This window comes from Saccharibacillus deserti (genome assembly GCF_013618475.1).
GTDB lineage: Bacteria > Bacillota > Bacilli > Paenibacillales > Paenibacillaceae > Saccharibacillus > Saccharibacillus deserti.
This window is the reverse complement of record NZ_JABJVN010000008.1, coordinates 173,015-229,951: the sequence shown is the minus strand read 5'-3', so window position 1 is coordinate 229,951 and position 56,937 is coordinate 173,015. Positions and strand designations below refer to the sequence as shown.

At 59.4% G+C, this 56,937-nt stretch carries 54 protein-coding genes (2 of these 54 only partly in view); 35 read left to right on the top strand and 19 right to left on the bottom strand.

What is annotated here, in order from left to right:
• The 4 genes from HOP44_RS18990 to HOP44_RS18975 all read left to right on the top strand — a co-directional run.
• On the top strand, positions 1-462 hold the 3' portion of the coding sequence (locus HOP44_RS18990) for a response regulator transcription factor (protein WP_172256286.1). The gene continues 297 nt to the left of window position 1, outside the view; only the last 462 of its 759 coding nucleotides appear in the window; the start codon falls outside the window, past its left edge; the stop codon is at positions 460-462.
• Positions 428-1,615: a sensor histidine kinase gene (locus HOP44_RS18985; protein WP_172256284.1), complete on the top strand. Its 1,188-nt coding sequence runs from the start codon at positions 428-430 to the stop codon at positions 1,613-1,615. Before HOP44_RS18990 ends, HOP44_RS18985 begins: the two co-directional genes overlap by 35 nt.
• Before the next feature lie 88 nt (positions 1,616-1,703).
• Entirely contained in the window at positions 1,704-2,639 is a 936-nt protein-coding gene (locus HOP44_RS18980) for a M23 family metallopeptidase (protein WP_172256323.1), read from the top strand.
• A gap of 69 nt (positions 2,640-2,708) precedes the next feature.
• The gene (locus tag HOP44_RS18975) at positions 2,709-3,659 is read left to right on the top strand and encodes a helix-turn-helix transcriptional regulator (RefSeq protein WP_172256282.1); all 951 of its coding nucleotides are present in this window, start codon (positions 2,709-2,711) and stop codon (positions 3,657-3,659) included.
• A 68-nt stretch (positions 3,660-3,727) separates the two neighbouring features.
• Here the strand turns inward: HOP44_RS18975 and HOP44_RS18970 are convergent, their stop codons facing one another.
• The 6 genes from HOP44_RS18970 to pepT form a co-directional block, all read right to left on the bottom strand.
• A complete protein-coding gene (locus HOP44_RS18970) occupies positions 3,728-4,309 on the bottom strand; it encodes a TetR/AcrR family transcriptional regulator (protein WP_172256280.1) in 582 nt (193 codons plus the stop codon).
• 252 nt (positions 4,310-4,561) lie between these two features.
• Positions 4,562-5,284 (bottom strand): DsbA family oxidoreductase, encoded by a 723-nt coding sequence (locus HOP44_RS18965; RefSeq protein WP_172256278.1) that lies wholly within the window; start codon positions 5,282-5,284, stop codon positions 4,562-4,564.
• Positions 5,285-5,502: 218 nt separating this feature from the next.
• Positions 5,503-6,123 (bottom strand): acetate uptake transporter, encoded by a 621-nt coding sequence (locus tag HOP44_RS18960; protein WP_172256276.1) that lies wholly within the window; start codon positions 6,121-6,123, stop codon positions 5,503-5,505.
• A gap of 332 nt (positions 6,124-6,455) precedes the next feature.
• Complete coding sequence (locus HOP44_RS18955) at positions 6,456-7,403, bottom strand: aldo/keto reductase (protein ID WP_172256274.1); 948 nt, start codon at positions 7,401-7,403, stop codon at positions 6,456-6,458.
• Positions 7,404-7,528: 125 nt separating this feature from the next.
• Positions 7,529-8,134, bottom strand: coding sequence for a pentapeptide repeat-containing protein (locus HOP44_RS18950; RefSeq protein WP_172256272.1), 606 nt, complete (start codon positions 8,132-8,134; stop codon positions 7,529-7,531).
• An 18-nt stretch (positions 8,135-8,152) separates the two neighbouring features.
• On the bottom strand, positions 8,153-9,388 hold the full coding sequence (gene pepT / locus HOP44_RS18945; protein WP_172256270.1) for a peptidase T: 1,236 nt from the start codon (positions 9,386-9,388) through the stop codon (positions 8,153-8,155).
• Positions 9,389-9,655: 267 nt separating this feature from the next.
• Between pepT and HOP44_RS18940 the strand changes: the two genes are divergently transcribed.
• Positions 9,656-10,204 carry a guanylate kinase gene (locus HOP44_RS18940; RefSeq protein ID WP_172256268.1) on the top strand — a complete coding sequence of 183 codons (549 nt, stop codon included), beginning with the start codon at positions 9,656-9,658 and terminating at the stop codon, positions 10,202-10,204.
• Positions 10,205-10,278: 74 nt separating this feature from the next.
• On the opposite strand, the gene HOP44_RS23195 is transcribed toward HOP44_RS18940, so the two are convergent.
• Positions 10,279-11,103, bottom strand: coding sequence for a Dyp-type peroxidase (locus HOP44_RS23195; RefSeq protein ID WP_172256266.1), 825 nt, complete (start codon positions 11,101-11,103; stop codon positions 10,279-10,281).
• Positions 11,104-11,399: 296 nt separating this feature from the next.
• Here HOP44_RS23195 and HOP44_RS18930 point away from each other — a divergent pair, with 296 nt between their 5' ends.
• From HOP44_RS18930 to HOP44_RS18875, 12 genes are all read left to right on the top strand, one after another.
• Positions 11,400-11,600: a cold-shock protein gene (locus HOP44_RS18930; RefSeq protein WP_018976919.1), complete on the top strand. Its 201-nt coding sequence runs from the start codon at positions 11,400-11,402 to the stop codon at positions 11,598-11,600.
• Between the two features lie 162 nt (positions 11,601-11,762).
• Complete coding sequence (locus tag HOP44_RS18925) at positions 11,763-11,978, top strand: cold-shock protein (RefSeq protein WP_172194636.1); 216 nt, start codon at positions 11,763-11,765, stop codon at positions 11,976-11,978.
• A gap of 212 nt (positions 11,979-12,190) precedes the next feature.
• The gene (locus tag HOP44_RS18920; RefSeq protein WP_172256264.1) at positions 12,191-13,189 is read left to right on the top strand and encodes a beta-ketoacyl-ACP synthase III; all 999 of its coding nucleotides are present in this window, start codon (positions 12,191-12,193) and stop codon (positions 13,187-13,189) included.
• Between the two features lie 38 nt (positions 13,190-13,227).
• Positions 13,228-14,646 carry an ATP-grasp domain-containing protein gene (locus HOP44_RS18915; protein ID WP_172256262.1) on the top strand — a complete coding sequence of 473 codons (1,419 nt, stop codon included), beginning with the start codon at positions 13,228-13,230 and terminating at the stop codon, positions 14,644-14,646.
• A gap of 202 nt (positions 14,647-14,848) precedes the next feature.
• The gene (locus HOP44_RS18910) at positions 14,849-15,856 is read left to right on the top strand and encodes an NAD-dependent epimerase/dehydratase family protein (protein ID WP_172256260.1); all 1,008 of its coding nucleotides are present in this window, start codon (positions 14,849-14,851) and stop codon (positions 15,854-15,856) included.
• Positions 15,853-16,866, top strand: coding sequence for an MBL fold metallo-hydrolase (locus HOP44_RS18905; protein WP_246369925.1), 1,014 nt, complete (start codon positions 15,853-15,855; stop codon positions 16,864-16,866). Before HOP44_RS18910 ends, HOP44_RS18905 begins: the two co-directional genes overlap by 4 nt.
• Before the next feature lie 138 nt (positions 16,867-17,004).
• Positions 17,005-18,357, top strand: a complete 1,353-nt coding sequence (locus tag HOP44_RS18900) for a F390 synthetase-related protein (protein ID WP_172256256.1) — start codon at positions 17,005-17,007, stop codon at positions 18,355-18,357.
• The gene (locus HOP44_RS18895; protein WP_172256254.1) at positions 18,335-19,528 is read left to right on the top strand and encodes a GNAT family N-acetyltransferase; all 1,194 of its coding nucleotides are present in this window, start codon (positions 18,335-18,337) and stop codon (positions 19,526-19,528) included. The genes HOP44_RS18900 and HOP44_RS18895 overlap by 23 nt, the downstream gene beginning before the upstream one ends.
• A 195-nt stretch (positions 19,529-19,723) precedes the next feature.
• Entirely contained in the window at positions 19,724-20,851 is a 1,128-nt protein-coding gene (locus HOP44_RS18890) for an ATP-binding cassette domain-containing protein (RefSeq protein ID WP_172256321.1), read from the top strand.
• Positions 20,841-21,659, top strand: coding sequence for an ABC transporter permease (locus HOP44_RS18885; protein ID WP_172256252.1), 819 nt, complete (start codon positions 20,841-20,843; stop codon positions 21,657-21,659). The genes HOP44_RS18890 and HOP44_RS18885 overlap by 11 nt, the downstream gene beginning before the upstream one ends.
• Positions 21,656-22,477, top strand: coding sequence for an ABC transporter permease (locus tag HOP44_RS18880; protein ID WP_172256250.1), 822 nt, complete (start codon positions 21,656-21,658; stop codon positions 22,475-22,477). The genes HOP44_RS18885 and HOP44_RS18880 overlap by 4 nt, the downstream gene beginning before the upstream one ends.
• Entirely contained in the window at positions 22,474-23,544 is a 1,071-nt protein-coding gene (locus tag HOP44_RS18875) for an ABC transporter substrate-binding protein (RefSeq protein ID WP_172256248.1), read from the top strand. The genes HOP44_RS18880 and HOP44_RS18875 overlap by 4 nt, the downstream gene beginning before the upstream one ends.
• Before the next feature lie 105 nt (positions 23,545-23,649).
• Here HOP44_RS18875 and HOP44_RS18870 read toward each other — a convergent pair whose 3' ends face one another.
• Positions 23,650-24,123 (bottom strand): small multi-drug export protein, encoded by a 474-nt coding sequence (locus HOP44_RS18870; RefSeq protein WP_172256246.1) that lies wholly within the window; start codon positions 24,121-24,123, stop codon positions 23,650-23,652.
• Positions 24,124-24,321: 198 nt separating this feature from the next.
• Here HOP44_RS18870 and HOP44_RS18865 point away from each other — a divergent pair, with 198 nt between their 5' ends.
• On the top strand, positions 24,322-26,235 hold the full coding sequence (locus HOP44_RS18865; RefSeq protein WP_172256244.1) for an acyltransferase family protein: 1,914 nt from the start codon (positions 24,322-24,324) through the stop codon (positions 26,233-26,235).
• A gap of 178 nt (positions 26,236-26,413) precedes the next feature.
• Here the strand turns inward: HOP44_RS18865 and HOP44_RS18860 are convergent, their stop codons facing one another.
• The gene (locus HOP44_RS18860) at positions 26,414-26,929 is read right to left on the bottom strand and encodes a hypothetical protein (RefSeq protein WP_172256242.1); all 516 of its coding nucleotides are present in this window, start codon (positions 26,927-26,929) and stop codon (positions 26,414-26,416) included.
• A gap of 191 nt (positions 26,930-27,120) precedes the next feature.
• Here HOP44_RS18860 and HOP44_RS18855 point away from each other — a divergent pair, with 191 nt between their 5' ends.
• The 6 genes from HOP44_RS18855 to HOP44_RS18830 all read left to right on the top strand — a co-directional run bounded on the left by HOP44_RS18855 (position 27,121) and on the right by HOP44_RS18830 (position 32,482).
• Positions 27,121-27,765: a pyroglutamyl-peptidase I gene (locus tag HOP44_RS18855; RefSeq protein ID WP_172256240.1), complete on the top strand. Its 645-nt coding sequence runs from the start codon at positions 27,121-27,123 to the stop codon at positions 27,763-27,765.
• Between the two features lie 302 nt (positions 27,766-28,067).
• The gene (locus HOP44_RS18850; RefSeq protein ID WP_172256238.1) at positions 28,068-28,628 is read left to right on the top strand and encodes a hypothetical protein; all 561 of its coding nucleotides are present in this window, start codon (positions 28,068-28,070) and stop codon (positions 28,626-28,628) included.
• 204 nt (positions 28,629-28,832) lie between these two features.
• A complete protein-coding gene (locus tag HOP44_RS18845; RefSeq protein ID WP_172256236.1) occupies positions 28,833-29,369 on the top strand; it encodes an RNA polymerase sigma factor in 537 nt (178 codons plus the stop codon).
• Entirely contained in the window at positions 29,366-30,844 is a 1,479-nt protein-coding gene (locus HOP44_RS18840; RefSeq protein ID WP_172256234.1) for a DUF4850 domain-containing protein, read from the top strand. Before HOP44_RS18845 ends, HOP44_RS18840 begins: the two co-directional genes overlap by 4 nt.
• Positions 30,841-31,728, top strand: a complete 888-nt coding sequence (locus HOP44_RS18835) for a hypothetical protein (protein ID WP_172256232.1) — start codon at positions 30,841-30,843, stop codon at positions 31,726-31,728. The genes HOP44_RS18840 and HOP44_RS18835 overlap by 4 nt, the downstream gene beginning before the upstream one ends.
• 88 nt (positions 31,729-31,816) lie before the next feature.
• Positions 31,817-32,482: an NAD(P)H-dependent oxidoreductase gene (locus HOP44_RS18830; RefSeq protein ID WP_172256230.1), complete on the top strand. Its 666-nt coding sequence runs from the start codon at positions 31,817-31,819 to the stop codon at positions 32,480-32,482.
• Between the two features lie 152 nt (positions 32,483-32,634).
• Here HOP44_RS18830 and HOP44_RS18825 read toward each other — a convergent pair whose 3' ends face one another.
• On the bottom strand, positions 32,635-34,080 hold the full coding sequence (locus tag HOP44_RS18825) for an aminotransferase-like domain-containing protein (RefSeq protein WP_172256228.1): 1,446 nt from the start codon (positions 34,078-34,080) through the stop codon (positions 32,635-32,637).
• Between the two features lie 166 nt (positions 34,081-34,246).
• Here HOP44_RS18825 and HOP44_RS18820 point away from each other — a divergent pair, with 166 nt between their 5' ends.
• Positions 34,247-34,882, top strand: coding sequence for a LysE/ArgO family amino acid transporter (locus tag HOP44_RS18820; RefSeq protein ID WP_172256226.1), 636 nt, complete (start codon positions 34,247-34,249; stop codon positions 34,880-34,882).
• Positions 34,883-35,023: 141 nt separating this feature from the next.
• Here HOP44_RS18820 and HOP44_RS18815 read toward each other — a convergent pair whose 3' ends face one another.
• Positions 35,024-36,514, bottom strand: coding sequence for an alpha-amylase (locus HOP44_RS18815; protein ID WP_172256224.1), 1,491 nt, complete (start codon positions 36,512-36,514; stop codon positions 35,024-35,026).
• A 522-nt stretch (positions 36,515-37,036) separates the two neighbouring features.
• On the opposite strand from HOP44_RS18815, the gene HOP44_RS18810 reads away from it, so the two are divergent.
• Positions 37,037-37,624 (top strand): nitroreductase family protein, encoded by a 588-nt coding sequence (locus tag HOP44_RS18810; protein WP_172256319.1) that lies wholly within the window; start codon positions 37,037-37,039, stop codon positions 37,622-37,624.
• Positions 37,625-37,710: 86 nt separating this feature from the next.
• Here HOP44_RS18810 and HOP44_RS18805 read toward each other — a convergent pair whose 3' ends face one another.
• Entirely contained in the window at positions 37,711-38,622 is a 912-nt protein-coding gene (locus HOP44_RS18805) for a DUF72 domain-containing protein (protein WP_172256222.1), read from the bottom strand.
• 182 nt (positions 38,623-38,804) lie between these two features.
• On the opposite strand from HOP44_RS18805, the gene HOP44_RS18800 reads away from it, so the two are divergent.
• The gene (locus HOP44_RS18800) at positions 38,805-39,566 is read left to right on the top strand and encodes a nuclear transport factor 2 family protein (protein WP_172256220.1); all 762 of its coding nucleotides are present in this window, start codon (positions 38,805-38,807) and stop codon (positions 39,564-39,566) included.
• 108 nt (positions 39,567-39,674) lie between these two features.
• Here the strand turns inward: HOP44_RS18800 and HOP44_RS18795 are convergent, their stop codons facing one another.
• The 3 genes from HOP44_RS18795 to HOP44_RS18785 form a co-directional block, all read right to left on the bottom strand.
• Positions 39,675-41,174 (bottom strand): amidase family protein, encoded by a 1,500-nt coding sequence (locus HOP44_RS18795; RefSeq protein ID WP_172256218.1) that lies wholly within the window; start codon positions 41,172-41,174, stop codon positions 39,675-39,677.
• Positions 41,175-41,237: 63 nt separating this feature from the next.
• Entirely contained in the window at positions 41,238-42,854 is a 1,617-nt protein-coding gene (locus tag HOP44_RS18790; RefSeq protein WP_172256216.1) for a histidine kinase N-terminal 7TM domain-containing diguanylate cyclase, read from the bottom strand.
• A gap of 142 nt (positions 42,855-42,996) precedes the next feature.
• Positions 42,997-43,506, bottom strand: a complete 510-nt coding sequence (locus HOP44_RS18785) for a cupin domain-containing protein (protein WP_172256208.1) — start codon at positions 43,504-43,506, stop codon at positions 42,997-42,999.
• Between the two features lie 219 nt (positions 43,507-43,725).
• Between HOP44_RS18785 and HOP44_RS18780 the strand changes: the two genes are divergently transcribed.
• Together HOP44_RS18780 and HOP44_RS18775 are read left to right on the top strand one after the other, a co-directional pair.
• Positions 43,726-44,316: a TVP38/TMEM64 family protein gene (locus HOP44_RS18780; RefSeq protein WP_425501898.1), complete on the top strand. Its 591-nt coding sequence runs from the start codon at positions 43,726-43,728 to the stop codon at positions 44,314-44,316.
• 114 nt (positions 44,317-44,430) lie between these two features.
• A complete protein-coding gene (locus tag HOP44_RS18775) occupies positions 44,431-46,542 on the top strand; it encodes a glycoside hydrolase family 36 protein (protein ID WP_172256204.1) in 2,112 nt (703 codons plus the stop codon).
• Between the two features lie 216 nt (positions 46,543-46,758).
• On the opposite strand, the gene HOP44_RS18770 is transcribed toward HOP44_RS18775, so the two are convergent.
• On the bottom strand, positions 46,759-46,935 hold the full coding sequence (locus HOP44_RS18770; protein ID WP_172194663.1) for a CsbD family protein: 177 nt from the start codon (positions 46,933-46,935) through the stop codon (positions 46,759-46,761).
• 382 nt (positions 46,936-47,317) lie between these two features.
• Here HOP44_RS18770 and HOP44_RS18765 point away from each other — a divergent pair, with 382 nt between their 5' ends.
• Positions 47,318-48,862 (top strand): ATP-binding response regulator, encoded by a 1,545-nt coding sequence (locus HOP44_RS18765; protein WP_172256202.1) that lies wholly within the window; start codon positions 47,318-47,320, stop codon positions 48,860-48,862.
• 107 nt (positions 48,863-48,969) lie between these two features.
• On the opposite strand, the gene HOP44_RS23310 is transcribed toward HOP44_RS18765, so the two are convergent.
• Both HOP44_RS23310 and HOP44_RS18755 read right to left on the bottom strand, forming a co-directional pair.
• Positions 48,970-49,701, bottom strand: coding sequence for an HNH endonuclease (locus tag HOP44_RS23310; RefSeq protein WP_425501897.1), 732 nt, complete (start codon positions 49,699-49,701; stop codon positions 48,970-48,972).
• 745 nt (positions 49,702-50,446) lie between these two features.
• Positions 50,447-51,811 (bottom strand): TrkH family potassium uptake protein, encoded by a 1,365-nt coding sequence (locus HOP44_RS18755; protein ID WP_172256201.1) that lies wholly within the window; start codon positions 51,809-51,811, stop codon positions 50,447-50,449.
• Positions 51,812-51,976: 165 nt separating this feature from the next.
• Between HOP44_RS18755 and HOP44_RS18750 the strand changes: the two genes are divergently transcribed.
• Entirely contained in the window at positions 51,977-52,312 is a 336-nt protein-coding gene (locus HOP44_RS18750; RefSeq protein ID WP_172256199.1) for a hypothetical protein, read from the top strand.
• Between the two features lie 65 nt (positions 52,313-52,377).
• Here HOP44_RS18750 and HOP44_RS18745 read toward each other — a convergent pair whose 3' ends face one another.
• Positions 52,378-53,184, bottom strand: coding sequence for an alpha/beta fold hydrolase (locus HOP44_RS18745; RefSeq protein ID WP_172256196.1), 807 nt, complete (start codon positions 53,182-53,184; stop codon positions 52,378-52,380).
• A 181-nt stretch (positions 53,185-53,365) separates the two neighbouring features.
• Between HOP44_RS18745 and HOP44_RS18740 the strand changes: the two genes are divergently transcribed.
• The 4 genes from HOP44_RS18740 to HOP44_RS18725 all read left to right on the top strand — a co-directional run.
• Positions 53,366-53,659 carry a hypothetical protein gene (locus HOP44_RS18740; RefSeq protein WP_172256194.1) on the top strand — a complete coding sequence of 98 codons (294 nt, stop codon included), beginning with the start codon at positions 53,366-53,368 and terminating at the stop codon, positions 53,657-53,659.
• Between the two features lie 247 nt (positions 53,660-53,906).
• Positions 53,907-55,145 (top strand): ABC transporter substrate-binding protein, encoded by a 1,239-nt coding sequence (locus HOP44_RS18735; protein WP_172256192.1) that lies wholly within the window; start codon positions 53,907-53,909, stop codon positions 55,143-55,145.
• 327 nt (positions 55,146-55,472) lie between these two features.
• On the top strand, positions 55,473-56,339 hold the full coding sequence (locus HOP44_RS18730) for a carbohydrate ABC transporter permease (protein ID WP_172256190.1): 867 nt from the start codon (positions 55,473-55,475) through the stop codon (positions 56,337-56,339).
• On the top strand, positions 56,339-56,937 hold the 5' portion of the coding sequence (locus HOP44_RS18725) for a carbohydrate ABC transporter permease (protein WP_172256188.1). The gene runs 229 nt beyond the window's last position; only the first 599 of its 828 coding nucleotides appear in the window; it begins with the start codon at positions 56,339-56,341; its stop codon lies beyond the right edge, outside the window. The genes HOP44_RS18730 and HOP44_RS18725 overlap by 1 nt, the downstream gene beginning before the upstream one ends.

Here is a 56,937-nt window from a genome sequence, read left to right as displayed (position 1 = left end):
GATTATTTGGTCAAGCCGTTCAGTTTGTCGGAACTGTCGGCACGCGTGGGCGCTTTGCTGCGCCGATACAGGGAGCTTGGCGGAGAAAGTCGAAGCAAAGGTGGAGAAGGGGCAGCGAGGACGGAACAAACCGAGAATACGATCCGGGTCGGCCGGCTGACGATCGAACCTTCCGCCCGGCGCGTGGCTGCGGAAGGAACCGAGATTCGTCTGACGCGGACCGAATACGATATCTTGCTGCTGCTTGCCGGAAGCCGCGGACAAATCTTTACGCCCGAGCAGATCTACGGAAGAGTCCGAGGGGAAGAACCGCTCAAGAACGACGCATCGGCGGTCATGGTACATATTGCAAGGCTGCGCGAGAAGATCGGAGACGATGACCGTCAAACGCGCATGATCCAAAACGTATGGGGAGTGGGCTACCGAATTGAAAAAGAAACGCGTACCGGGCATCCGGGCTAAATTTTACGCGGCTGCCGCTGTCGGAATGATTCTGGCCGGTTTGTCGATTGTCGCTGTACAATCGCTGCTCCCTTCGCTGGCAGGGATTTCGACCGCACAGGCTGCGCAGTGGGAACAGTCGTATGCCTGGATTTATTTTGCGGGATTCGTTCTGCTCGCCTTGAGCTTTGCGTCCCTCCTGACAAGGGGGCTGATCAGGCGGATCGAGAGCATCGGATCGGCTGCGGAGCGGATCGGTCAGGGCGATCTGACCTGCCGGATTGGGGAAACGAGCGGTGACGAGTTGGGCAGACTGTCCCGGCGAATCGACGGGATGGCCGAAGCGCTGGAGCGGGCCGACCAGCGTGAACGAAGCGCCGAAGAAGACAAGAACAGGCTGATCGCCTCGCTGTCACACGATATGCGTACGCCTCTGACTTCGCTGTCGGGCTATCTGGAGATGGCCGAACTCCGACTGAAGCGGTGCGGTTCGAGCCTCTCCTTGAAGTTGGAGGGAAGTCCCTTTTCAAGCCGCGGCGCTGCGGCCGCCGAAGAAGCCGATGCCCTGGCCGAAGCGCTTCGCTGCATCGGGGCGGCCCGCCGGAAGACCGGCGAGCTGGAAGGATACGCCGATCAACTGCTGGATTACACGCTGATCGGAGCCGGAGACGTACAGGCGGGCTTTGTTTTTTTTGCGCTGGAGACCCTTCTTGGGCAGGTTCTGGCCGACTTTGTTCCCGGGTTGGAACGGGCGGGGATGAAGCTGGAGAAGGAGTTCCGGCCTGGAACGGAAAAGGCCGAAGTTTACGGCGACCCGGCTCTGCTGGCCAGGCTGCTGGGCAACCTGATCGACAACGGAATACGCTACGGCGGCTCGGGCGGGTGGCTGATTGTCCGAATCTGGCTGGAGGCGGGGCGGATCGCGATCGAAATCGCCAATAAAGGTGAGCCCATCGCGGAGGAAGATCTTCCGCATCTGTTTGAGCGGATGTACAGAGGCGATAAATCTCGCAGCGCCTCACGAAAAGGACGTGGACTCGGCCTCGCGGCCGTCCGCGAAATCGCCCGTCTGCACGGCGCGGAAGTGGAAGTCCGAAGCGACAGATTCGAGACCTGCTTCACGGTGCATGTACCCCAATCCGGGTTAAGGGCGGAATCTGTAAGAAAGCCGTAAGTTTTTCGTCTCCCAAGCCGTAAGTTTTCCCGCTTAGACTGTGTGCAGAACCTAAACGGGAGGGTGTAAGATGAACAAGAAGAACAGAATGAAAGACGGCCGGGCCGCCTTTGTCGGCGGCCTACTGCTGTGCCTGCTGCCGATTTGCCTGTGGACGGCCGTATGGGCATGGAGAGGCGTCCCAAGCGTACTGGCCTGGTGGCTGATCCAGGCTTACAGTCTTATCGCCGTACTGCTGATGCTGATCTTGGTCGCGGTGTGGGGATTCCGCTTCGCGATTCGCAAGCTGCGCGGGAGGGAGAGAAGATCCACCTTCTTCCGTCCGGCTTTCCGGATTTTGCTGGCGGCTGCATTTGTGCTGGGCGCCTGGCCCGCCTTGTGGTTTGCCGGGATCGGGCAGACGGCCTACCCGGCAGACGCTGCTCGGACAGAACCTTCATTGACGATTGCTTCTCCTTTTGCGGAGCCGGTGCTTGTCGGTTGGGGCGGCGACCGTCTGCGAACCAATTATCATGCCGCGGCGCCGAACGAACGCTGGGCTTACGATCTGCTGGCCGACCCGGCGGGTATCGGAAGTTCGCGGCTTGAAGATTACGGCATTTACGGCCGTCGGGTGTTGGCCCCCGCGGCCGGAACGGTCGTGGAGGCGCGAGGTGACGAAGCCGATCATGCGCCGGGCGTCAGCGATTCGGAGACACTGGCGGGCAATCATGTGTATATTCGCCTGGATGCCACGGGGACCTACCTGGTATTGGCCCATTTGATGCAGGGTTCCGTCGAAGTACAGGCCGGTGAACATGTGGAGACAGGCGATCTTCTGGCAAGGGTCGGCAATTCGGGGAGTTCCAGCGAACCACATCTCCACCTGCATCATCAGCGGCAGAATCCGGTGGAGACAAACCTGTTTTTGACGGAAGGACTTCCGCTTTATTTCCGGGGCGAACACGGAGCCTTTATGCCTGATGGAGGCGTGGAGGTGCGGGAAGGACGGGATATTCCGGTCGGCGACCGGCTTGATCCTTAGGGCTGTGAACAGCGAAACGGCGGCGAACGGAAGCGAAAACAAAACGGGCAGCCTGAAGGAGGTGTCGATATGAACAAAACGGACCGTATGCTGGCGATTCTGCTTCGTCTGCAGCGCGGAGGCACGATTCGCGGAGAAGATCTGGCACAGACGTTCGAGACAAGTGTACGAACCATTTACCGCGATATGCAGGCGCTCAGCGAATCGGGGGTGCCGCTTCTGGGAACACCGGGGACGGGGTACTCGCTGCTGGAAGGTTATTTTCTTCCGCCCGTGATGCTGACGACGGACGAAGCGCTTGCGGCATTGATGGGAGCGGAGTTCACGGAACGCCATTTCGCGAGCCGGGTACGAAGAGGCGCGCATACGTTCCGGGAGAAGATTGAACTGGTTCTCCCCGCGGACGTACGGGAAGATGTCGGGCGGCTGCGGGAGACGGCGAAGCTTGTGGACGAGAAGCGTCAGCCGCAGGACGAAGAGGTGCTGAACCGGATGGAGAAGCTGCAGGAAGCCATACTGGAGCGGCGCAAGGTGGAATTCGGATATGTCAGAGTCGGAGAAGAAGCGCTGGAACCTTCGCCAAAAGAACGCCGCAGAGCCGCACCTTACGGAGTCGTACTGCTGCGGGGAAGCTGGATCCTGGTCGCCCGCTGCGACCTGCGGCAGGCGATCCGTCATTTCCGTTTGTCCCATATCAGCGAATTGATCCGGACGGACGAACCGTTCAGCCTGCCGGACGGGTTTCGTCTGTCGGATTACCGGGTGCAGGACGATCGGACGCTGAGGGCGGTTGTCCGCGCCGACGCGGCTGCGGCCGAACGGGTCAAGGAGCAGCGTTCGTACTATCTGGAAAAGACGGAACAGGGCGAATCGGGGGTGCTGCTGCATTTTCGGATGAGACGGTACGAAGACCTGCTGCCGATGCTGCTGGGACTGGGCGCTTCCGCCGAAGTGCTTGAACCCGAAGAGCTGCGCGGTCTCGTTCGCGAAGAACTTCGGAACATGTTAAAAAGCTACTGACAGGCAGGTGTCCGCAGTCATCATCGGCTGCAGGAAGCGCGCCTGTCCGAATGGCTCCAATCGGTGGACTAATCGGCCGACGAAAATCGGTTCAAAATCATCGTTTCGAGCAGGCCGTACGCTTTCTCCAGATCAAGTTCGGGATTCAGCAGCTTCTGCAGCGCCAGACCGTCGAAACAGGACAGCAGAATCGCGGACAGCGAATCGCGTTCTCCGTCTTCGATGCCGCGCAGCGACGCGTCCAGTACGCCCGCGATCCCCGAGCGTCCGATCTCAAGCAGTTCGCCGACTTCGCCGGCCAGCTGAGGGCTGCGCAGGCCCTGGGCGAACAATTCGTAGCGCAGTTTGTACCAATCGGCTTCGTGTCCGTGTGCCGCTGTGCGCGTCCGTGCGGGTTCCGTTTCGAACAGCGGCTTCGCCGAATCGTCCGGAAGCGGTTCGCCGAATTCCGTTTCGCAGCGCTCGCGGCTCCGCCGGAGCACTTCGTGCAGGATGTCTTCTTTGGTTTTGAAGTAATAGTGGATGAGGCCGTGTGCGGCAAGTCCCGCTTCCGCCGCAATTTCCTTGATCGAAGCGCTGTCGTAGCCTTTCTCCGCGATCGTCCGGGCTGCGGCGTCGACAATCTGTTTTTTTCTCGGATTCTTTTTCATACGGCCTCCTTCTTGTCCGGTGTTCGCTGTGTTCAGCGTAGCAGGTCGAAGAAGCCGCCGCAATCGGGTTTCTGCCCATTCATGAAGGAACTCATGAATGAACGAATCCCGGCAGGAGAGCGGCGCTTCTTCAAGACCGGAGATCGAAAAAGCTTGCCGGGAACGATCCCGGCAAGCTTTTTTCTTCCCGCTTTAAGCGGCGGCCGATCTTCGCGGTCGGTCGGGCCTCTGTACGGCTGCCGCCGGCTAGCCTTACTCCGTTTTGCTAGGCGGCACTGCGCAGGAGCCGTCCGAGCATCCGTCGGCATCGCCGGACTCGGCGCCCAGTACGGTCAGCGGCGAACGATCGCCCCATGCGCGGGTCAGCGCCTGGTCGAAGACTTCGTCCGGCTGTGCGCCCGATACGGCAAACTTACCGTCGAGTACGAAGAACGGCACGCCGCGTACGCCGAGCTGCATCGCCTGATCTTCGTCCGCGCGGACCCGGTCGCCGTATGCGTCCGACTTCAACACGCCGAGCACTTCGTCTTGGTCCAGTCCGGCTTCCGCCGCGAGTTTCGCGATCTCTTCGTGGTCGCCCAAGAAGGCGCCTTCGGTGAAGTAAGCCTGCATCAGACGTTCGGTCACGGCCTGGGACAGACCTTTCTCCGCCGCAAAATGCGCGACCCGGTGTGCATCGAACGTATTCGTATAGCGCATCCGGTCGAAATCGTAGTTCAGACCCACGCTGTTGGCCGCTTCGCCGACGCTGCGGTTCGAAGCCATGGCCTGTTCGCGGCTCATGCCGTATTTGCCGGCGAGGAGATCGTGAATATCGCCGTTCGTATGCACATGGGCATTCGGATCAAGTTCGAAACTCTTGTAGACGACTTCAACTTGACCGTTGTGCGGGAAACGCTCCAGGGCGTGTTCGAGGCGGCGTTTGCCGATATAACAAAATGGGCAGACATAGTCCGACCAGACTTCGATTTTCATGGGTAAAGACTCCTTTTGCGGCGATGTGCAGCCTGCGCCGACGCTCCTGGGGATCGCCTGCGCACCGCACTGCCGACTCTATTTTGCTTACTTAACATCATTATAGTTACATTTAGTAAGTAAATCAAGTCTTTTCATGAAAGAATCAAAGAAGACGAAAAAATCCCGCTTCGCATGGATACGCGAAGCGGGACGGTCGAACGGTTGGTATGCGCAAATCAAGGACGAGGTTTAAAGATACCGAAAGGTCTGCCGATCGGCAGGAACTCGCGTCCGAAATGTACATTCAGGACATTGGCGCCGCAGCCGTACAGCGAGAGCAGGCCGATCGCCATTTCCGCGTATGCCGCCAGTTCGTGGAAGAATTCCGGCGCGCCGAACGCGTCGAAAGTCAGACCGAGGAACAGCACGTCGATCAGACAGAAGATGAAGAACAATACTTTGTTCGTCTCCATGGCCCCGATCGTCATGAACAGGGTGAAGATCAGATAACCGCCGAATGCGAAACCGAGCTGTTTGCCGTCGACGGCGCCCGCGAGTTCGGGTCCGAACGTGCCCAGCTTGACCATCCAGTTGGCCGCCATGGCGAACCAGAAGAATGCGTAGGCCGCAAAAGCGGTCATGCCGAACGTATTATTGTGCTTCGCATCCTGGATCGCGGCGAACAGCTGGGCGCAAGCGCCCAGGAAAATAGCCCAGGAAGCGGCATAGCCAAGGCCTTCCGTCAGTCCGAGCTTCTGCGACGAAGCGACGAGTGTGACGATGGCCAGACCGAACAAGCCGATCGCGCCGGGATCGGCGTTTACGATCTTGACGGAGGTAGGGGACGGGTGATTCATGACGTTTGATTACTCCTTCGACAATGTAAGATAGGAAGATGGAAATTCCCGAATCGTTCCGTTCTGTGTGGAACTCAACTGACCTATTGTACCCGAAAAGAAAAGCGAAATGAATACGAAAAAACGGCTTTTCAAGAAATTTTCCCGAAAATTGAACGATCCGCGGTCCGAAAATCGGTTGGGTACGCTTACGTCACTGTTTACTTATGCCGAACCGCCAAGAAACCCCGCTCTGCGCCAAATGGCGGATCGGGGTTTCGGTTTATTGGCGGACACAAGCGGTATGCCGGTCATCCGAAGTTTGACGTACAAATGCTCCGGATCGCGCCGTCTTAGTCCCGGAACAGGAAATCGATCTGCTCGATCTGCTGCGGCGTCAGTTCGACGTCGAGCGTCTGGAGATTCGCGGCAACCTGCTTGTCGTTCTTGGCACCCGGAATTACCGCGTCGATGGCATCCCGCGTCAGATACCAGGCGAGTACGACATTGGCGATACTGGCTTCCTGGGCGACCGCGATCTCGCGCAGTCCGTTCACTTTTTCCACATTGCGCTTGAAATTTTCGCCCTGGAACAGCGGATTTCTCAGCTTGCTCTCGTCCAGCTTGTCGTCCGCGCCGTACTTGCCGGTCAGCAGACCGGAAGCGAGAGGGAAATAAGGTACGAACGAGATCCCGTTTTCCTTGGCGTAAGGGAGCAGCTGCGCTTCGGCGCCGCGTCTGAACAGGTTGTATTCACCCTGGAATACGTCGACATGGCCGTCTTTGTTGGCTTCGCGCAGCTGCTCCATCGAGAAGTTGGACACGCCGATCGCGCGGATCTTGCCTTCCTGCTTCAGTTTGGCGAGCTCGCCGACCGCTTCGTCTTTGGGCGTATGCTCATCCGGGAAATGGATATAGTACAGATCGATATAATCGGTGCCGAGCCGCTTCAGGCTGCCTTCGACCGATTCCCGCAGGAAGGCCGGGGAATTGTCGAACACGGTTTTTTCGCCGACGAACCGATGTGCGCCCTTGGTTGCGATCACGATCTGGTCCCGTCGGCCGTAGGACTTCAGCACTTCGCCGATCAATTCTTCGGAGCGTCCGGGCCCGTAGATAAACGCCGTATCGAGGAAGTTGATGCCGCTGCCTAGCGCCGCCCGTACGGAGGCTTTGCCGGCTTCTTCATCCAGGTTCGGGAACAGATTATGGCCGCCGACCGCGTTGGTACCGAGTCCGATCGGATTGACCGTAAGTCCGCTTTTGCCCAGAGTCACGTTGTGGTTTACCGCTTTCGTCATTGCAAAAACCTCGCTTTCCGGAAATGGGAATAGAAAAAGGAGAGACGCCGCGCTGTCGCAACCGCATCTCCCCGGTATCCTGCTTATTTACCCAAAAATCCATTTACTCAAAAACAGTGCGCCGCTCAATCGACCTTTGCCCCGTAAGCGCGCATGAACAGGACGGCCTGCTCCCGGTCCATACGCACGTTTTTGACGTCCAGCGATTTGAAATCGACGCCGTCGAGAATCGCTTCGCGCAGATCGGCGCCCTGCAGCTTCGCTCCGGCCAGCACGCAGCGGGTCAGGTCGGCTCCGCGCAGATCGGCTTTTTGCAGACTGGTCTGCGACAGATCGGCTTCGAAAAAACGCGCTCCGCGCAGATCCTGCCGGTCCAGCCGGCTCTGCCGCAGATTGGTGTACGACCAATCGCCGCGTACGACCGTGAATCCGTCCAGCTTCGCGCCCGCGAAGTCGGAGCCGGTCATCTTGCAGTCTTCGAACTTGGCCGAGAACAGATTGGCTTCGATAAACTTGCAGTTCTCGAACGCCGACCCCGTATGGATCGACCCGTTCATCGCCGCGCCCCTGAAGTCGCATTCGGTGAACCGGCAGTTTTTGGTCATGATTTCTTCCATCGAGCCGTAGGCGAAGCGGCAGCGGATGAACGTACAGTTCAGCAGTTCGCCGTCCTGCATTTCCTGCGAACCGAAGTCGACGTCTTCGTATTCGCGATTTTCATACTCGAACATGCGGATTCCGCCTCCCGTTTAAGCCCGGCGCTCGAACGCCTGGACGACTTCCAGAATGACTTCGGTCGCTTTGACCATGTTGTCGGCGGAGACGTATTCGTATCGGCCGTGATAGTTCTCGCCGCCGGTGAAGATATTCGGCGTCGGCAGGCCCATGTACGACAGCTGGGAGCCGTCGGTACCGCCGCGGATCGGACGGATATCCGGCTCGATATTCAGCTTCTTCATCGCGTCGCTGACCAGGTCCACGATCTCGATCACCGGTTCGATCTTCTCGCGCATATTATAGTATTGATCGCGCAGCTCCAGCAGGACATTCTCGTCGCCGTACGTCTGACGGAACTCGCCGGCGATCGTTTCCATCAGTTTTTTGCGCGATTCGAAGCTCTCCCGGTCAAAGTCGCGAATGATGTACGACAGCGTCGTCTGATCCGTGCCGCCGTTGATGTCGAGCAGATGGAAAAAGCCTTCGTAGCCTTCCGTGAATTCCGGCGATTCCTGCTCCGGCAGGCGGCGGTGGAACTCCATGGCGATCTTGGCGGCGTTGATCATTTTGCCTTTGGCCGTGCCCGGATGCACGCTCACGCCTTTGACCGTGACTTTGGCGGCCGCCGCGTTGAAGCTTTCGTACTCCAGTTCGCCGAGCGGACCGCCGTCCATCGTATAAGCGTATTTCGCGCCGAACGCTTCCACGTCGAAACGCTGCGGGCCGCGCCCGATCTCTTCGTCCGGCGTGAACGCCACGCGGATCTTGCCGTGCTTGAGTTCCGGATGCGCGATCAGATGATTCAGCGCGGTCATGATCTCGGCCATGCCGGCTTTGTCGTCGGCGCCGAGCAGCGTCGTGCCGTCGGTCGTCATGAGCGTATGGCCGACGTAATGCGACAGTTCGGGGAACTCGCGCGGGGAGAGCACGATGCCGAGTTCTTGGTTCAGCACGATATCGCCGCCGTCGTAGCTGTCCACGATCTGCGGATTGACGTTGGCCCCGCTCAGTTCGGTCGCCGTGTCGAGATGGGCCAGGAAGCCGATCACCGGGACGTCCGTTTTATCCGTATTCGCTTCGAGCGAAGCCATCACATAGCCGTTTTCGTCGAGCGTGATTTCGGTGAGGCCCATCTCCGTCAGTTCGCGTACAAGCTGTTCGGCCAGTTTCATCTGGCCCGGGGTGGACGGGCAGGTCTCGCTGTCTTCATTGGACTGCGTATCGAAACGGGCGTAGCGGTCGAGACGTTCGATCAGCTCTTTTTTCATGGATATCTGCCTTCTTTCCGTAGGCCGTCTCCGGCGCGCTTCGGTACGGCGTCGCGGTCGGACCGGCATTTCGATTTGGCGGACCGTCGCATGCAGGATCATGCGGCCGGTCCACTCCTATCGTTAGTTTAGCATGAAAAAGGGTTTCGTAAAAAGCGGACCGGCGCTGGTCATTTCTTCGCGAACATGCGAAAATACACCGTGCACTTATCAGAGCGGATCGCAGAAAGTGCCGTTTTTGGCGATCCGGTATCGGGAGGTTGGAACATGAAAGTCTCGCTGGTTGTTTTTCAAGGGCCGAGCGCTTCGGGCAAAACGACGCTCCAAGCGGTGCTTGGGCTGCCCCGCATCGTCACCTGGACATCGAGAACGCCGCGCGACGGCGAAGCCGACGGCGTCGATTATCATTTCACGCAGAGGGAGACGCTTGAGCGGATGATGAACGAAGGGGCAATGCTCGAAACGAGCGAGTATCGCGGCCATCTGTACGGTACGTCGCTGTCTTCGATCGAAGAGACGGAGCGCGGCTCCGGGGTTCGTTCGATCGTACTGGATCCAAGCGGCGCCCGGGTTGCCAAAGCGCTGCTCGGCGAGCGGGCGCTGATGCTCGGCGTATCGGCTTCGCGCGCCGAATGCGAAGCGCGCCTGCTGGCGCGGGGCTCGGACGCCGCGCAGATCGCGGCGCGTCTGGCCGGTTACGACGAAGAGATCGCGGCTCTTGCCGGATGCGATCTGATCGTGCGCAGCGGCGAAGGCGCGCTGGAGCGCGCGGAAGAGATCGTTCGGGCGCTGAGGCCGCTGCTCGGCATCGATTGAATCTCTTGACAAAGACCCCCTGTTTTCTTCCGGGTGAAGAAAACAGGGGTCTTTGGGGTTCGCGGCAATGCGGTTTACCCTTCCAGCAGCCGCTGGCCCACGTACTCGCCGGGCTTCCAGCCGCCCGGGCATGCGAACAAGCCGCTGGCGATATGCGAGGTATACTCGTTCAGCTTGTCCGTCCGGCTCATCAGACGCAGCATGGGCACGAACTGCTTGTCCGGGTTGCGCTGATAGCTGAGAAACAGCAGCCCGGCGTCGACGTTGCCTGTACGGGCATCGATCCCGCCCGTATAGGAATAAGCGCGGCGGTGCATCTGTGCGCCGTCCTGCTTGGCGAGGCGGACATGCGAATCCGCAGGCAGTTCGGCAGGAGAGACGGCGTCGAATTCGCCGCTCCTGCCGTAGGCGGCGCCGGAGTCTTTGTGGCGGCCGAACGTGTCTTCCTGGTCTTTCAGCGAAGAACGGTCCCAGACTTCGAGCAGCATGCGGATCTTGCGGTAGGCGAGATAGCTGCCGCCGCGCATCCAGGCCGGTTCGTCGCCGCCGCACCAGACGACGTCGTCGTAGCCGGCATCCGAATCGTGCAGCGATTCGTCGATCCGGTCTTTGGGCATCCGGGGGATATCTTGAAGATACTTGGGGGCCTTCGCGGAGATCCCGAAGCGATCCTGCCCATCCTGCGAGAAGAAAGATGGACCGAAGCCGAACGTGATGCTGAGTCTTGAAGCCGGCAGATCGACGCTTTCGCCGCTGTCGCTCGGCGGCAGCAGACGGCCGCCCGCTTCGACGGCGGAAGAGCCGCCCGTGCTGAGATCGCAAAAGCGCGTCCAGTCCCGCAGCAGGCCCACCAGCGTCTTGCGGTCCGGCGCGGTCACCTTGAAGCCGACCAGATACATATAGGTCTGCTGCGGAGTGACGATCCCGGCCTGGTATTAGCTCGCTTGCTTATGGAAAAAGAAAGAAGGTTTAATGTAGGAAACGTTTGCTTTTGGATCGGCTCTGTGGTAAGATTATAAGTAATAACGAGTGGGCATCCTTGATTTACACATTGGAAAGGGTTGTCATGTATGGGTTATGGTACCTTTTCCAATGTGTGATTTTTTTATATCCCCACGGAGCATAAAAAATGCATGTTGCCGGGACTTGGAGCTACTCCAAAGTTTCGGAATCAAATTTTTGGAGGTTTTCTCTAATGGAAACAGGAACAGTAAAATGGTTTAACGCAGAAAAAGGTTACGGTTTCATCGAAGTTGAAGGCGGAAGCGACGTATTCGTTCACTTCTCCGCTATCCAAGGCGACGGTTTCAAAACCCTCGACGAAGGACAACGCGTAGAATTCAACATCGTTGAAGGCAACCGCGGACCACAAGCCGAAAACGTAACTAAACTGTAAGAACCCAAAGAACGGACTGCTCTTAACCATGGGTTGAGAGCGGTCCTTTTTCATTGGAATACTTCGAATCGGATTAATTTATCCAAATTAATCCGATTCGGAGCAATCCGATACAGAACCGGGACCGGCTGCGGCCCTATTAAATGCGGGGAGGCATCGAGCATGTATTTTCGTAAAAAGCAGGACGAAGAACTTGTGAAAGAAAGCACGGCGGTATGGACTTGCGAGAAGGAAGACTGCAAAGGCTGGATGAGGGACAATTTTTCGTTCGAGGACGAACCCAAATGCCCAATCTGCTCGTCTTCAATGAAGCGGGATACGAAAATGCTTCCGGTGCTGGCCAATCCGACCGGAGATCCAAAACCGGAGAGCAAGTAAGCTGCCAACCGGCAGTCATTCGGCATAGATCGCACAGGTGATCGGCATCATACAAAAAACCGTTTTTGGTACGGCCTGCTTGCGGCAGGCGGCGGACCAAAAGCGGTTTTTTTGCGTTTACGGGAGTTTTGTCGCAGTCTGACAACTTCAGGAAAGAAACCCTACGGAACGCTTACGCGTATAATGAGATCAACAGACAAGGGGGAAGGATTATGGGAGCGCGTCATATCAAAATTACGGGTACGGGCAGATATCTGCCGGGAACCGGTATCGCGGCCGAAGAGATCGATCGCAGAATCGGAGCGGAGCCGGGGTGGGTCATGCGCAAGACCAGCGTGGCCAACCGGCACTTTGCGGGTGAGGAAACGGCGTCGGAGATGGGAGCGAATGCGGCGAGGGAAGCGCTCGAACGGGCCGGTCTGACTTTTGGGGATATCGATTGTCTGGTCTGCGCCAGCGGAACGATGCAGCAGCCGATTCCGTGTACGGCGGCTTTGATCCAGCGGGCATTGGGCGAAGAAGAGTCCGGGGTTCCGTGTTTCGATATCAATTCGACGTGCCTCAGCTTTGTTACCGCGCTCGATACCCTGTCTTACCTGATCGATGCCGGCCGATACCGCCGGATTCTGATCGTCTCCAGCGAGATCGCTTCCAAAGGACTGAACTGGTCGGACAAGGAAAGTGCCGCGCTGTTCGGAGACGGCGCCGCCGCAGCCGTTGTGGAACGTTCCGCGGATGGCGAAGTGTCGCGCCTTCTCCATGCCCGGATGACGACGCATAGCGCCGGTGCGCGCCATTCCGAAATCCGGGGCGGAGGAAGCGGGCTCCCGGCTCCCGGATACAGCGAAGAAACGGCGGCCGATTACCTGTTCTCGATGGACGGCGAAGCCATCTTCCGCCAGGCGTCCCGGCTGCTGCCGGACTTCATGCGCGAACTGCTGGGTGGAGCGGGCCTGTCCATGAACGATTTCAACCTTGTCGTGCCGCATCAGGGCAGCGTCATGGCGATGCGGCTGCTTCAGCGCAAACTGGGCATTTCCGAAGAGCAGATGCTGTACGTCGCTCCGGATTACGGGAACGTGATTGCCGCTTCGATTCCGCTCGGTCTCGACAAAGCCGTGCGCGAAGGCCGGCTGAACCGGGGCGACCGGGTGCTGCTGGTCGGCACCTCGGCCGGTCTGTCGCTTGGCGGAGCGGTGCTGATCTATTGAACCGGCAATAACGATAAGCCAAGAAGGAGGGGAGCGCGATGAACGGACTGCGCGTACTGATTACGGGAGGCCGCGCGCCTTGCGCGCTGGATCTGGCGCGCGGTTTTGCGGGGAGGGGCGCCGAGGTGTACGCGGCCGAGAGCCTCGAGCATTCGCTGTGCGCGGCTTCGCGCGCGGTCAAGCGAAGCTTCCGCGTCCCGCCTCCGGCGCAGGACCCGGAAGGGTACGCGGCCGCGCTGCGCGAGATCGTGCGCAGGGAACGGATCGGTCTGCTGCTGCCGACCTGTGAGGAAATCTTCTACATTTCCGCTTACCGGGACGACTTCGGCCCGGACTGCCGCGTCTTGGCGCCCCCGCTTGGGACGCTGCGCGAACTGCACAGCAAGTGGGCGTTTATCGCGCTGTGCGCGCGGCTGGGTTTTGCCGTGCCGGAGACGGTACGGCTGGACTTCGCGGACGGCTGGCGCCGAAGGCAGGGGCGCGAAGACGAGCGGATTGCCGGCGAGAATCCGCGGCCGCGCCTCGGCGATCCGGCTTATATGCTGAAGCCGGAGTTCTCCCGGTTCTCGGCCCGGCTGTCGAGGCACGCGGCGCTGGACGATGCCCGCGTGCAGGCCCGAAGCGCGGGCGGGGTCTGGGTGGCACAGCGATACGCCGGGGGCGAGCTGCTGTGCACGTACGGGGCCGCGCATGAAGGGCGGCTGCTTGCGCACGCGGCGTACCGCGCGCCGCAGACGGCAAGCGGGGCGTCCGTCTGCTTCAAGCCCGACGCCGATCCGAAGGTACGGGAATGGGTGGCCCGCTTCGCGGAGCGGACGAACTTCAGCGGTCAGCTTGCGTTCGACTTCATCCGGACCGGTGAAGGAGCGCTGCTGCCGATCGAATGCAACCCGCGCGCCACAAGCGGCGTGCATCTGCTGCTGGCGCCGCAAAGTGCAGGCGGCGGGCCGAAGCTTCATGCCGGTGCCGGGCCGAACGGGTCCGGCGGCCGACTTCCGCAAACGCCGGATCTGCTTGATGCGCTGGCCCGGCCGGATCGGATCGGGGAAACGATCGAAGCTTGTCCGGCGCAAACGCCGATGCTGCTGCTGCCGATGCTGGGCAGCGGCCTGGGTCAGCTGAAGCGGCCGAAGGCGTTTGCCGCCTGGCTGCGGGATCTGCGCGGTTCGCGCGACGTCCTGCTTCGGCGCGGAGACGCTCCGGTACTGCCGCAGGCGCTGCGGATGATGCTGGAACTGCGCCGGCGGGCAGCTGCAAGCGGATGTTCCTTGTCCGAAGCATCTGTGTCGGATATCGGCTGGGACGGCCAGCCGATCGGAGCGGAAGCGGCCGACGGGCGCAGCGAACGCGATAAGCGGCAGAAGACAGATCGCCGCGATCCGGTAAGCGATTCGCTGCCACCCCTGCCAAAAGGAAGCGGCAGCACGAGTGTGGACAAAAGCGAAGAAGCCTTTTAGCGAAAAAGGTTACCCACATGTGGATAAGTGCGAAAAACGACGTTTTCGGGCTGGCTTATACCCAAACCGGGGATAGAATAGCGAAAACCGGGGATAAGCTCGCTCGGTTTCTATGAATTAAGCGTAAAAATCCAGTCTTCCAAAGTTGTACACAGGCAGAAAAGGCGAAAATAAATCGGATCGGAAAGCTGGAGGGAATCAAATGAAGATGCTGGTGACCGGAGCAACGGGATTTCTTGGCGGCCGTCTGGCGCGCAGCTTATTGGAAGATGGGCATGAAGTAACCGGACTTGGACGGAGCGAAGAAGCGGGCCGCAGGCTGGAGCGGGACGGCATCCGGTTTATCCGGACGGAACTAGGAGATGCTGACGCGGTGAACCGCGCCGTATCCGGCGGATTCGATATTGCGCTCCACTGCGGTGCGCATTCCGCTTCCTGGGGACGCGAAGCCGATTTCTGGGCGGCCAATGTAACGGGTACGGCGAATATCGCCCAGGCCTGTCTGCTTGCCGGAGTCTCCCGGCTGGTGCACGTATCCACGCCAAGCCTATGCTTCGGGACGAAGGAGCGGCTTGGCGTACGGGAAACCGATCCGCTGCCCGCGAAGCAGATCAGCGCTTACGCGCGTACCAAGCTGCTGGCCGAGCGGGAGATCGGCCGGGCGCGCCGGTCGGGACTCCGAACCCTCGTGCTCCGGCCGCGCGCTTTGTACGGTCCCGGCGACCGGAGCATCCTGCCCCGGCTGATCGAAGCGAACCGCCGGACGGGCGTCCCGTTTATCGGCGGCGGACAGGCGCTGATCGATCTGACCTATGTGGACGACGCGGTTCAGGCGCTCAAGCTGGCGGCTTTCGCTCCGAACGAAACGCCGGGCGGTCTATATCATGTAAGCGGGGGTGCGCCGATCGCTTTCGCGGACGCGGCGGAGCGGCTGTTTGCGAAGCTGGGACGCCCGCTTCGAATCAAGAAGCTGCCGTTTGCCGCGGCTTATACGGCCGCTGCCGTCATGGAAGCGGCCGCGAAGCTGAAGCCTTACGGCGGCGAACCGATGCTGACCCGTGCGCTGGTCGGCATGCTTGGCAGCAGCCAGACGCTGGATATCGGCGCCGCACGCGAGCAGCTTGGCTATAAGCCGCTTGTCGGTATCGAAGAAGGACTGGACCGTTTTGCCGAATGGTACAAGGCGCAGGAAGGAGGTCGCATAGATTGAATATCCAAGTTGAAGACGCACCGGAGTTCGGCTGCGCTGCTTCCGCCGGGGCGATTGAGTCTTCCGGCCGGTCCGCAGCGGAAGATGTTTCCGAAACGGCCGGCACATTCGCTGTCTCCGCGCTTGACCGCTTGTGGACGCTGACCGGGAAGCCGGCACCGACCGTCTCGCTGCGGCTGTTCTCCGCCGGCAGCTGCCGACATCCGGAGTGGGTCACTATTCGGGGCGGAAGCCTGCGCAGCGTACGCATTCCCGCCTTGTTCGGCTGCATCGATCATCCGCAGCACGGATCTATCCTGTTCGATACGGGATATTCGGAACGCTTTTTCCGCGAGACCGATCTTTTTCCGGCCCGTCTTTACCGGATGACGACGCCGGTGCAGTTCGAAGCGGGGCAGAGTGCGGCGGAACGTCTGCGCGCCGCAGGCATTCCGCCGGAAGGAATTCGCCGGATCATCGTCTCGCATTTTCACGCGGACCACGTAGCGGGACTCCGCGATTTCCCGCAGGCGGAATTTCTGTACGAACGCGAGGCACTCGACAAGATGCGCGCGCTGCGAGGGATCGGTGCGGTGAAGCGCGGCTTCCTGCCGGGGCTGCTGCCGGACGATTTCGATCGCCGGGCACGCCCTTTCCCGGCGGAATCGCGTATGGATCTGCCGGACGGTTTCCTGCCCGGTTTTGCCTGGCGCCGCGTGACCGATGTGCTCGGCGACGGCAGCCTGCTGGCCGTCGATCTGCCCGGGCACGCCTACGGACAGATCGGCCTGCTGCTGCGCACGGAGCGCGGCCCGGTCCTGCTCTGCGCCGACGCCGCCTGGTCGGCAGCGGCTTTCCGGGAAGACCGGCCGCCGAGCGCGCTTGCCGGCATCATCATGCCGGACCGCCGTGCCTACTCGGACAGCTTCCGCGCTCTGCGCGGGACGTACGCCGCTTTTCCCGGGCTGAAAGTGATCGCTTCGCACTGCCCGGAAGCCGAAGCGGCCTATGCGGGCGGCGGCCTGCTGTAAGGCGCTTCGCCCTGTTCGGCCCTGCCGCGCCGCTTCCGCCTCGCAGCGAAGCGTACCCTCGACGAACGGAGTTGGGCGAAGTTGTTTGCGGCAGAGACGGACGTTGGAATCCCTGGTTTTGAAAGGAGGAACCTGCTCATGAATACCGATTCGCTACATATTCTTATGCAGTATCTGGCCGCCCGCAAACGTGCCTCGATCCCTGATCAAGGCAAGCTGGACAGTTGGCGCGAGCCCCGCCTGATCCGCCACCTGGAACGGGTGCGCGCCGCGTCGCCTTTTTACCGGGAGCTGTGGGCAGGGATCGATGCGCGGGACTGGCGCCGCTTCCCGCAGATCGACAAGAAGATTATGATGGAGCGTTTCGATACGCTGAATACGGCGGGAATCCGCCGCGATGACGCGATGAATCTGGCGCTGGAAGCGGAACGCACACGCGATTTCACGCCGGAGATCGGCGGCCTGACGATCGGCCTGTCGTCCGGCACGTCGGGCAGCCGGGGCTTGTTCCTCGTCAGCCGCAGGGAACGGCTGGCCTGGACGGGGACCATTTTGCAGCGCGTGCTGCCCGGGCCGCTGCTTCAAGGGCACACGATCGCCTTTTTCCTGCGGGCCGACAGCAATCTGTACGGATCGGTGCGCAGCCGCCGGGTGGCGTTCGAATTCTACGATCTGCTGCATCCCCTGGAGAGGCATGTGCAGCGTTTGAACGCGCAGCGGCCGAGCGTGCTGGCCGCGCCTCCGTCGATGCTGCGTCTGCTGGCTGGCGAAGTCCAGGCGGGCCGGCTGAAGATCTCGCCCGGGCATCTGGTGTCGATGGCGGAGGTGTTGGATCCGCTGGACCGGCGCGTGATCGAGGAGAGCTTCGGCCTGCGCATCCATCAAGTGTACCAGTGTACCGAAGGTTTTCTGGGCGCATCCTGCAGCCACGGCACGCTTCATCTTAACGAAGACGTCGTCCATATCGAAAAAGAATACATAGACGCGGAGCGCAGAACGTTCGTACCGATCGTGACGGACTTTGTCCGCTTCTCCCAGCCGATCGTGCGTTATCGCTTGGGCGATCTGCTGACCGAGAGCGCGGATGCCTGTGCCTGCGGGTCGCCTTTTGCCGCCATTGAGCGGATCGAAGGACGCAGCGACGATCTGTTCGTGCTGCCTGCGGCAGACGGCACGGGATTCGTGACGCTGTTCCCGGATTATGTCTCGCGTGCAATCATCGGCGCGTCGGATCGGGTGGAAGCGTACCGGGCGGTCCTGGATTCGCCGACCCGCCTGCTTGTCGAGCTGGACACGGCTGCCGGGAACGGAACGGAGGAGCGCGCATGGATCGAATCCGAAGTCCGTCTCGCGCTGGTCAAGCTGTGTGCGCGAATCGGCGCGGCCGTGCCGGACACGGAATTCGTGCCTTACGCCTTCGTGCCCGGAGCCGCGAAGTTGAGACGGATCCAGAGGAGGTTTACGGTAAATGACCGGATGGAACCTGTATGAAGGCAAGAATCTGGAACGTTTGCTGGCGGAAAAAGAGAACCCGGGCGGCCATTCGCCGTACAGCAATCCGTCCGAGGACGAAGCGTCCACGCTGCGCTGGCTGGCCGCCATGCAGAGCCGGAGCGTCCCGGCGCTGATCGCGAACGTGGATACGAAGCTGCGCGCCTTGAGACATGAAGCGCTTGGCGTAACGCTTCCGCTCAGCGTGGGCGATCGGGAATACGGCGATTCCTACGTATTTTCTCCTTATACGCATTACATCAGCTATGCGCGCGAAGAGCTGTCCATGCTGGAGTCGCGCGCGGCCCGGGCGGCGCTGGGTGCCCTGCTGACGCCGGCCGGACTGCTGCTCAAGGCTTCGCGGTTCAATCGGGCGGTACAGGTCAACAATCGGCTGCTGTCGACGAATCTCTATCCGGAACTGGACGCGGAAGCGATCTCTTCGGCGGTGGAGCTGCTGCTTCGGGAGTTCCCGGACCACTCGATCGTCTTCCGGTCGCTGAACCGCCGCACGACGCCCGTGTATCTCGATACGCTGACCGACAAGGGCTTCCGGCTTGTACCGAGCCGGCAGGTCTATCTGTACGATGCGCCGGACAAAATTCCGTCGAAAGCCCGCTGGCTCCACAAACGCGATTATCGGCTGCTGGACAAACACGGGTATGACGTCTGCGGCCCGGATCGGCTGCAGGCCGCGGACGCGCCGCGCCTGGCCGAGCTGTACCGGCTGCTGTATATCGACAAATACTCGTCGCACAACCCGGTATTTACGCCGCTGTTCTTCGAACAGGCGCTGCATCTGGGACTGCTGAAGCTGTATGCGCTGCGCTCCCGGTCAAGCGGCCGGCTCGATGCCGTGCTCGGTTATTACCTGCAAGGCGGGATCATGACGACGCCCGTGTTCGGCTACGATACGGGCATCGCGCAGGAGACCGGGCTGTACCGCATGCTGTCGGCCCTGCTGCTGAGTCTGGCGGCGGAAGAAGGCGGGCTGCTGCACGAGAGTGCCGGAGCGGCGCAGTTCAAACGCAACCGCGGCGCGGAAGCGGAGATCGAATACAGCGCCGTATACGATCGGCATCTGCCGCCCTGGCGCCGAACAGGCTGGGCGCTGCTGTCGCCTCTGCTGAACCGGGTCGGCGTGCCGATCATGCGCAAATACAAGTTTTAAGATCGGGCTGGAAGCGGGCGGTTTTCGGAGAATTTGACCAAGAAAGCGACGTCCGCATACATAGAAATGTAGCGTTTATGCGTTTTTTTCTATAGAATAACGGTTAGAAACAGGTTAACGATACAGCCAAATGACAGAAAACGACCGGAGCCGATCGGGGTCCGGATATCCTGTTGCCAGAGGAGGGGTTTCATCATCGCAGATCCGCACATCATTCGTTTCGAGTCCGTAACGAAGCAGTACGAAGACGGACTGACCGTACTCAAAAAGATCGATTTCGAAATCGAGCGGGGCAAGTTCTACACGCTGCTCGGTCCTTCGGGCTGCGGCAAAACGACCATCCTGCGTATGATCGCGGGATTCATGGAGCCGACGGAAGGTTCGATTTATCTGGGCGGGCGGGTCATCAACAAAGTGCCGCCGGAGAAAAGACAGGTCAATACCGTATTTCAGGACTATGCCCTTTTCCCGCATCTAAATGTGTTCGAGAACGTCGCATTCGGCCTGCGGATCAAAAAAATGAAGCAGAACGTCGTAGCGGCCAAAGTGGCCGAAGCGCTGAAAATGGTCAATCTCGACGGTTACGAAAGCCGCGGGATTACCGAGATGTCCGGCGGCCAGCGCCAGCGCGTGGCGATCGCCCGGGCGATCGTGAACGAGCCGGAAGTGCTGCTGCTCGACGAGCCGCTGTCCGCGCTCGACCTCAAGCTGCGTACCGAGATGCAGTACGTCCTGCGCGAGCTGCAGCAGCGTCTGGGCATCACGTTCATCTTCGTCACGCACGACCAGGAAGAGGCGCTGGCGATGTCGGATTATATTTTCGTCATGAACCAGGGCCGGATCGAACAGAGCGGCACGCCGAACGACATTTATGACGAGCCGATCAACCGCTTCGTGGCCGATTTTATCGGCGAGTCGAATATCGTGCCGGGCATCATGATCGAAGACTATCTGGTCGAGTTCAACGGACGGCGCTACGAATGTGTCGATGCGGGGCTGCGTCCCGGCGAACCGATCGAGATCGTCGTCCGTCCGGAAGATCTGGAGATCACGACGCCGGAAGCCGGCAAGATGCAGGTCCGCGTCGATTCGCAGCTGTTCCGGGGCGTCCATTACGAGATCAGCTGCTACGACGATTCCGGGCATGAATGGCTTGTCCATTCCACCAAACGCGCCGAAGTCGGCGCCCGCATCGGACTGACGTTCGATCCGGAAGCGATCCACGTTATGCGTTTCGGCGAAACGGAAGAAGAATTCGACCGCCGGCTCGAGGCTTACGAGGAGGACGAAGAAGAAACCGGGGTCGGCGCGAATGAAAGATAAGGACAACGTAAACGCGCGGTCGCTCGCCTATATTCCGTATTACCTCTGGGTCGTGCTGTTTGTGATCGCGCCTGTCGTGCTGGTCGTCTATTATTCGCTGTTCGATGTATCGGGACGTTTTACCCTGTCGAACTATGCGGACTTCTTTACTCCCGTATATCTGAGCATGACGCTGAGTTCGTTCTGGTACGCGTTCCTCATTACGCTGTTCTCGCTGCTGATCGCGTATCCGGCGGCGTATCTGCTGACGCGGACCAAGCACAAGCAGCTGTGGCTTCTGCTCATCATCCTGCCGACCTGGATCAATCTGCTGCTCAAGACGTATGCGTTTATCGGCATCTTCGGCACGAGCGGTCCGATCAATGCGCTGCTCGGCTCGATCGGATTCGGCGAGCAGCAGCTGCTGTTTACAAGCGGAAGCTTCGTTTTCGTGTCGATCTATATCTTCGTGCCGTTCATGATCATGCCGATCTATAACGCCCTCGAGGAACTGAACGTGTCGCTTACCGATGCCGCCCGCGATCTGGGCGCTTCGGGCTGGATCACGTTCCGCCGGGTCATTTTCCCGCTGACGCTCTCGGGCGTCAAATCGGGCTGCATCTCCGTGTTTATCCCGGCGCTGTCGCTGTTCATGATTACGCGTCTGATCGCCGGCAACAAAGTCATCACGCTCGGTACGGCGATCGAACAGCACTTTCTGGTCACGCAGGACTGGGGCATGGGTTCGACCGTCGCCGTATTCCTGATCGTCGCGATGGCCGTCATCATGTTCCTTACCGGCGGCAGCCGGAAGGGGGTGCGCAAATGAGAAAGAAGAACGGAATCTCCAATCTGTATCTGGTGCTGGTCTTCGCCGTTCTGTATGCGCCGATCCTGTACCTGATGTTCTATTCGTTCAACAGCGGCGGCACGATGCACGGCTTTGAAAGCTTTACGCTGGATTACTACAAAGAAGTGTTCGCGGATACCCGGCTGATCATCATCGTGATCAATACGCTGGTCATCGCTCTTCTGTCTTCGACGATCGCAACGATCATCGGGGTATTCGGATCGCTCGCGATCGAGAATATGCGGCGCGCGCGGCTCAAGAATACGCTGCTGTCGCTCAACAATGTGCTGATCGTCAGTCCCGATGTCATCATCGGCGCTTCGTTCCTCATCCTGTTCACGATGGTGGGAATCAAGCTCGGTTTCGCTTCGGTGCTGATCTCGCACGTGGCGTTCAGTATCCCGATCACGGTGCTGATGATCCTGCCGAGACTGCAGGAGATGAGCCCGACGCTGCTTGACGCGGCGCGCGATCTCGGAGCGAGCAAGCGCGATGTATTCACCAAAGTCGTGCTGCCGTTTATTCGTCCCGGCATCTTCAGCGGTTTCTTCATGGCGCTGACGTATTCGCTGGACGATTTTGCCGTCACGTTCTTCGTAACGGGCAGCGGGTATTCGACACTTGCTGTCGAAATCTACTCGCGGGCGCGGCAGGGCGTCTCGCTGTCGATCAATGCGCTGTCCACGCTGATCTTCCTGTTCACCGTGTTCCTCGTTGTCGCCTACTATATTTCGATGCGCCGCGGCGAAAAGCGCAAGCTGGCCGATGCGGCCGCGCGAATGGGGGTGCCGGAATGAAATCGATGACGCGCACGCTGATCCTGATTCTGGCTGCGGCTTTCGCGCTGATGTTTCTGGCGAACCGCTTGAACTCGAGCGAGGGATACAGCAGCGGCAACACGCTGACCATCTACAATTGGGGCGATTATATCGATCCCGAACTGCTCGACCGCTTCCAGGAGGAAACGGGTATCACGGTTATCTATCAGACATTCGATTCGAACGAAGCGATGCTGACCAAGATCGAGCAGGGCGGTACGACGTTCGATGTGGCGATCCCGTCCGATTATGCGATCGAGAAGATGCGGGAAGAGAAACTGCTCATTCCGCTCGATCATGCCAAGATTCCGAATATGAAGTATATCGATCCCAAGTTTCTCGATTTGTCGTTCGATCCGGGCAACGCCTATTCGATGCCGTATTTCTGGGGAACGCTCGGCGTGGTCTACAACCCCGATCTGACGGATCTGACTTTCGAAAGCTGGAAAGACCTGTGGGACCCGACGCTCCGCAACGACGTTCTGCTGACGGACGGAGCGCGGGAAGTGATCGGAACCGGGCTTGTCAGCCAGGGGTATTCGCTGAACGATACGAACGAAGCCCATCTGCAGCAGGCGCTGGATCATCTGATGCAGCTGTCTCCGAATGTCAAAGCGATCGTCGGCGACGAGATCAAGCTGCTGCTTGCGAACGGCGAAGCGGCGGCGGGACTCGTATTCTCGGGCGACGCTTCGGAGATCATGGGCGAGAACGAAGAACTCGACTATGTGGTGCCCAAAGAAGGGTCCAATCTGTACTTCGACAACATGGTCGTTCCGAAAACGGCGCAGAATGTCGACGGAGCGATGGCATTTATCAACTTTATGCTCGATCCCGAAGTGAATGCGCAAAATACGGAGTATGTCGGGTATTCGACGCCGAACGACGCGGCGCTTGCGCTGCTGCCGGAAGAGATTTCGGGCGACGAGCGTTTCTATCCGTCCGACGAGCTGACGGCGCAGCTTGAAGTGTACGAGAATTTGGGCAAAAAGATGCTGGTCCGTTACAACGAGCTGTTCCTTCAGTTCAAGATGAACGGTTCATAAAGTTAAAATCGGTGTGCCCAAAAATATCACCCAAAAAACCCGTTTGCGCCCAGGCGCAAACGGGTTTTTGAGTCCGATAAGCCAGGGAAGGCTTTCGGGAGGAGGTTACTGCTTCGCGTAGCTCAATCCGTACACGGAACCGACGGCCATGATGACGGTCCATACGGTCAGACTGACCGCCATCCAGCCCATCACCCAACGCCGTGAAGAACCGAACGACAGGGCGAGTACCGCGGCGATATCGGTTCCGACCATAGCCGGAGCGACCAGAGCCAGACCGGGCACGCCGTATTTTTCCCAGATTCGCCTGGCCCGCGTTTCTCTTTTGGAAGAAGAGGTCCGGCCTTTCTTGAGACGCTGACGCTCCATCCATGCGGATACCCGCGCAAAAAACAATCCGATCAGGATTACCATAAGGAAATTGCCCGCGAATCCGATGATCGAGACGGCAACCGGGGGAAGACCCCAAAGGATGCCGAGAGGGACGACGATAAAAATATCGAGTGAAGGGGCGGCCGCCAGAAGAAATAGAGCCGCGTACTGCCAGAACAAGTCCAATTCCCGAATCCATTCGAACATAGATGTGAGCCTCGCTTTCGGCATGGGTATACTGCGCAATCCCGCTTATCTTATCGGTTGCTCAGTTAAAATTCAAATGTTTCGCACGTTCCTGTAAACTTTCTCCAGCCTCATTCTAGATATCCATCGGGGGCCTGCTATAATAGAACTTAGATTTTCAAAAATCGGACTATTCGAGATGTCGAAAGGGCAGAGGCCATGAGCAACGGACGATATGCAGGCAACGAGGCGAAAAGCGAAAATCGGCGTTATGCCGGAAACGATTCCCCGCCGCCTCGGCGCCGTGACCCGGCGGCCGAGCAGCCCAAACCGGGCGCGGGCCGATACATGCCGGGACTGGACGGACTGCGTGCGCTTGCGGTGCTGGCCGTCATTTTTTATCATCTTCATACGCAGTGGGCACCGGGAGGACTGCTGGGTGTAACCATGTTCTTCGTATTGTCGGGCTACCTGATTACGGATATCCTGCTGGCGCAGTGGGACCGGACCGGCCGCTTCGATATGAAAGATTTCTGGATCCGCCGGGCCAAACGGCTGCTTCCGGCGATGCTGGCGGTCGTGCTGGCGACGGTCTTGTGGTCGATTCTGGTCGATCGGAGCCGGCTTCCGGCGATGCTCGGCGATGTTCCGGCCGCCTTGTTCTATTACAGCAACTGGTGGCTGATCTTCCACGAAGTTTCGTACTTCGAGAGCTTCGGTCCCCTGTCGCCGCTTGGCCATCTCTGGTCGCTTGCGGTCGAAGAGCAGTTCTACATCTTCTGGCCGGTGCTGCTCGGGATCGGACTTGTCCTCGCCCAGAAGAACCGGGGTAAGCTTGCGCTTGTGCTGGCCGGACTCTCGCTGGCTTCGGCACTCGCGATGGGGATCATGTACCATCCGGGCGAAGATCCGAGCCGTGTCTATTACGGCACCGATACGCGCCTGTTCTCGCTGCTGATCGGCGCGGCGTTGGCCGTGGTCTGGCCGAGCCGCAAGCTGAAGACGAATATCTCCAAGTCGGCGACGAAGACGCTCGATATTACGGCGACGGTCTGCCTGATCGTGATCGCGGTGCTGATCTTCAAGTCCAACGACTACGGGACGTTCCTGTACCGCGGCGGCATGGTCCTGCTGTCGCTTGCCACCACCATTCTGGTGGCGGCGCTGGCCCATCCGGCCTGCCGCCTCGGCAGCATACTCGGCGCCAAGCCGCTGCGCTGGATCGGCGCGCGCTCCTACGGGCTCTATCTGTGGCATTATCCCGTGATCGTATTGACGACGCCGCTCGTCAATACGGGCGGACCGAACATGACCCGCATCCTGCTGCAGCTGCTGGTCAGCTTCGTGCTTGCGGCGTTGTCGTACCGCTATATCGAACAGCCGGTACGTACCGGCGCGTTCGGCAGATGGTGGAAGCGGGTCATGCGCGAACCCGATATCGGCCGCAAGCGGCTGCTTCGGACACTCGCGGGAACCGCGGCGCTTGTGCTGGTGCTTGGCTTCGCCATGAACCGCCTGGCTCCTCCGGCCGAAGCGCAGACGCCTTATGCCGGAACGGATACCCCTGCCGTGCAGGCTCCGGCCGCGGATCCGGCGCAGGCCTCCGCCGGCACCGGGTCGGAGGCCGTGGATGACGCATCCGGCAGTCCGCTGCCGGCGGGAACCGGGGTCGGCATGACGGCGATCGGCGATTCGGTTATGCTCGATATCGAGCCGTACCTGACGGCGGAGCTGCCGGGGATCCAGGTCGACGGACTGGTCGGACGCCAGATGTCGCAGGCGCCGGCACTGATCGACCAGTTGGAGGCGCAGGGAGAGATCGGAGCGACGGTCGTGATCCAGTTGGGCACGAACGGTTCGTTTACGGATGAACAGCTCGACGGCCTGCTGGCAAAGCTGCCCGAAGCCAAGAAGATCATTCTGGTCAATACCCGCGTGCCGCGTCCCTGGGAGAGTGTCGTCAACAGCGCGTTGGAGCGCGCCGCGCAGCGCGACGACCGGGTTCTTCTGATCGATTGGTATTCGGCCAGTGCCGGACGCGACGACTACTTTGCACGGGACGGCGTTCACCTGATGCCGGCCGGTGCAAGAGCCTATACGCAGCTGCTGATCGAAGCGCTGAAGAGTTCCTGAGTACGGCCCGGGAAGCTTCCCTGCAAGCGGGGAGAAGCCTCCCCGGCAGACGAAAGCCCCGTTTTTCGCTCGGTGCGAAAAAACGGGGCTTTTCGCTGTGCGCGGCGTTCGGCTCCGGCGGACCGGAACCCGGTACGGAAGCCACCCTGTATTTGGAAAAAGCGCAGCGTGAAGCCGATCAGATTTTGGCTTTGGCATTTTTACCGAAAGGAAAGAGCAGGAGAGCGCCCAGCACGATCAGCACGAAAGCCAGCAGGGGTTGCTCCATGAATGTACGTGTCGTCAGCGCTTCGATCGAGAATACCGCAAAGAAGAGCAGCGACAGCACCGTCAGAATATTGATGGGGATCAGCAGCCAGCGGTTGCGGCCTCCGAAGCAGTAGAATTCGAACAGACCGACGGCCGGCGCGAGAATGAATCCCGGCCACATGACGTCCCAACTGTCGAACAGCATCGCGGCCTGGCATACGATCGCGACCGTAACCAGAATCCCGCCGGGAATCAACAGGCCGGGAGCGCGTCCGTGCGTCATCGAGAAATACATCCAATGGAAGAACAGTCCCAGCGGAAGGATGAACAGCGAAGCCCAGAAATAGCCGAAAATCATGCCCGAATTCATCCCGGTTCCTTGGCCGAGCAGCAGATACGCCCCCAACAAAATGAGCAGCGGACCCAAAATCGCTTTTTTTGACATAACAACCTCTCCTCTATATTTTATATTTATGTACCGGTCAGGCGTGCCGAATCCGTTCTGCAAGTTAAATCCGACCACCCGTAGACTCTTTAGGTTCACTATACGCCTGGTGTGCGGACCGGCGCCTCGTGCAGCAGGTTGAAAAGGACTCGGTCTTAAGACCGATTTATCGACGACAAAGGAGAATAGAGATGAATATTTTGATTTCGGGCTTTGAACCGTTCGGCGAATCGCCGATCAATCCGACGCAGGAACTGCTGGAGCAGATCGGCGTCGGATTTTTGGGAGAAGGATATACGGATGTGGAACTGCACACGCTGCTGCTTCCGGTCCGTTACGATGCGGGAGCGGCAGCGCTGCTGGACGAAGTGAAGCGGCTGAGTCCGGATGCCGTGATCGCCTGCGGTCTGGCGGCGGGAAGAACGGCCGTCACTCCGGAGCGGATCGCGATCAACGTCAAAGACACGGAGCGGTATGCCGACAATGCGGGCCGCAGTCCGAGAGACGAACCGATTCGCGTTGGAGGACCGGATGGACTGTTTGCGACGCTGCCGATCCGTGAAATCTCGCAGGCGCTCTGCGCGGCGGGTATTCCTTCGGCGGTATCGAATACGGCCGGAACGTATATCTGCAACAATACGATGTATGCGCTGCTGGATGATTTGAACACGGAAAAATCGCAGGCGCTTGCGGGATTTATCCATTTTCCGGCTTCGACCCGTCTCGCCGCGCTCAAGCCTTCGCTGCCTTCGCTTCCGCAGGAGACGCTGCTCGAAGCTCTGCGTATTGCGGTGCAGATCACGGTGCAGGCGGTGCGCCTACAAGACAGCCGATAACCCATGGTGTGAAGCATCCGGTACGCCGGTACTGTCCCATCCGCTGCCTTGACGAACTTTGTCGTATTCCGCCCATTTTTTTGGTTTTCTTGTTACAAGCGCCAGAAACCGGGTAATGATACGGAACCGACATCCTTCTCCGTTTGTTTTGACCTGCTCCGGCCACGAATCCGCTTGTGCCTGTCGAGCCCACGTGATCATGCAGAGACATTTTCGATTGTTGACGAACTACGGTTGGACAGGTTGCAAATTCGGCATTCGGCGTTTTTCATTCTTGAAAAAAGGAAAGGCGGATGGCTTCGATGAGCAGTATACAAGGCAGAATGGGCTCCGTTGTACCGATCGGCGGATTGCCGGCACTGAATTCTTCGTACACGCCGAGCCGCCACGGCAAGGCACCGCTCGAGAACCGCAAAGCTAGTCTGGAAGTCGAGCTTTCCCGCGTTCTTCAGCTTCCCGCTTCCGAGCAGGACCGCGAACAGCGGGCTATGCGCATCAGGCGGCATATCGCGCTGCTGGAACGCCATATTGCGCTGCTGGATACAGCCAACGGCGAACGGCCGGAATTCACGGTACAAGGGCGGCCGGATCGGGAGCATAGCGAGCCCGAACCGCAGCAGCCGACATTCTCTCTTCCCGAAGAAACGGAAGAAGAATCTTCGAGCGCGCAGCCAGGGGCAGGAGTAACGCCAAAAGCTCCGAAAGGCGGAGACGATTACGCGCGGGCCATGTTGGGTTCGTTCGAATCGCTGGGTTCCCTGTATGCGCCTCCGGCAGCACCGGGAACGATTCCTCCTTGGGAAAACCGCTCCGAACCGGCTCGAACAGTGAAGGTCGGCCGCAACTTCGACGTCACCGTATAGAAGCCTGCAGCCGCAGTCATCTGTTATCGGTTCAAAGGCTCGCCTTTGCGTAACGGATGCCTATGGAAATAGAAGTTTCATCAGAACCCCCGTGCTCGGCAGCTGCCGAATACGGGGTTTTGGCGTGCGGACTTTTTTTGCGGATTCGGCAACTTTTCCTGCGGCTCCGGGGTCAGTTTGATAGAGAAGATAAGGAGGGGCGGCATGGCGTACGAATGGCAGGACAAGGTATCCATGACGGCAGACGATCTGGAGTCGATTATGGATACTTACGGGGAAGACGTATGGAACTTCCTCTATATCATGACCCGCAGCCGGGAACTGGCCGACGATCTCGCGCAGGAAACGTTTATCCGGGCCTACAAGTATCTTGGGACGTACCGAAGGGAAGCTTCGCTCAAGACCTGGCTGCTGCGCATCGCGCGCAACCGCTGGTATTCGTACCGGCGTCTGGCTTTCGTGCGCAGAGTGGCGCTGCCCGGTTACGTGCCGGAGACGGATACGGCGGAATCTGCGGAAACGGAATTTCTGCGGGAGGAACTGACGAGCGAGGTCTGGGCGATCGTGCTGAAGCTGCCGCTGAAATACAGGGAGGTTCTCACGCTGCAGGCGCATTACGGCATGACGATGGAAGAATTGGCGAACGCCCTCGGCATCACGGTATCGGCGGCGAAGACGAGACTTCAGCGGGCGCGGAGCAAAGCGTCCGAATTATGGGAAAAGGAGCGGAGCGAAGCATGACGAAAAAAGAGATCGATTGGGAAAAAGAGCTGAAGCCGAAACCTTTCCGCAAAAATTCGTTTACGCCGCAGATGATGCGAAAAGTAGAGCAGAAAGTGAAAGCCGATTCCGGCCGTGCGGCGCTGCTGCGCCGCCGTGCAGGGGTTCTTGCGCTTGGAGCCGCGCTGCTTGGCGGAGGTTTCGCGGCGGAGAGAAGCGGGGTGCTGGAAGGGCTGAGACAGATTCCGCCCGAGTCTTCGGTCGGCGTACCGCCGGTTTCCCAGCCGAATGGAACAGGGGAAAGCCAAACACTCCCCGAGGAAGCGGCGCAGACGACCCGGGTGGAGTTTCCCGGAAAAAAGGCGGACGGCGGCAAAACGGGCACCGTCTCGATCCCCCTGCGCCTTCTGCGAGCCGAACTGGCTGTCGGAAAAGCGCAGACCGACAGCGTTCCCGAGCTTCCGGACATGACATTTGCCCTTACGGCCGCAGAAGCCGAAATGCTGCAGGCCGTTCTCGTGCAGCGCCCCGACACCGGAGAAGGTTATGTGCTGCTTGCGCCGAGAAGTTGGACACCGGAAAGAGCCGTGATCGGGGCCAATGGATCCGTAAGCGCGGAATTCATCAATCCGGAGAAAGCCGGTAACCCGGCACAAAGAAACCCCGGAGATCCGGGAGAACGGCTCCGGTATACGGAAACGTTCAGCGGCGGCAGCGTGGCTTCGGGAATCGGCACGTATTTCCCCGATCGTCAGACATGGGCCGAGCAGCAGGGATTCCCGGTACAGACCTATCAAGGGTTGGCGCTGCGTTCGCAGTATGCCAACGAGGACGGGGAAACGGGCTTTGCCCGTTATGACTGGACACGCCAGGGAGATGGGGCAGTAGCCAGCGGAGCGGTCTATTATTCGCAGAATCCACAGAACTACACGCTGCGACAACTGGAGATGTCCCTTGAGGGCACTGCATACGGCGAGGCGGCCGATTCCATCCTGCGATTCTTCGAAGCCAACCAGGGCGCGCAGCGGATCGAGCCTGCGGCTTCCGCGGCTCCGAACCCCCCGCAGGGCAAAGAACAGGAAGCAGCCGAAGACTCGATCGGAATCGAAGCGTTGAGAGAGCGATTGGCCGAAAAAGGACTGAGGCTGACAGGCCTGCAGGATGCCGATGTTCCGTTCTACGACCAGCCCATGAACGGAGTCGAAGCGGAGGAACTGATCCTCGACCGCGATTCCCGAAATGCGGAACGTTCCGAGCGTTTAACGCTGTTCGATTTTGGCAGCCGGGACCGGGCGATAGAAGAAGCGAAGAAATTCGCACAGGAACCGCGAACGGCGGAAAGCGGCATGCAAGCGGATATTTATCCGCATGTCTTCGCCGGAGGAGGGTTTGTCGTGCTCTACTGGACCAGCGGAAGCCATGAACATCCATTCGTTTACGATAACAAAATCAACGGGGTACTGCGCGCACTCGATCAATCGGAGGTCCAACCATGAATAAACAAAAGTCGAAAAGACCGCTTCTCCGGCTCGGCGCAGCAGTCGTCGCGGCGGTTCTTCTGCTCGGCGGATGCAGCCAGCAGGGCGAACGCACGCGGAACGAAACCGCAACAAGTCAAGCTTCGCCTTCCGTTCAAGCGGCCGCTCCGGTGCGTCCGGCCGAAGCCTCGGCGCCGGATAGGCGGGACACTCTTCGAAGCATAGAAAAGGACCGGATCCGCTGGATCAACGGAGAGGTCGTCGTCACGGCCGGCGTCTCGAAATATTACGATCAGGCCGAAGTGATTACCGCCGATTTCGAGTCGCTGCGGATCGAAGCGCCTTCGCTTCCCCAAGCGATCGACCTTCCGGAGACACCCGAAACGGTCGAATCCGTCACCGTCTCGCCGGATCGGTCTTACGCTGCGATCGAAGCCGGCTATCACGAAAGCACCCAGCTTTTTATCGTGGACCTGGCAAGCGGGCAGCTGCGAAACCTGAACGAAGAGCTTGAGCAGGAAGGGTACGGATTCGTCGAAGTTATCCATGGTTCGGCCTGGATGCCCGCCAATTCGGTAAACTCTGGCGGTCATATCCTGGCGTTCGGTTACGGGCTGATCGGGGAAATGAAAACGTGCATGTATAACCTGGACAATGCCCGGCTGTTCGAAGCCGCGATTCCCGACAGGAATACGGTCTCCGGCTCTTCGAGCTGCCAATGGAGCGCTGACGGCCGAACCTTCGATTTCGTCGCTGAAACGTATCAGGGCGCGCAGGAATCGTTCCGCATATTCCGTTATGCGGCGGACAACGGCGGCACAATCGAAATCGGACCAATCAGCCGGGCCGAACTTGTCAATCGGAATGAGAAGATGCAGGGACCCACGATCTTTGCCGATTGACCCGGCGGCGCAAAAGCGATAGAATGTACCGGTAATTAAAAGTAACCAATTATCGATTTACACATCTATCAAAAAGGCGGTCTACCTCATGAGCAGCGAAACAAAACGGCGTGAAATCCTGGATGCCTACCGATTCAGACACGCAACCAAAACTTTTGATCCCGACCGGAAAATTCCGGCCGACGAATTCGACTTCATTCTGGAAACGGGGCGTCTGTCCCCAAGCTCGATCGGTCTCGAACCGTGGAAATTCGTAGTGGTGCAGGACCCGGAACTGCGCGGGAAAATGCGTCCGGTCTCCTGGGGCGCGCAGGGACATCTGCCGACGGCCAGCCATTTTGTCGTGATATTGGCCCGCCGCGACGTACGGTACGATTCGGCCTACATGAAGCGGCAGATGCTCGAAGTCAAGAAATATCCGCCGGAGACCGTCGAGAAGATGATGACCGATTTCTACAAAACGTTCCAGGAAGAACATATGGATCTGAATGACGAGCGCAGCCTGTTCGACTGGGCATCCAAGCAGACGTATATCGCGCTTGGCAACATGATGACGGCCGCCGCGCAGATCGGTATCGATTCCTGCCCGATCGAAGGCTTCGACCGTGCAAAGCTGGACGAAGTGCTTGAAGAAGCCGGCCTGCTTGAAGACGGGACTTACGGGGTCAGCGTCATGGCAGCATTCGGATACCGGACGGCGGAACCCCGGCCGCAGACGCGCCGGGCTGCGGAAGACGTCATTCGCTGGGTGTAAAGGACGGCACTGCGCCGATCTCCGATCAAGCGTTTATCTCACTTTGCCGGACCGGGCCGGATTTGCCCGGGCGGTTCGCGCCGTCTGCCGCAGCGCTTCCGAATCGAACGGCAAAAGCCCGTCTCCCCAGGAGGCGGGCTGTTTTGTCCGGTTTATCCGCGCCGCCGCAGGCAGGCCCGTTCCGCTTCTTCGCGCAGGGCCGCAAGGCCGATCCCCATTTCTTCGCGCGAGGCGTAAGCATAGGAGAGGCGGATATGATGCAGGTCGTCCGGTGCGTAGATATAGCCGGGATTGATCAATATTTTGCGATCCAGCAGGCGGCGGAAGAAGCCTTTGTCCACGATCGGATCACGGAATTTCAGCCAGATATAAAAGCCGCCTTCGGGCGACTTCCAGTCTGCCAATTCTTCGAACGTTTCGCGCAGCGTTTCTTCAACGGAGTTCGCACGAAGCCGCAGTTCGCCCCGAAGCCGCTCCGCGTTGCGGTCATACAAGCCGGATTCCAGCCAATGCGCGGCGATTTCCTGCGAAAAAGCGCTGGACCCGTAATCGGTCTGCATTTTGACATCGGCCAACCTTGCCGCGGCAGGCGAAGGGGCGACAATCCACCCAATCCGCAGACCGGGGCTGAGCGACTTGGACAGGCTGCCGAGATAGACCGCCTGACCGGAATTGTCGAGCGATTTGATCGGCGGGATGCCGGGAGCGAATAGAAGGTCGCGGTATACGTCGTCTTCGATGATCGGAATGCGCAGTTCCGAGCAGGCTTCGTATACGCCGCGACGCTCGGATTCGTTCCAGCTGCGTCCGGTCGGATTATTCAGCGTGGGCACCGTGTACAGCAGAGATTGGCGGCCCCGGACCGATCGTTCAAGCTTTTCCTTCAACGGTTTGTCGTCTGGGCGAAAAGGCCGCATTCGCATGCCGGCCGATTGAAACGGATGGACCGAATTGAGGTAGGAGACCGGTTCATGGAAAACGGTCGAGCCTTCTTCAAGCAGGCCGACGGCGATAAGTTGAAGCGCCTGAAGCGCACCGGAAACGATACAGACGTTATCGGGCTGTGCGCGGATGCCGAGTGTCTCAAGCTTCGTGCACAGCGCCCTGCGCAGCCGCAGGCTGCCAAGCGGTTCGGAGTAGCCGATCGATCGCGCGTCGAGCCGGAGATCGCGCAGGGATGCCTCCAGCTCCCGTACAGGCAGCAGGTCGGGCGAGAGCTCTCCGGTTCCAAGCCGGATGAACGACGGATCGGGCTCGCTATCGTTGATCAGCCGGATCGTATGCCGGTTCGGCTTATGTACGCTCGCGCGGATATGGCGCTGCCAGTTCGGCTGCGAGCGGGCCAGCAGAGCATTCCAGGCGCTGCCCGAGACGTAGACGCCCGAGCCGCGGCGGGTTTCGAGCAGACCCCCGGCTTTCAGCTCGTCCAGCGCATTTTGTACCGTGCTGCGGTTGACGCCGAGGCGTGCGGCGAACTCGCGCTGGGAGGGCAGGCGGGTGCCGGCTGCCCAATCGCCGCATTCGATCCGTTCGGCGATCCAGCCGGCAATCTGTGCCTGCAGGGTGCGAGGCGAACGCGGGGCAGGTTTCCAATCCATGGCGGCGTCTCCTTTCTTCGTAGGACTCCGGACCGGACTTTTCCGGATGATCCGGCAGCCGGACGGCAAACGGTCAGAAATTGGAGGGTACGGAAACCGTCCAATTGGAGGTTTTCTTTTGCTCCGGATATCGTACCATGGAAGAAGAAAAGGAGTCGATCTATCCATGGAAGCCATGCTGCACGGATTCGTCCTGGCCCTCGGCCTGATTCTGCCGCTTGGCGTGCAGAACGTATTCATATTTACCCAAGGCGCGGCCCAGCCGCGCTTGTCCGGGGCCTTTCCGGCCATCATCGCCGCGGCGCTGTGCGATACGCTGCTTATCCTGCTGGCCGTGTTCGGCGTCTCCGCCGTGGTGCTGGAATTCGAAGAGCTTCGCTTCGGCCTGATGTTGGCCGGGATCGCTTTTCTCGCCTACATGGGCTTCTCGCTCTGGTGGTCGCGTCCGTCCGGAGATCCGGGCAGCGGCACCGCTTCGGCCCGGGCGCTGCCGCCTTCGAAGCAGATTCTGTTCGCCGCCTCGGTCTCACTGCTCAATCCGCACGCGCTGCTCGATACGGTCGGCGTTATCGGAACGAGTGCGCTCGCTTACAACGGCGCGGATCAACTGCGCTTCGCGGCGTCCTGCGTCGCTGTTTCTTGGATCTGGTTTGCGGGCCTGGCCGGAGCCGGTTCGGTGCTGCGCCGCTTCGACGGCGGCGGGCGGCTGATGAGCCGGTTCAACCGGGGATCGGCGCTGTTTATTTGGGGTACCGCGCTGATTCTGCTGTGGAACCTTGCGGAAGAGCTGCTGCGAAATTGAAAGGCGAAAAGACCCGTCGGCTTCGAATTCGCTTTACGGCGGATTCAGGGCTGGCGGGTCTTTTTTGGAATCGGGCGGATTTATGTGCGAACGTTCGGACGGGTTGCGCTCCGCCTGAAGCGGTTCACGCCACGCAGAGAATTACTCGCTCGCCGCACAGTCCATGCTGAGGTCTTCTTCGGGAAGCGCCCAGACGGACACGCTGCCGCCGTTGACCGGGAAGGTGGCAAAGCCGTCTTCTTCGATCACGATCTTCTCTTCGCGGGTGTTGGTCAGATCGATCCATTCTTCGCCGGCACGTTCCGCGCCGACGTTCATTCTTTTCTCGCCTTCGTCGCCGTTCGAGATCACGACCGCGCAGCCGGAACCGACCACTTCTTCGCTGCCCAGACGCACCCAGCCGATCGTATTCGGATGGTCGAAGTAGTCGACCTGTTCGCCGTACGCTTTTTGGCAGCGGGCGTAGAGCAGCGGATCGATCGCCATCTTCTTGCCTTCGATCGGATTCTCGCCGCCGATGCCGAAGTAATCGCCGTAGAACACGCACGGATACCCGTCGCGCCGCAGCAGGATCAGCGCGTACGCACTCTGCTTGAACCAGTCGTCAATCCAGGATTCGAGCGATTCGCCCGGTTGGGAATCATGGTTGTCCACGAATGTGACCGCGTTGGTCGGGTGGGTCTGGACCAGCGTATCGTCAAAAATCGTTGTCAGATCGAAGTCCCTGCCGGCCTGCGACGCCGCATGCAGCTTGTAATGCAGCGCGACGTCGAACAGATCGATCCGGTAATCGACGTTATCCAGGAATTCCCGGCAGGCGTTCAGATCGTTGTTCCAGAACTCGCCGACAATATAGAAATCTTCGCCGCGCTTGCGGATCATTTCGCCCGCAAATTCGCGGATAAAGTCATGGTTGATATGCTTGATCGCATCCAGGCGGTAGCCGCTGCATTGAAGCGTGTCCACCAGCCAGCGTCCCCACTCCATCATTTCTTCGCGGACTTCCGGCAGCCGGTAATCGATGTTGGCGAACATCAGGTAATCGTAGTTGCCGAACTCGTTGTCCACCTTGTCGTCCCAGCTGCGGCTTTCGCCGCCGATCCGGTAAATGCCGTTGTTGCCGGTCGCATTGTCGAAGTCGGTGCCGTTGAAGTGGCGGGCATCCCATTTGAACGCGGAGTATTGGTCGCCCCGGCCCGGGAAGGTGAATTTGGTCCAGCCTTCGATCTCGAACGGTTCTTCGGAGATGACTTCGTTGCGGTTGTTCGGATCGACTTCGACCACCTTGAAGCGTTCCGTCTCGTCCGCGCCGGCTTTATGGTTCATGACCAGATCGACGTAGACGGCGATGCCGAATTCGTGACAGGCCGCGATGGCGCTTTTCAGTTCTTCTTTGGTGCCGTATTTGGTGCGGACCGTACCTTTCTGGTCGAACTCTCCCAAATCGTACAGGTCGTATACGCCGTAGCCGGTATCTTCCGCGGACTGCCCTTTGGTGACGGGCGGAATCCAGACGGAGTCGATGCCCCATTGTTTGAGTTCGGGAGCCATTTCTTTGAGTCGGTTCCAGTGTTGTCCGTCGGCGTCTACGTGCCATTCGAAAAATTGCATCATCGTGTGATTGGCGGGCATGATAAAAAAACCTCCTCGAATTCGTTGGGGTGCGGCTGCGTATGCGGATGTCCATCCAAATACGAATGGGAAGCCGGATGCCATCAGGCCGGGAATTTAGAAAAAGATGCCGGGGCATCGGGTAATCGGTCAGGGAGCCGGAAAGGGAGCATCGAACGGTTTTCCGTGCAGCGGGATATTCGGCTCGTACCTTGACCAAGTTAATAGTAAGGTTACTCCCCCCTGAATCGCACCTAAAGCGTATGCGTTTCAGGCGAACGCAACCCTCTGATCAGGATTGGTCAAGGTACTCGCTCGCTAATAAGGAATAATACAAGTTACCCAAAAAAACAGGGGGCCTAAACGAAGAAGAATTTTTTTACGAAAGTATCGATTTCGATAGCGCTTACTTGACGAAAAGGGGGAATTGGGCATGCCTGCTTGAAAAGGAGGCCGGCTGGGGTAATAATAAATTGGGCCGTTGGCGTGCAGATGCGGGAGCGGACTAACTTTGGGGAGGCGTTTAGGTTGACGACCGAAAGTATGCTGGAACTGATGAAGAACAGACGCAGTATCTACGGAATCAGCAAGGAACAGACGACATCCGACGACAAGATTCGCGATTTGATCGAGCAGACGCTGCTGCATGTGCCATCGTCGTTCAATTCGCAGAGCGCGCGCGTCGTCGTGCTGCTCGGCGAGCATCATGACAGACTGTGGGACTTTACGACGGCCATTCTGAAAGAAATCGTGCCGGAAGGCAATTTCGGACCGACTCAGGAAAAAATGAACAGCTTCAAAGCGGGCTACGGCACCATTCTCTTTTTCGAAGACGAATCGGTGATCCGCGGGATGCAGGAGCAGTTCCAGGCTTATCAGGATAACTTCCCGATCTGGTCGCAGCAGTCTTCCGGCATGCATCAGTACGCGATCTGGACACTGCTCGAAGCCGAAGGCTACGGCGCTACGCTCCAGCATTACAACCCGCTGATCGACGAGAAAGCCAAAGCGGAATGGGACATTCCGGAGAGCTGGAAGCTGATCGCGCAGATGCCGTTCGGCAAGCCGACCGCACCGGCCGGCGAGAAGCAGTTCAAACCGCTCGAAGAGCGCCTGAAATGGTTTAAGTAGAGCGAGGGAAACGAAACCGAATACGGACGCATACAACAAAGACCGCTCCTGTTTCGCCTTCAAGGCGTAGGAGCGGTCTTCTTGGGCTAGAACAGTTTCTCCTGCTGAGGCTCGTCCTGCGGTTCCGACTTGCCGCCTGCCGGCGTTTCTCCGGCGGTCTCCTGCGGCGGCCACGGCGCTCCCGGAGGAATCGGCTGGCCGAGCAGTTCCATCAGCTCAAGCGCGTTGGGCGTGGCATCCTTGTCGGAATTGTTGTTGAACGCGACGTAGACGTGCTTGCTCTGTTTGTCCAGATCGAGCAGGATATCGCGCCACTCGGTCAATTCCTCGGTGCTGTAGCGGTACAGATAGCGCAGCTTGCGCCAGTTCGGATCGCTGCTCTTGTGCCAGCCGCCGACGTTGCGTCCGTGCATCCGGACATAGGTCGCTTCGTCGCTGGTCGCATGCGCGATGATCGGAATCGAACCGCTGCCGGCCTGTGGCTCGTCGACGACGGTCTGAATCCAGCCTTCTTTGCGCATAAAGTCGAGCGTCTTGTCTTGAAACTGCGGCGAGTACCACGATTGATGCCGGAATTCGAGCGCGCACGGGACGTCTTTCATGAATTCGCGCGTGACGCGCAGCTTCTCCACGTTCTCGCGTGTACAGTCGAACCAGGGCGGGTATTGGAACAGGGCCATCGTCAGTTTGTCCGCTTCGATAACGGGCGCAAGGCTGGTATGAAAAGCGGCGAACATTTCTTCCGGCGTGTCGAAATAATTCTTTTTCTCGCGCAGGTGTCCGGTCATGCCCTGGTAGGCCTTGATCACGAATCCAAAATCGTCGGGGGTCTGGGAGACCCACTTTTCATAGTTTTTGACCGGTTGGATCGCGTAAAACGAACTGTCCAGTTCGACCAGTTTGAACGTTTCGCTGTAAGCCTGCAGCCGTTCGGCGGGTTTCTTTTTGCCGTACAGCTCGTCATGGTCGCTGAAATTGGTAAGTCCGATCGTAATCATGGAAAACCCTCCTCGCACGGCGCTAAGATGTCTTGTTAGATTATTACACGAAAGTGGGAACAGGCAATCGGGAAAGAGGTATCTACAACGTCTTATGCGGTCGACCGCAAAAAAGTTACAATCAAAAAGGAATCTATGACGAGCAGCATCGGAAAACTTACAAAGCTGCAGGAGGGATTAATATGAAAAACAACAGGAGAGAACAGGACCGCGAAAAAGAGCAGCTCGGGTCCATGGACTTGAGCGGATTGGACCTTGTACATATCGCATTGGACTCGACAACAGCCGGCAGTCTGAAGATGGTGCTGCAGTCGGAAATCCGAGGCGGAGAGTATCAGGTATTTGGATTTCACGACTGCTTGGCTTACGGCCCTCTTGCAGACCTGGAAAACCGGAAGGGCTGGGTTCGGCGTCTGGGCTGGCTTGGCGAAATGAATGGGTCAGAACGGCTTGATGATGACTTCCTCAATCATCGGCTTACGTCTCTTGTCTACGCCGGCAGGCTGGAGTTTAGAGGAGTACCCCGGCAGATGCGGATGTACGAAGTCAGACCGCTTCGAGCGAGAAAGGCTGTAGAAGTAGTCGAACAGCAAAAGATTCCCGAGTTCGGGACAGCCGAGGAACTTGCACAGCGGCAGCTTGACCGATACAACGCCCATGATCTGGAAGGCTTTCTGAACGTGTATGCGGAAGATGCAAAGCTGTATAACCTGCTGGACGGGTCACTGATCGCAGAAGGACGCGAGGCGATGCGCGAGCGCTATCGCAAGCGCTTCGAGGTTGATAACGTCCATGCGGAATTGGTCAACCGAATGGTGATCGGCAGTCGGGTGATCGACCATGAACGGATAACGCGAAAAGGCTCGGACGAAGCCGTATCTGCGGCAGCGATCTATGAAACGAGAGACGCGCTGATCCGTGAAGTATGGTTTGTTTATGAGTGAGCAAAAGTTCGCGAGCTCTGGATAAGCGCCAAAAAGAAAAGCTGCCGCCGAATCGAATAACCGACCGGGGCAGCTTTTTGGAACAAAATATCTGATGTACCTCACCGATTAACCGAGCATCGGATTGCCGTTCATCCCGACCCACAGATCCGACTGTTCCAGCTGGGCGGCGATGCGCAGCAGCAGGTCTTCGCGGCCTTTGGAGGCGATCATCTGCACGCCGAGCGGCAGGCCGTCTTCGGTCAGATGCAGCGGCAGACTGGTCGCGGGCTGGCCGGTCAGATTGGCGAGCTGGGTGAACGGGGTATAGGTCAGGCTGCGTTCGAAAATATCGTACAGCATCTGCCGCTGTTCGCCCGCAGACCGCTCGCTTACCGTCATCCACGGAGCGGCCTGCTCCGGCGTATAAGTCAGTTCGCCGACGCGCGGAGCCGGGAAGGCGCTTGCCGGCGTGACATACAGATCGAAGCGGGCCGACAATTCGGCCATCTGCGCCGCGGCAACGTCCCATTCGTTCAGGCTGTGCACGAATTCGGCCGCGGAGACGTTTTTGCCGGCTTCGGCAAAGACCCACGTGATGATATCGACCTCATCGGGCCGAATGGCGCGCCCCAGCATTCCTTCCAGCGAGAGGAACATAGCGGACACTTCGCCCGCGTTCATCGTGTAATAATTCTCCATCAGCCGTACGCCGTTGACGGGGCTGAGCTTCTCTTCGACATGGTGGCCCTGCTGCTCAAGCCATTTTACGGTCTTGAGTACCGCCTGCACGGCGTCTTCGCCGACGGGCGTGCCGACCGGCGAAGCGGTCGTAAAAGCGATCCGCAGCGGGCGCGGATGAGGCGTCCCTATGTCTTGGGCGTAGATGCCCGGATAGAGGGGCGTCTGGAAAGCGGCTTCCTGCTGCAGCACCTGCAGCAGGTCCAGCAGCGCGGCGCTGTCGCGCACGGTGCGCGACAAGGCGAAGTCGATCGACGCGCCCTGCCATTGGCGGCCGATGCCGGGGCCGACCGGGGTGCGGCCGCGCGTCGGTTTGAGACCGAACAGGCCGGTGAACGACGCCGGGATGCGGATCGACCCGCCGCCGTCGCTGGCGCCGGCGGCGGGCACGATGCCCGAGGCGACCGCGGCCGCCGCGCCGCCGCTGGAGCCGCCCGGGGAATACTGCGGATTCCACGGATTGCGCGCCGGCCCGTACAGGGCCGGTTCGGTGATGTTCTTGAGCCCGAATTCGGGCGTGTTCGTGTGCCCGAGCGGGATCAGGCCGCCGGCCCGCAGGCGGGCGACGTAGTTGGAGTCGCGGCGCGCGACATTTCCTTTGAGCAGGGCCGAACCGGAAGTGAGCGGTTCGCCCGCAAGCGCCTGCGAGATGTCTTTGAGCAGATACGGAACGCCGGAAAAAGGGCGTTCCGCGCTTGGGGAAGGAGCCGCCGCCGCTTCGGCAAGAGCCGCTTCGCGCCGGTCGCGGACGACGGCGTTCAGGGACGGATTGACTTGATCCATCCGGGACAGCGCGGCTTCCGCCAGTTCGACGGCGGAGACTTCCCGGCTGCTCAGCAGCTGGGCCAGACCGACCGCGTCATATTGGACATAGTGTTCGAATTTCATACGGAATCCCTTCTTTCTGTACATCATTCGTAAAGGCTGGCGATCTCCGGCACAGACCTGCGGCTATGCGTCCGGCGATCCGTGCGGAGAAGGGGCAATGCTTTCGTCTGCCGGACCCTGCCCGTCCGGGGCGATCCGGACCTGGTTGCGTCCGTTTTGTTTGGCGACGTACAGGGCGTCGTCCGCCAGCTTGGTCAGTACTTTCAGCGGCTGATCGGGCAGGGCTTCCACCAGGCCGAAACTTGCGGTCACTCCGACCGGTCCGGCAGCGGTCATGACCGGCTCGGCGGCCAGCCCCAGGCGGATGCGCTCCAGCAGACCGTAAGCGTCCGAAGTAGGCCGGCCCGGCATGCACAAGGCGAATTCTTCCCCTCCGTAACGGCCGAAGACATCGCGTTCGCCGAGATGCGCCTGACAGATATGCACGACATGGCGAATCACATGATCGCCCACGTCGTGTCCGTAGCTGTCGTTGACCGACTTGAATCGGTCGATATCCAGCAGAGCGACCGTCAGCGGTTCGAGCGTGCTTCGCGAATCGGCAAGGAGCCGTTCCGAGCATTCCACAAAGTGCGAGCGGTTGTAGATCTGCGTCATGCCGTCATGGGTAGCCATCCGCTCGAGTCTGCGGTGGAGCCGGACATTCTCGGTGACATCCAAGATGACCACCGTTCTCCCGGCCGCTCCGCCTCCCCTCTTGTGAAAGACGGGGGACGAACGGATCCGGTAAAAGCGGACTTCATGGTCTGCCAGCCATTCGATCTGACTTTCTTCCGCTTCGAGAAACTGCATATCGGCATCTTCCGGCCGCAGCCTTTCCTTGGGAAAGACGTCCGCCGCACGTTCGCCGATCAGCTGGGAAGCGAGGAACGGAAACAGCAGGGAAGCGGCTTTGTTGTAGTCGGCGATCCGTCCGGCCGGATCGAGTACCAGTACGCCGTCGCGCATGCTCTCCAGGATGTTTTCGCGCACGACCGGAGTCGAGGTGAGCATGCCGCCCGAGAGAAGCGCCCAGCAGTACAGCAAATTGGTCAGACTCATGGTGGCGGGAACCGGATCGATATGGTAAGGAGTGAGATTCATAATATAGATCAGGGAGGAGCCGATCGGCAGAAACAAGCTGACCAGCATGGTAGCGGTCTGCTTGCGGTAGACGTTCAGCGTTTGGCGCAGATGGCGGGCGAGCAGCCACATGCCGACCACGCCGCATCCCAGCGTGTAGCTGCCGTTGACGACATACCACGGACCCATCGCAAATTCGGCCAGAGGCCAGGGGGCGTCGGCGCGAAGTTCCATTTGTTGATAGACGAGTCCGTGCAGGTTGTTGGTCAGCATCAGCAGGCAGGTCAGCGCGGGCAGAGCGAGGAAAGCGGCGGTCGCACGGGGCGTCATCATCCGTTCTCGCCCTACATAATGGAAGATGACAAGCAGGTTGAGCGGCGAGATGAACGGCAGCCCGAAATATTCGAATGCAATCCAGAACTTGATGTTCCCAAGCGACGGACTGGCCAGTTCCAACGAACTGCCGAAGGTATAGATCGCGGTCGCGACGGACATCCAGACGAACAAGTGCATGCCCGAGAAGCGTGTCTTTTGCAAAGAAGCGTACAGAGCAAGCAAAATGCTGAGCACGCCCGAAATGGCGAACAGCGCGATAAAGGTAGAAAAGGCGGCATTCATGAACGTGGGAACTCCTGTCTGTTAAAGTAATGATTCGTATGGAGGCGTCGACTCCGCCGCTGCAAAGGCAAGAAAATCATACCATAGATTGGAGCGGAAAGTCGGCTCTCTCTATACGAAGACAGAAATATGTTCGGACGGCTCAACGAATCTGCCAATGCTCCAGCAGAGGGCCTTTGTCGCCGTATACGGGATCGGTTTTGGGAAGCGGAACCCGGGCAATTTCTTCGATCGCCTGCTCGCGCCGTCCGTCGTTCCCAAGCCGAGTGTTATAGTCCATCCCTTCGGGATAGGCGCCTACAATCCGGAAATCCGCGCTTGCCGTAATCCGTTTGTGTCCGGTACCGGCCGGCAGCACGATCACGTCGCCCGCCTGCAGATCGAACGAGCTTCCGTTCTCGCCGCCGAGCTTGATCAGGATCGTACCGTGCGTCACGCCAAGCACTTCGTGCGCGTTGCTGTGATAGTGGTGGTAGTCGAATACGCCGTTCTCCCAACTGTTGTGCCATCCGCAGCCGTTGAACACCGACTCGGCCCATTCGGGCTTGCCGCTCAGGGCGCCGGGGTACAAAACCACGGGCAGTTTGGGATTGTTGGGCAGGATGCCGTCGTCTTCAAAATAAAAAAGCTGCGGATCGCGGGGTTCGTTCATCGTCAAGACCTCCGTGTAGTGGATTGCCGGGCCGCGGATCTTCCGCTTCCGGCCGTATGGGATATGGGAAGGATTACCCGCGGCGGCGGGCCAGCAATACGGCGTGCGGCAAGAAAATCCACAATTTCACGGCAAAAAAGTCCGTTTACCCGCTATAATAGCGGATATACCGGACAAGTCCGGCCCAGTAACCCGCAAAGGAGTACCTTCTTGCTGAATATGGACCTTTTATCGTATATGACGGAAGAACATTTGCGCGAATGGATCGAACGTTTCCGCGCACTTGGCCCGCTGCCGGGCATTTTCCTGACGTTTCTGAAATCGTTCGTTCCCCCGCTGCCGACCGCGGTGATCGTAGGCGTAAACGCGGCGGCGTACGGACTGTGGCTCGGTTTTCTGTATTCGTGGATCGGGCTGGTCGCGGGCTGTATGACGACGTTCCTGATCGTGCGGGCCATCGCGTCGCGTCCTTACTTCCAGCGCTGGTCGCAGCGTCCCAAAGCGCAAAAAAGCCTGCTGTGGGCGCGCCGCAACGCATTCAGCTTTGTTTTTATCCTGAGCATGATGCCGGTGGGTCCATTCGCGATCGTCAACACCGCGGCGGCGATCGTACGGATGCCGAAACTTGCTTTTCTGCTGGCGATCGCCTGTGGTAAAGCGATTATGGTGCTGGCCGTATCGTATGTGGGACACGATCTCGGCCGATTTATCGAGCGGCCGTACGAGCTGCTCTACGTAGCGGCGTTCCTCGCGTTCTCGTTCTGGGCGAGTCGGCGGGCCGAAGCTTATTTTACCCGCGATTCGGAGTAAACGAAGACCGTTTCCACGAAGGAAGCGGTCTTTTTTTGGGTCAAATAGAGCGTTACCCTTTCAGGGCGGCTGCGGTATAATCGGTTTATTCCAGAAAGAGGGGACGAGGCAAGCATGGCGCAAAATCCGAAACAGCGGATCGACATTTTCGAAAACGGTTTAAGTTTGGTGTTCGACGTGACGGAGGAAGGCGATGTCCGTCTGCTGCACGGAGGATGCCTGCCGTTTGAAGAAGACCGGGTCGAAGAGGAAGCGCGGCAGGGATTCCGGGTGCTCGAAGTGCAGCTCAGCGGGGAAGACCGGGGCGAATACCACGGCCGAAGCCACCGGGCTTCTTATCCGGGGCTGCGGATGAAGTATGTGCGGCACTACGAAGAACGAAACGATACCGGGCTGCGGGTCGTATTCGAAATGGAAGATCCGGCGACAGGACTTGCGACCGCTTCGTTTTTCCAGTTTCATGACGGACTTGCGGTGCTCAAGAGCTGGACGGAACTGCATAATCGCGGCGCGGAGGAACTTGGCGTCGAATACGTCTCCTCGTTTTCGCTGAACGGGCTGGCCAAGGACGGAGCGGGCGACCAGGACGACAAAATGAAGCTGCATCTGGCGCATAACGGCTGGCAGAGCGAGGTCCAGTGGCGCAGCAATACCCTGCCGGAGCTCGGTTTGTCGCATATGACGGATCGCAGCTCGAAACGGGTCTCCCTGAGCAACACGGGTTCGTGGGCCGCCGCGGAACATCTGCCGATGGGGCTGCTGGAAAATACGGAAGCCGCCGCGACGATGTTCTGGCAGATCGAGCACAACGGATCGTGGCATTGGGAATTGCTCAACCAGTTCGATCATCTGTCGCTGCTCGTGAGCGGTCCGTCGGAGCACGATCACGCCTGGTGGAAAAAGCTGCTGCCCGGCGAGACGTTCGCAAGCGTTCCGGTCGCGGTCGGCTGGGCGCGCGGCGGTTTCGAGGAAGCGATCGGCGAACTGACGCGGTACCGCCGCGCCGTCCGGCGTCCGAACGCGGACAACGAGAACCTGCGCATCATTTTTAACGATTACATGAACTGTCTGTGGGGCAATCCGACGACGCAGAACCTGCTGCCGCTGATCGACGCCGCCGCGGACGTGGGCTGCGAATATTTCTGCATCGACTGCGGCTGGTATTCGCCCGGCGTCTGGTGGGACGGGGTAGGCGAATGGCTGCCGTCGCAGGAACGCTTCCCGGAAGGCATCAAATACGTGCTCGACTATATTCGCGGCAAAGGCATGATCCCGGGGTTGTGGCTGGAGATCGAGGTCATGGGCGTTCACAGTCCGAAGCTTGCGGAAGCGGACGATTCCTGGTTCTTCATGCGGCACGGCAAAAGGGTCAAAGACCGCAGCCGCTACCACCTCGATTTCCGCAATCCGGCCGTCGTCGCCCATGCGGACGAAGTGCTGCGCCGCTTGGTCGAGGAGTACGGGGTCGGGTATATCAAAATGGACTACAATATCAATGCCGGACTCGGCACGGAACTCGATTCGGACAGCCTCGGCGACGGTCTGCTCGAACATAACCGCGCATATCTGTCCTGGATCGACCGTATCTTCGCCACGTATCCGGAACTGGTGATCGAGAACTGCTCCAGCGGCGGCATGCGGATGGACTACGCGATGCTCAGCCGGCACAGTATCCAGTCGACGAGCGATCAGGAAAATTACGTGAACTACGCGCAGATCGCGGCCAGTTCCCCGGCGGCGCTCACGCCGGAACAGTCGGCGATCTGGTCGTATCCGCTGCGCGAAGGCGACGACGAAGAAGTCGTATTCAACATGGTGAACGCGCTGCTGCTGCGCGTGCATCAGAGCGGGCATCTGGCGGAGCTGAGCCCGCCGCGCCGCGAGCTTGTTCGCGAGGCGCTTACGGTCTACAAAGCCATTCGCGGCGATATTCGCGAAGGGCTTCCGTTCTGGCCGCTGGGGCTGCCGAAAGTCGAAGACGGCTGGGTCAGCTTCGGCCTGCGCCGGGGAGGCAGACGCTACGTCGCCGTATGGCGGCTTGACGACGCCTCAAGCGAAGCGTCGCTGCCTCTGCCCGGCCTGGCCGGCAAAGCGGCGGACTGCCGCCTGCTCTACCCGCAGGGCCGCCCCGGCGGAGACTGCGTCTGGAATGCCGAAGCGGGCGTATTGAAGGTCCGGCTCGAACGCGAGCGGACCGCGCGCCTGTTCGAAGTGGCCGAACTCTGACCGCTTCGGACTCCAACCGCTTCGGCCGACGAAACAAACAGCAAAAAGACCGCATCCCGGATCACCGGGGGCGGTCTTTTCTGATGTATCCGGAGCCTAGGCTCCGGCTGCCGCCGATCGGCTCGGCGGCATTCCTCGAATGGTTTTAAGTAGGCGCGAGATCTTCGCGCGATGAACCGCCGTAAGGCGGGGGCATCCGCAGCCTGCGGTTATGATTTAATGACGGTCTTTCATCTCGCCGATTTTTTCCTGTACGGCGCCTTTGGCTTTGTCGGCTTTGCCTTCGGCCTGAAGACCCGGATCATTCTTCGCGTTACCGATCTGATCCTTCACTTCGCCTTTGGCTTTGTTTACTCCGGCTTTGATTTTATCGCCCATTCCGTTGTCGCTCATATCGAACAGCTCCTTCGTATGTCTAGGGATACTTGCTTGGGATGGTGCCGTAGGGTGCTATTTGTTATATACCCGTTCCCCTGTGGACCTAAACGAAAAAACCCGGGGTTGTTTATCCGCCCGGGCAGCGGACGCAGCAGTAAAAACGAAAGACGTAACGAACGAAATTGGAAATTTGGACACCGGTTTTGCCATTTTGACTGGACGATTCTCTCTGCGGCAGTGGTATAATGATTGCAAATCGTTCTTGTATCGGAATTTGGAAACACGCTGCGCCGCGCCTTTCGGCAGACCTTCATGATCCCGCGCTCCATATGGCAATGGGATAGCCGAAGCTGCGCAGGGAGCTGTTCATTTTTAGGGGAAAGCGGGTGAACAAGGAATGGAAAATTCGCTGCAAACGGATTTGTGTGTGTCGCCGTCGCTCGGCGCAGCGGCCGGCGATCTGCTTGAGCTGGCTGCCGGGCTGACGGAGGCGGAAACGCTGTTTATCGCCAAACGGACAGAGACCGGCATGCAGACGCTGATGGTCTGGGGGAAAGCGCGCGAAGGGATTCGGGCCGGCGATCCGCTGGAACTTCCCGATCGCGGCGCTTCGCAGGAGAGAGGGATCACCGTGCCGCTGCCTTTTCTGTGCGGGGCGGAGCAGGGCGTGGTCGGAGCGATTCGCAGCGGGACGGATTTCGGCAGCGGCGAGGAACAGTCGCTGAAGCGGGCCGCCTCGGTCATTGCCAGACTGGCCGAATCGGAGCAGAAAGGCACTGCCGCGAAGCGGGAAGAAGAGCTTCGGCGGAGCCGCGAAGAAGCCGAGCGGTCCGCGCGCCATACCGGCGAGCTGCTGGCCATGATGGGACACGAGATCCGGACGCCGATGAACGGAATCGTCGCGATGTCCCAACTGCTCAGGGAAACCGGGCTGACCGACGAGCAGCAGCAGTATCTGCAGATTATCGAAGACAGCCAGCAGTCCCTGCTGGAGCTGGTCGGCAGCATTCTCGATTACGGCAAACTGGAAGCCCGGCAGATGAAGCTGGAACTTGCTCCCATGGATCTGATCGGCGCCCTCGAAGATACGGTTTATCAATTTGCCGCCAAAGCGGCGCAGAGCCCCGAAGTGGAGCTGACGCTGGATCTGGATCTGGATTCGTCCGTCATGCTGATCGGCGATGTGCAGAAGATCCGCCAGATTGTCGGCAATCTGCTCAGCAATGCTATTAAATTCACGGCAGCCGGAGAAATCCGGGTCTCCGCGCGGCGGCTCGAAGGCGAAAGCGGAGACCGGGCCTGGATCGAATTTGCCGTCCGGGATACCGGTATCGGCATTTCGGAAGCGGGAATTGCCCGGCTGTTCCAGGATTATGCGCAGGTGCACCGCCCGGAAGAAGGCGACTACGGCGGAACGGGACTCGGGCTGTCGATCAGCAAACGGCTGGTCGATCTGATGGGAGGGCGGATCTGGGCGACGGGGCGCAAAGGCGAAGGCACCCGGATGACCTTCGTGCTGCCGCTTGGTATCGAACCGGGCACCGAACAGGCCGTGCCCGAACCTTCCGTATTGAACGGCCTGAGAATTCTGCTTGCCGTCGGCGGAGAAGGCACGCGTTCGACCTTGTCTGCGAAGGTCGAACGTCTGGGCATGCAGGTGCGCCCCGCCTCAAGCCGCGGCGAAGCGGCGCTTGCGCTTGCGCGCGAAGGCCCGTTCGATGCGGTGCTGAGCGATTGGGATATCGGACACGAAGCCGGACGTCTGCCCGGACTTACCGAACTTTCCCCGCCGCCCATTCCGTTGGTCCTGCTGCTCCCGCTGGTGCACGATCAGGCCGCGCCGCCGCCCGGACGTCCTCCGGCGGCTTCCTTGACGAAGCCTGTTCGGCATGCCGAACTCTGCGGTACGCTGAACCGGATCTGCGGGCCTTCCGGCAGTTGAAGTCCGGCCGGATGAACGAAAAAGAACCTGTTCCGCAAACCCCACAGGGCTTGCGGAACAGGTTCTTTTGTATACGAGGCAGGCTTCCCGGATCTGCCGCTTCATGTTCAGAGCGGCCGGGTCGCAAACGGCTCCTCGGAGCGGTCATTCCGGCTGCCGGCGGACAAGAAAGAATCCAGAGGCTCCGCATCTTCCATAAATTCGTCCAGATCGCGGTCCGCCTTGTTCTGATTGCAGAGCATACAGGCACAGACGCAGTTGAGCGGCGTCGTATGTCCGCCTTTTGCCCGAGGGAGGAGATGGTCGATCGTATCGCCGTATTCGCCGCAGAAGTGGCAGGTGTAGCGGTCGCGTTCCAGAATGTAGCGGCGGAACGTCCGGTTCGTATACAGCCGCCGGATCGTAAAGCGGTTGACCAGCACGGCCGCATGCTCGCGAACGAGGCAGCGTGCCATCTCGAGATCCGTCTCCTGCTGCCAGCGCCGTCCTTTGTCGGTACGCCCGCGCATACGGATCATGCCCTGGCGGGTCGGCCGCAGCTCCGCTTCGCGGGTCGGTTCGAGCATCGCATCGGCCGGCGGTTCCGGCGGAGGCCGCCGAACCCGCCTTTTCGGCGCGGATTCGGCCGCTTCGACCTCGGCCGGAAGCGCTTCGTGCGGCCGGGCTTCGGCCGACGGCGGCATCGGGTCGGAAGCCGCGTCGCCGGCTTCAAGCGCTGCGCTTCGGCGGCGCTTGCGGCAGTCCCGGCAAGCGCCGCGCCGCGCTTCGCTGCCGGACCTCTTGCCGGTCCGGCGCAGGAAATCGCCCAGCGGCTTCGGTTCGCCGCAGTACAGGCACACCTTGACGCCGTCCGAAGGATCGGCGTCTTCGCCTGGACCGCCGACGAAGACCGGCGGTCTCTCTTCAGCCGGTCCGTCCGCTGCGCCCGTCCGCTGCGGCTCTTCGGCCGAGAAGCCGGCGCCGCGCGGATCCGCTGCGCCGGGCGGCGCTTCGCCGGAACCCGGCACCGGGAATTCGGTGCCGGCCGCTGCACTCTTCTTGGCGCCGGCGCGCCGGCGCTTGCGGCGCCGTTTGCGCGGTTTGGGGCTGTCTCCCGCGGGATCGGCGGAAGAGTCGGTCACGACCGGAAGTTCGTCCGCCGCTTCTTCGGGCGAAGCGGAAGTTTCCGCCGCGTCCGTTCCGGCGTCGGAGATTTCCGTACCGCGTGCGGCTTTGCGTTTTTTGGCGCCGCCGCGCCTTCTTTTGCGTCTGCCCGCAGCCGGAGCGGTATCTGCGGCGGATGTCTCAGGCGCGTCGATCTCCGGTTCGGGAATTCCGGGTTCGCTCGCCGCGGCAGAAGAGGTTTCGCCGCTTGGATTCAGGCTGCCCGCCGCGGATTCCGCAGAAGCCGCCGTGCCCGCTTTTGCACCGGAACGTCTTCTGCGCCGCCGTTTGCGCTTGCGGGGCATTTCAGCGGCAGGCGCGGCTTCGGCCGAAGGCTCATCGAGTGCCGAAACGGAGGTGGAATCCGCCGCAAGGTCGGGGTTGTCTTTCGTTTTGGCCGGTCGGTTTCTTTTGCGTCCCATAAAGGTCCTCCTTTCCGTCTTAGCCGATCGTCACTTTCCCCTCGGGGTAGCGGAACGGCTCTTTGTTCATTTTTGGAGTCAGTGTAAAAGCAAGCGTAATCGGTCCGAGCCGCCCGACGAACATCAGCAGACTGATCATAAACTGTCCGAACGGCGTCAGATGCGCGGTCAGTCCCATCGAGATCCCGGCCGTCGCATAGGCGGAAGTGGTCTCGAACAAGATACCGAGGAACGAATAGTTTTCCGTTGCGGACAGGATCATGGCGGCGACCACGATCAGCAGGAACGACAGCAGGGAGAACGTGATCGCTTTGTAGACGCGGTCCTGCGCGATCCGGTAGCGGAAAAAGACGATGTCCTGTCTGCCCTGGATCATCGAGAGTACGGCCCCGATCAGGATGGCGAAGGTGGTGACTTTGATGCCTCCGCCCGCGGAACCCGGAGCCGCCCCGATAAACATCATGATTACGATAAAGAACTGCGTCGCTTCGCGCATGCCCGCAATATCGAGAGTCATCATGCCGGCCGAACGCGAGGTGATCGATTGGAACAAGGAGGCGAACACTTTTCCCGAAAAGTCCAGCGGCTTGAGCGTAACGGGGTTCGTGAATTCGAAAATAAAGATCACAACCGCTCCGACCACAACGAGGACCGCTGTCATCGACAGTACGACTTTGCTGTGCAGGGACAGTTTGCGTTTCTCCGGGAAAGCCAGCAGGTCGGCAATGACGATAAATCCGATGCCTCCGAGCAGAATCATCGGCATGGCAATCAAATTGATAAACGGGTCGTCCACGTAATGGAGCAGGCTCCCGGCCCGGCCTTCGATAGCGCCGAACAAGTCGAATCCCGCGTTGTTGAAGATGGAGACACTGTGGAAAGCGCCGAAATAAGCGGCTTGTCCGAGCGGCATTTCAAATGAAAAGCGGATAAACAGCAGTAGGGCGCCGACCGATTCGATAACGATCGCGTACACCATTACCTTGCGGATCAGCCGAATAATGCCTTCCGTCGAATGCTGGCTCAGCGTTTCCTGCAGAATCAGCCGTTCGCGGAAGGTGATCCGGCGGCGGAACACCAGCGCGATCAGCGTGGCGACGGTCATGAAGCCCAAGCCGCCGATCTGGACGAGCCCCATGATGACGAGCTGTCCAAAAGTGGTCAGATCGACTCCGGGATTCAATACGGAGAGACCCGTGACACAAGTCGCCGAAGCGGCCATGAATACGGCATCCAGATACGGCATGGAATGCCCCGAGGTGGAGGCGGCCGGAAGGTACAGCAGGCCGGAACCGGCCAGAATCATCACGATAAACCCGAAGGCCAGAACTTGGGGCGGATTGAGTCTTAACAGTGGATTTCGGCTTCTTATGGGTTTGAACATAACATTGTCCTCGCGTCAGTAGGATAGAAACGGGATTTCCGATTCATTGTATTACCGGCGTCCGTCAAAGTAAAGGATCGGCTGTGTCCGGGCGGTGACGGGAAAGACGCTTCGTGCTAAGGTTTGAAGATTGGAAAAACCGGCCGGGGCCGTAAAGGAGACCCCATGCTTGCGTTTCGAAGTTTCCTCGATCTGGTCGAAATCCGCACAAAGGCTGCCAGCATGCTTCCTTTTGCGCTGGGAACGGTGTACGCGATGCTGCGCTTCGGCGAATTTAGCCTGCTGCATTTTGCGCTGATGCTGATTTCCTTGCTATCGTTCGAGCTGGTCGTTACCGCAAAACGAAGTTCTTGCAACGCTTATGCCCCTGCGCCGAAACATCCGGGCCTTCACGCGCGAACCGTCCAAGCGGCTGACCTTCGTACTCGCGGTCAAAACTTTGTGCTGCTCACCGGTGTCCTTGTCGCCGTGATCGTGATCGCCGCCTGGATTGTGCATTAAACGGTTCGAAAAAAGCCATACGCGTTAGGCGTATGGCTTTTGAGCATGCGGGCTTTGGTCGTGGATCAGCGCAGGAACGAAACGAGTTCCTCGTTGAATTTTTCCGGTTCGTCCATCATGAGGGCGTGGCCGCTCTTGGCGAACTTCACGACATGGGAAGTGGGGATACCGGCGTTCATGGATTCGGCCAGGGCATACGGACAGATCCGGTCTTTCTCGCCGTGGAAGATGGCGGTCGGCACGGTGATCCGGTCCAGATCGCCGCGAAGGTCTCCGTCGCGCAGCATCTCGGCGGCACGCAGCGTGCCGACGGCGGAAGCCTGGAAAGCGACCATTTCGACCCAGGCGGCCGAAGAGGCGCTTGGCGTCTTGTGGGTGAGCTTCTTGCCGAACGAGGTAATCATCTTCGGCCGGTCTTCCAGGGTCGGACGGATCATCTGCTCGTTCAGATCTTCGACGGTCATGGCGCCGGGTGCGCCTTCACGGATGGTGAAGCTCGGTGCGGCCGCGCCGATCAGCAGCAGCTTCGAGATTCCGTGGGATTGATGCCGGGCCGCATAATGCAGCGCTGTCGCACCGCCCATCGAGAAACCGACCAGCGCGGCATCTTCCAGCCCCAACTTGTCGATGACCGCCCGGACGTCGTCCGCGTAGCGGTCATAGGTATACCCTTCCCAAGGCGCATCGGATTTGCCGAAGCCCCGGAAGTCGATGCCGATGCAGCGGAAGCCGAGCGCGGGAAGGCGCATATACGCATATTCGAACATCCGGGAATCGAGAGGCCATCCGTGCAGGAAGATGACCGGACGCCCTGCGCCGATGTCTTCCACATAAATACGGATACCCGATTCCACTTCAATATATTTTCCCATATCTGAAAAGCCTCCTTGAATGGGTGCTTCTTCTGCCATTTGCTGTGCGGTTCTTGTCTTCAAGAGGCTGCAATGCAGTACACGACCGTTCCGCGCCGCAAGGCCGGGGGATTCGGCCCACGGCGAAGGACGACGGCCGGACTTCTTCTTATTACCCGCAAATGGGAATTGAATCTACCGGTTGTCAAAAAAAGTCGCAGGCTTCCTTTTTTGTCGGAATCCTCGGTATGGGCCGCTTTCGGTCTTCTACGGACAGAGCAATACGCCGCTGTTCGGCTACGATACGGGCGCTATCGATCCGGAAGCGGGAGCGGCCTATACCCGGCTGCTGTCGGCCAAAAGCGAATCGGAACTGGCTTCGAGCAAAGTGCTGACGGACCTGAAAGGGCTGATGGATCTGCTCGGGCGCACAGGCGGCAAGCGGACCCGGGCCGTCGAAGACTACCTGTCCCAAAAAGTGCCGGTCGGCAGCTGAATTTTTGAAGCGCCAAAAGTCCGCGGGCTTCGCGCCGTACGCGGACTTTTGGGTTTTTTTCGTTCGAAAGCGTTTTATATGAGCGATTCGCTGCCGACTTGTCAGGGGTATTGTTAAACGGATGGGCGAGCGGCGAACGAGCGGAATTTGAACACGGGCATCGGAAAAAGACGTTCGAAAGCCAAGGGAGTTTACGCCGCTGCCGTCCGATCGGCAACCTATACAAGACTGCGGGGAGGCGCATAAGATGGCAAAATGGATCAGACGGTTGGGTGCCGCAAGCCTGCTCGGCGCACTGCTGACGCTGACGGCCTGCGGAAGCGGCCAATCGGCCGACGGCAAAGTACATATCGAGTTTTTCCAGAACAAACCGGAAGCCAAAGGATCGTTCGACAAACTGATTGCGAAATTCAATGAAGAAAATCCGGATATCGTCGTTACGCAGACCAATCCGCCCGATGCCGAAACGGTGCTCATGACGCGGGTCGTCAAAAACGATGTGCCGGACATCATCGGAATGGGAGCGACGGATACGTATTCCGTGCTCGGACAAAGCGGGATTTTCGCCGATCTGGCGGGAGAGCCTTTCCTGGACCGGATCAATCCCCGCTATATGCAGATGCTGAACGATTTGACCGGGCAGGAAGCGATCAACGGGATCCCTTACGCGGCGAACGCCGACGGCATCATGTACAACCGCGCCATTTTCGAGAAATTGAATCTGGAAGTGCCCAAGACCTGGGACGAATTCATGGAGGCCGCGCAGAAGGTCAAAGAAGCGGGCATTACGCCTTTCTACCTGACCTACAAAGACGATTGGACAACGAACCTGCTGTTCAACGCCCTCGCTCCGAACATTGCCGGCATCGATTTTTTCCTGGAGCGCCGCGATAACAAGGTGTCGTTCGAAGATCCCGTGATGCAGGAAGTGGCGGACAAAGCGCTCGCCGTGCTGCCTTACGGCACGAACGACAACTTCGGACGCACGTACGCCGACGGCAACCGCGCTTTCGCCAACGGCGAAGCCGCGATGTATATCCAGGGCAGCTGGGCGATTCCCGAAATCCGCAAAGCCAATGCCGATATCGATCTGGGCTTTTTCGCGACGCCGACCGGCGACGATGCCGAAGCGAACAAACTGGTTTCCGGCGTGGATACGCTGCTCGCGGTCGCCGAGAGCACGGACCATCGCGAAGAGTCGATGAAGTTTATCGAATTCCTGATCGAAGACGAGAATATCGCCCAGTACATCAAGGAACAGACCGCTTTCTCCGCTGTCGAAGGGATCGATCAAAACGACCCGGCCGTGGCCGAACTTCAGCCTTATTTCGACTCCGGCCGCCTCGTCGATTTTGCCGACCATTACATCCCGGCCGCCGTTCAATTGAACTCTCTTGTACAGGAGTTCCTGCAGCGCGGGGACGCCGACGCTTTCCTGAAGCGCCTCGACAGCGAATGGACCAAAGTCGCCAACCGCAGATCCTGATCTTTGGATCGGCCTGTCTCTCTTGACCCGTTCTTGATTTGCTCTCGCAAGCGGGAATCGTCCAGGCCTTCGGCCGCCGGCCTTTCCCGCCGCGGCGCAGCCGCAAGCCCGCCCAAACAGCGGGCCCGATCATCCGGTTTTCACTTGCTCTGTATCTATTCGCTCTATGTCTATTCACTTTCTGTGTGTCTATTTCGTTATTTGATCTCGATCCCGGCGGCCCCGTCACAAGGCCGCCTGCCCTTGCACCCCAAAAAGCAACTCGACGCGCGAAGCGCTTCCGAGCGCCCGAGGCTCCCTGCTCAACCGTCGAGAAAGGAGAACCCGATGGCCAAAAGAAAAGCCGCCTTTTACTGGATGACCGTCCCGGCTTTGCTGCTGTTTTTCGTCTTCCACACGTTCCCGGCCCTGCAGGGGGTGTTCTACTCGTTCACCAACTGGAACGGCTTCGCCCAAACGTACGACTTCGTCGGTTTCAAGAACTACTATTACCTGTTCCAGGACGACAATGTCGGCAACGCTTACTGGTTCACGTTCAAGTTCGCGATTCTCGTCACGATCGTCATCAACGTGCTCAGCCTGCTGATCGCGATGGGGCTGAACGCCAGCATCAAAGCGCGGAACTTTTTCCGCGGGGTGTACTTCCTGCCGAACATCCTGAGCGTTCTGATCGTCGGCTACATATTCAACTACCTGTTCTCCAACGTGTTCACCGTCTGGGGCGAGAACCTCGGGATCGGAGCGCTGTCCACGAACCTGCTCGGCAGCCAGACGCTGGCCTGGCTCGGCGTCGCGTTCGTCGCGATCTGGCAGGGCATTGCGCTGAACACGATTTTGTACCTGTCCGGCCTGCAGACGATTCCGGTCCAGCTGTACGAAGCTTCCGGCCTCGACGGCGCCAACAAGTGGCAGGAGTTCTGGAAAATCACGTTCCCGCTCATCGCGCCTTTTTTTACCATTAACATGGTACTGGCGATGAAGAACGCGCTGATGGTCTTCGACCTGATCGTCGCGCTGACGAACGGCGGACCGGGCCGCGCCACGCAGTCGATCTCCCACCTGATCTACACGGGCGGCTTCGAAGGCGGCGAATTCGCGTATCAGTCGGCGAACTCGGTCATCTACTTTATCGTGATCGCGGTCATCTCGATCGTGCAGATCCGCTACTTGCAGAGAAGGGAGACGGATATGTAATGAAAATACGCAAACGGACCAACTGGATCGCCATGATCCTGATTGCGCTCGGGACGATCTTCATTTTGTTCCCGCTGTACATGGCCGTCACCATCGCGCTCAAGAACCAGACCGATATGCTGAATTCCATTTTCGGCCTGCCGACTTCCCTGCGCTTCGAGAATTTCGCGCGGGCGATCGAGATGACGAACTTCTTCCAGGCGCTGCGCAACAGCGCGATCGTCACCGGCTCGACCGTCGTGCTGACTATCCTGAGCAACTCGCTTGTCGCCTACGCGGTCGCGCGGAACATGGGCAAGAGCAAGTTTTTCAAAGGACTGTATTTCTACTTCATCAGCGCCATGTTTATTCCGTTCCCGATCATCATGCTGCCGATCGTCAAACTGACGGCTTCGCTGGGTATGACGAATCTGCTTGGCCTGATTATCCTGCACACGGTGTACGGCCTGGCGTTCAACGTGTTCATCTACGTCGGCTACATCCGCTCCATTCCGATCGATCTGGAAGAAGCGGCGACGGTCGACGGCACGGGAACGTTCGGCACGTTCGTCCGGATCATTTTCCCGCTGATGGCGCCGATCAACGCGACCGTGGGCAT

Coding starts and splice junctions, on each gene's coding strand:
- HOP44_RS18980 (WP_172256323.1), top strand. CDS start 1,704: ATGAAAGACGGCCGGGCCGCCTTTGTCGGCGGCCTACTGCTGTGCCTG.
- HOP44_RS18975 (WP_172256282.1), top strand. CDS start 2,709: ATGAACAAAACGGACCGTATGCTGGCGATTCTGCTTCGTCTGCAGCGC.
- HOP44_RS18970 (WP_172256280.1), bottom strand. CDS start 4,309: ATGAAAAAGAATCCGAGAAAAAAACAGATTGTCGACGCCGCAGCCCGG.
- HOP44_RS18965 (WP_172256278.1), bottom strand. CDS start 5,284: ATGAAAATCGAAGTCTGGTCGGACTATGTCTGCCCATTTTGTTATATC.
- HOP44_RS18960 (WP_172256276.1), bottom strand. CDS start 6,123: ATGAATCACCCGTCCCCTACCTCCGTCAAGATCGTAAACGCCGATCCC.
- HOP44_RS18955 (WP_172256274.1), bottom strand. CDS start 7,403: ATGACGAAAGCGGTAAACCACAACGTGACTCTGGGCAAAAGCGGACTT.
- HOP44_RS18950 (WP_172256272.1), bottom strand. CDS start 8,134: ATGTTCGAGTATGAAAATCGCGAATACGAAGACGTCGACTTCGGTTCG.
- pepT (WP_172256270.1), bottom strand. CDS start 9,388: ATGAAAAAAGAGCTGATCGAACGTCTCGACCGCTACGCCCGTTTCGAT.
- HOP44_RS18940 (WP_172256268.1), top strand. CDS start 9,656: ATGAAAGTCTCGCTGGTTGTTTTTCAAGGGCCGAGCGCTTCGGGCAAA.
- HOP44_RS23195 (WP_172256266.1), bottom strand. CDS start 11,103: ATGTATCTGGTCGGCTTCAAGGTGACCGCGCCGGACCGCAAGACGCTG.
- HOP44_RS18930 (WP_018976919.1), top strand. CDS start 11,400: ATGGAAACAGGAACAGTAAAATGGTTTAACGCAGAAAAAGGTTACGGT.
- HOP44_RS18925 (WP_172194636.1), top strand. CDS start 11,763: ATGTATTTTCGTAAAAAGCAGGACGAAGAACTTGTGAAAGAAAGCACG.
- HOP44_RS18920 (WP_172256264.1), top strand. CDS start 12,191: ATGGGAGCGCGTCATATCAAAATTACGGGTACGGGCAGATATCTGCCG.
- HOP44_RS18915 (WP_172256262.1), top strand. CDS start 13,228: ATGAACGGACTGCGCGTACTGATTACGGGAGGCCGCGCGCCTTGCGCG.
- HOP44_RS18910 (WP_172256260.1), top strand. CDS start 14,849: ATGAAGATGCTGGTGACCGGAGCAACGGGATTTCTTGGCGGCCGTCTG.
- HOP44_RS18900 (WP_172256256.1), top strand. CDS start 17,005: ATGAATACCGATTCGCTACATATTCTTATGCAGTATCTGGCCGCCCGC.
- HOP44_RS18895 (WP_172256254.1), top strand. CDS start 18,335: ATGACCGGATGGAACCTGTATGAAGGCAAGAATCTGGAACGTTTGCTG.
- HOP44_RS18885 (WP_172256252.1), top strand. CDS start 20,841: ATGAAAGATAAGGACAACGTAAACGCGCGGTCGCTCGCCTATATTCCG.
- HOP44_RS18880 (WP_172256250.1), top strand. CDS start 21,656: ATGAGAAAGAAGAACGGAATCTCCAATCTGTATCTGGTGCTGGTCTTC.
- HOP44_RS18875 (WP_172256248.1), top strand. CDS start 22,474: ATGAAATCGATGACGCGCACGCTGATCCTGATTCTGGCTGCGGCTTTC.
- HOP44_RS18870 (WP_172256246.1), bottom strand. CDS start 24,123: ATGTTCGAATGGATTCGGGAATTGGACTTGTTCTGGCAGTACGCGGCT.
- HOP44_RS18865 (WP_172256244.1), top strand. CDS start 24,322: ATGAGCAACGGACGATATGCAGGCAACGAGGCGAAAAGCGAAAATCGG.
- HOP44_RS18860 (WP_172256242.1), bottom strand. CDS start 26,929: ATGTCAAAAAAAGCGATTTTGGGTCCGCTGCTCATTTTGTTGGGGGCG.
- HOP44_RS18855 (WP_172256240.1), top strand. CDS start 27,121: ATGAATATTTTGATTTCGGGCTTTGAACCGTTCGGCGAATCGCCGATC.
- HOP44_RS18850 (WP_172256238.1), top strand. CDS start 28,068: ATGAGCAGTATACAAGGCAGAATGGGCTCCGTTGTACCGATCGGCGGA.
- HOP44_RS18845 (WP_172256236.1), top strand. CDS start 28,833: ATGGCGTACGAATGGCAGGACAAGGTATCCATGACGGCAGACGATCTG.
- HOP44_RS18840 (WP_172256234.1), top strand. CDS start 29,366: ATGACGAAAAAAGAGATCGATTGGGAAAAAGAGCTGAAGCCGAAACCT.
- HOP44_RS18835 (WP_172256232.1), top strand. CDS start 30,841: ATGAATAAACAAAAGTCGAAAAGACCGCTTCTCCGGCTCGGCGCAGCA.
- HOP44_RS18830 (WP_172256230.1), top strand. CDS start 31,817: ATGAGCAGCGAAACAAAACGGCGTGAAATCCTGGATGCCTACCGATTC.
- HOP44_RS18825 (WP_172256228.1), bottom strand. CDS start 34,080: ATGGATTGGAAACCTGCCCCGCGTTCGCCTCGCACCCTGCAGGCACAG.
- HOP44_RS18820 (WP_172256226.1), top strand. CDS start 34,247: ATGGAAGCCATGCTGCACGGATTCGTCCTGGCCCTCGGCCTGATTCTG.
- HOP44_RS18815 (WP_172256224.1), bottom strand. CDS start 36,514: ATGCCCGCCAATCACACGATGATGCAATTTTTCGAATGGCACGTAGAC.
- HOP44_RS18810 (WP_172256319.1), top strand. CDS start 37,037: ATGCTGGAACTGATGAAGAACAGACGCAGTATCTACGGAATCAGCAAG.
- HOP44_RS18805 (WP_172256222.1), bottom strand. CDS start 38,622: ATGATTACGATCGGACTTACCAATTTCAGCGACCATGACGAGCTGTAC.
- HOP44_RS18800 (WP_172256220.1), top strand. CDS start 38,805: ATGAAAAACAACAGGAGAGAACAGGACCGCGAAAAAGAGCAGCTCGGG.
- HOP44_RS18795 (WP_172256218.1), bottom strand. CDS start 41,174: ATGAAATTCGAACACTATGTCCAATATGACGCGGTCGGTCTGGCCCAG.
- HOP44_RS18790 (WP_172256216.1), bottom strand. CDS start 42,854: ATGAATGCCGCCTTTTCTACCTTTATCGCGCTGTTCGCCATTTCGGGC.
- HOP44_RS18785 (WP_172256208.1), bottom strand. CDS start 43,506: ATGAACGAACCCCGCGATCCGCAGCTTTTTTATTTTGAAGACGACGGC.
- HOP44_RS18780 (WP_425501898.1), top strand. CDS start 43,726: ATGGACCTTTTATCGTATATGACGGAAGAACATTTGCGCGAATGGATC.
- HOP44_RS18775 (WP_172256204.1), top strand. CDS start 44,431: ATGGCGCAAAATCCGAAACAGCGGATCGACATTTTCGAAAACGGTTTA.
- HOP44_RS18770 (WP_172194663.1), bottom strand. CDS start 46,935: ATGAGCGACAACGGAATGGGCGATAAAATCAAAGCCGGAGTAAACAAA.
- HOP44_RS18765 (WP_172256202.1), top strand. CDS start 47,318: ATGGAAAATTCGCTGCAAACGGATTTGTGTGTGTCGCCGTCGCTCGGC.
- HOP44_RS18755 (WP_172256201.1), bottom strand. CDS start 51,811: ATGTTCAAACCCATAAGAAGCCGAAATCCACTGTTAAGACTCAATCCG.
- HOP44_RS18750 (WP_172256199.1), top strand. CDS start 51,977: ATGCTTGCGTTTCGAAGTTTCCTCGATCTGGTCGAAATCCGCACAAAG.
- HOP44_RS18745 (WP_172256196.1), bottom strand. CDS start 53,184: ATGGGAAAATATATTGAAGTGGAATCGGGTATCCGTATTTATGTGGAA.
- HOP44_RS18735 (WP_172256192.1), top strand. CDS start 53,907: ATGGCAAAATGGATCAGACGGTTGGGTGCCGCAAGCCTGCTCGGCGCA.
- HOP44_RS18730 (WP_172256190.1), top strand. CDS start 55,473: ATGGCCAAAAGAAAAGCCGCCTTTTACTGGATGACCGTCCCGGCTTTG.